We start from the raw sequence: 57,322 nt of genomic DNA, 5'->3' as shown, positions 1-57,322 counted from the left end.
GTGAGCTGGGCGGTCAGGGCGTCGCGGTCCGTTCCCACGTTCTCGGAGCTGACCTCGGCGGGTTGCTCCTCGCCGCGGATGACGTTGCGCACGCCCTTGATGACGGTGGTGGGCGTGATGCCGTGCTCCTCGTTGTACGCGGTCTGCTTCTCGCGGCGGCGGCGCGTCTCGTCCATCGCGAACTGCATGGCGGGCGTGATGGAGTCGCCGTACAGGATGACCTCGCCGTTCACGTTGCGGGCCGCGCGGCCGATGGTCTGGATCAGGGCGCGTTCGCTGCGCAGGAAACCGGGCTTGTCGGCGTCGAGGATGGCGACCAGCGACACTTCCGGCAGGTCCAGGCCCTCGCGCAGCAGGTTGATGCCGACCAGCACGTCGTAGTGGCCCAGGCGCAGGTCGCGGATGATCACCTGACGTTCCACGGAGTCGATGTCGCTGTGCATGTAGCGCGCCTTGACGCCCTTTTCGAGCAGGTACTCGGTCAGGTCCTCGGACATGCGCTTGGTCAGGGTGGTCACCAGGGTGCGCTCGCCGATCTTCGCGCGTTCGCGCACGCGGCCCAGCAGGTCCTCGATCTGCCCGTTGATGGGCCGCACCGTCACGGGCGGGTCCACCAGCCCGGTCGGGCGGATGATCTGATCGGCGATCGAGTCGCTGTGCTCGCGCTCGTACGGGCCGGGCGTGGCCGACACGAACACCAGTTGCCCGGTCTTGCTCATGAACTCGTCGAAGTTCAGCGGGCGGTTATCCATCGCCGAAGGCAGGCGGAAGCCGTAATCCACCAGCGTCTGCTTACGCGCCCGGTCGCCGTTCGCCATCCCGCCGATCTGCGGGACCGTCACGTGCGACTCGTCGATGAACGTCACGAAATCATCGTTGAAGTAATCCAGCATCGTGTACGGTGTGTGCCCCGCCGCGCGCCCATCAATGTGCCGCGAGTAGTTCTCGATGCCCGAGCAGTACCCCAGCACCTTGAGCATCTCCAGGTCGTACAGCGTGCGCTCCTTGAGGCGCTGCGCCTCCAGCAGCTTCCCGGTCGACCGGAAGTACTCCAGCCGCTCGTCCAGCTCCTGCTGAATCGTCACGATGGCCCGCTCGATGTTCCCCGCACTGCTCACGTAATGCTTCGCCGGGTACACCACCGTCGCGTCCAGTTCCGCCAGCCGGTCCCCCGTCAGCGGATGCACCACCGTGATGCGCTCCACGTCGTCACCCCACAACTCGATCCGCAGCGGCTGCTCATCGTACGCGGGCCACACCTCGATCATCTCGCCCTTCGCGCGGAAGCGGCCCGGCATCATCTCGATGTCGTTGCGTTCGTACTGCATGTTCACCAACCGCCCCAGAATCTCGTCCCGGCTCACCTGCCCACCCTTCTTCAGGATCAGGTTCAGCGCCGTGTACTCCTTCGGGTCACCCAGACCGTAGATGCAGCTCACCGACGCCACCACGATCGTGTCCCGCCGCGTCAGCAGACTGCGCGTGGTGCTGTGCCGCAACCGCTCGATCTCCTGGTTCACGCTGGCGTCCTTCTCGATGAACAGGTCCTTGCCCGGCACGTACGCCTCGGGCTGGTAGTAATCGTAGTAACTGATGAAGAACTCCACCGCCGCGTCCGGGAAGAACTCCCGGAACTCGCTCGCCAGCTGCGCGGTCAGGATCTTGTTGGGCGCCATGATCAACGCCGGACGCTGGGTTTCCTCGATGACTTTCGCCACCGAGTAGGTGTTGTGCACGAACAGGCCGCCCCGTCCGGTCAGGAAGGTCTCGAAGCCGTCCACGCTGAAGTCGTACACGAAGGCGGTCCTGGGTGCGACCGTCTCGTTGGTTTCGACCGGCGACCAGTGGACATCGGCCAGCCCTGTGAAGGCCGTGTCGGTCACGTTCAGCGCCTCGCACAGGCGGCGGAACAGGGCCGCGCTGGGGGCGCGGACGCCGCACTCGACCGCCGAGACCATCGTGCGCGTGCAGCCCGCCGCCTGCGCTACCTGCCGCTGCGACAGCCCGGCCCGCTCCCGTTCGGCCAGCAGGCGCCCGCCCACACCGGGGACCACGTCCACGTTCGTGTTGCCCTCACCGGTCCGCTCCAGCAGGTCCGCAAGGGCCGCCCGTTTGCGAGCGCTCAGGAACCCGACCCCCTCCTGGAAGGCCCGCAGGTTCTGGGCGCCGGACACCGTGACCTTGTGATACGTGCCCATCGTGCCGTCCGGGCGGCGCTTATGCACCTCACGCAGGCGCGCCCACACCCCGAAACGCAGCAGGGCCTCGGCCAGTTCCCCGGCCAGCCGCGCGCTGTTCGTCACGGCCGTCACCGCGCCGCTGTCCACACCGCCGTCCCCCTCGAAGTACGCGCGCAGCACGCCCGCCAGGAACGCATCCGGGAACGCCGCGAAGTTCACCGGCAGGTGCTTCTCGCCGGAACGCTCGCCCATCAGCCGGGCCAGCACCTCCCGCCACACCCGCCCGGACAGCACGAAATCGCCGTCCGCGCGGCGGAAGTGCCCGGCCTCCAGTTCATGCAGCGCCGCCGTGAGCTGCGCCTGCACGTCTGCGTCCCGCACGGAGATCAGCGCGAAGCCCGGCGCGGCGTGCCCCTCCGCTACGTACTGCCCGAGCAGCAGCGCCAGCGCGGGGGTCAGGGACAGCTGCCCGGCCACGCTGACCGACCGTGCCGAGACACGCGCCTCGGTGGCGACCGCCAGTCCCTGCGAGACTGCCGCGCGGGCCGCCGTGACGTTCAGGCCACCGCCCCGCCTGCCGCGGCGCAGGGCGTGCAGTTTCCCGTCCGGGCGGGCGTGATGCCCGCGCACCAGGTCACGCCACTCCGGGTCCCGGTCCGGCGTGTACGGCACCGCCACGTGGAACGGCGTACCGTCCAGCAGTGCCAGCGTATCCAGATGCGTGACCGTTCCGTCCGGTTGCGGCACCCGGCGGGGGACCGGCAGCGCGTCACCGGGCCGCACGTCATCGCCCGCGACCAGCTGGACGTGCCCGCCACGCAGCACCCAGACGCTGTGATCCGCCGTGACCGTCACCTCGCGCCCGCACGCCGTGACCAGCCGGTGCAGCCGCTCCGGCGCGCCGTGCCGCGTCAGGGCCGTCACCGTCCGCCACGCCACCGCGCCGTCCGCCGCGTTCCACGCCAGCACCCGCATCGGGTCGGGCGGCGGGAGTTCCAGTGAATCCTCATCCTGGGTGGGAGATCCGAACAGATCGTCGATCAGTTCACCGATGGGGAGGCGGCGCACCTGCCCGGCGATCTCCACGGTGACGGGCTCGTGCCACGCCACCGACTTCCCGGTGCCGGTCGCGCCGAGCAGTGTCTGGAACCGAAGGCCGGAGTCCAGGCCGTCCACCAGGGAGCGGATGGCGGTGGGCTGGTCGCCGGCGGGCGTGTAACTGGACTGGACCTTGAGCATGGGACCTCCGGGGGTGGGGGAGAGGGCAGGGGGCGGGCGCGGCCCGAACGAATCTCCCTATTTTACGCCCTGTACGTAAGTGGATGGTAAGCGAGATGGCTGAAGGGAACCTTGACCTGCGCGCCGTACACTGCCCGTCATGCGCGCCCGTCCTGCTGCCCTGATTTTCATCCTGCTGACCGCCCTGATCGACATCATCGGGATCGGGCTGATCATTCCGGTGCTGCCGGGACTGGTGAAGGAACTGGCGGGCTCGGAGGTGGCGGGCGCCCGCACCATCGGGCTGCTGACGGCGGCGTACGCGGTGATGCAGTTCATCTTCGCGCCGATCCTGGGGGTGCTGAGTGACCGCTTCGGGCGGCGGCCGGTGCTGCTGTTCGCGCTGAGCGGCATGGCGCTGGATTACCTGCTGCTGGCGTTCGCGCCGAATCTGGCGTGGCTGTTCGTCGGGCGCATCCTGGCAGGGATCACCGGGGCGAGCCTGACGGTCGCGAACGCGTACATCGCGGACGTGTCACCCCCGGAGGACCGCGCGAAGAACTTCGGGCTGCTGGGCGCGACGTTCGGGGTGGGCTTCATCCTGGGGCCGGCGCTGGGCGGTCTGCTGGGCGAGTACGGGCTGCGGGTGCCGTTCATGGTCGCGGCCGCCCTGACGGGCCTGAACGTGCTGTACGGCCTGTTCGTGCTGCCCGAGTCGCTGCCGGTCAGCGCGCGCGGCAAGGCCATGCGGCGCGCGGACCTGAACCCGCTGCTGCCGCTGCGGGCGCTGGGCGAGTACCCGATCCTGCGGTCCCTGGCGCTGACGTTCGTGCTGCTGGGCCTCGCAGGGCAGGTGATCTTCAGCACGTGGGTGCTGTACACCGAACGCGTCCTGACCTGGACTCCGGGGCAGAACGGGGTGGCCCTGGCGTTCTTCGGACTGCTCACGGCCGCCGTGCAGGGCGGATTGATCGGGCCGTTCATCGCGCGCTTCGGGGACCGGCGGACCATCATGACCGGACTGGTCGCCAGCATCCTGGAATTCCTGGTGCTCAGCGTGGCCCGCAGCGGCGCGCTGCTGTACGCCTCGCTGGTCGTGGGGGCACTGGGGGGCCTCGCCAACCCGGCCATTCAGGGCCTGATCTCCCGGCAGGTGAGCGAATCCGAGCAGGGCCGCGTGCAGGGCGCGATCACCAGTCTGAACTCCCTGGTCGCGGTGGTCGGCCCGCTCCTGGCGACGGCCGTGTACGCCTACGGCCTCACGCACGGCTTCCCCGGCGCGGCGTTCCTGATGGGCGCGCTGCTGTCCGTGGCGGGCACGCTGCTGATCCTGGGCGTCCTGCGCGGCATGCCGGACACGGGGAAGCCGCAGCAGGGGTGATGGTTGATGGTGAACGGCAAGCCCACCTGATACGGATTCCGTTTGTTTCGCCGACAATCCGGAACTTCACCGGATTGTCGGCTCCACGTCCGGAATCCGTTTTGCTCCCACTCGCTTCGCTCGGATTGAACGGGCTTTGCAGCCCATTCAATCGGAGTCCGTATGACTGCCTACTGCTTACTTCCCACTGCCCTCCCGCAGCACTTCCTCCGCGACGGTCAGGAAGGCGCGCACGACCGGGCTGGTGCCGTCGCCGCGCCGCCACACGGCGACGATCTCGACGGTGGGGGCGTCCTCGACGGGGCGGTACACCACGCCGGGCAGGCTCAGGCGGCTGAAGAACTCGATGGGCAGGAACACGCCCACGCCCGCCGCGACGAGGGACAGCAGCGTGGGGATCTCGATGGCTTCCTGCACGACGTGTGGGGTGAAGCCGGAGGCGGCGCACCAGCGCATGACCTGATCGAAGTACGTGGCGCGCAGTTGCCGGGGGAAGAACACGAAGTTCTCGTGGCTCAGGTCGCTGATCTTCAGGCGGCGTTTGCGGGCCAGGGGGTGCTCGGCGGGCAGCGCCGCGACCAGGGGCTGGCGCCAGAGGGGGCGCGAGTCGAGGGTGGGGTCGCGGACCGGGAGCAGCATCAGGCCGATGTCGATCTGTTCGCCGCGCAGTCCGGCTTCCTGTTCCTGGGCGGTGAGTTCGCGCAGGTCCACGCTGACGTTCGGGTACAGTTCGCGGAAGCGGCGCACGATTTCCGGCAGGCCCCCGAAGGCCAGCCCGCTGACGAAGCCGACGGTCAGGCGGCCCACCTCTCCGCGGGCGGCGCGGCGGGCGCGTTCCACGGTCTGTCCGGCCAGCAGCAACGTCTCGCGGGCGCCGATCAGGAATTCCTGCCCGGCGGGCGTCAGTTGCACGCGGCGGGTGGTGCGCAGCACGAGCGGCACCCCGACTTCCTCTTCCAGGTTGCGGATGGAGTTGCTCAGGGCCTGCTGGACCACGAACACGCGTTCGGCGGCCCGCCCGAAGTGTTCTTCCTCGGCCAGGGCGACGAAGTGCCGCAGGTGACGCAGTTCGATCATGGGGCGATCGGGGCGGGCGGGTGGGGCGTGGGCGGCGTGGGCATTGCCCTCCAGCGTAACTCCGGGAACCCACCAGTACCAGTGGTGAATCCTGTGAGAATCCCCTGTTGGAAGTGTGGAACGACGGGGCCTAGACTGCTGACATGACCTCATCTCCTCCGAACAGACCGCCCCGTACCGGCATGAGCGCGCAGGAGCGCGAGAAGCTGAACTCCGTGGAGACCCAGGAGTGGCTCGACTCACTGGCGTACGTGTTCGCGAACGCCGGTGACAACCGCGCGGCGGAACTGCTCGAGGAACTCGACCATTACGCGTACTTCCACGGCGCGCCCATCACGTTCAAGCAGAACACCCCGTACATCAACACCATCGATGTCGAGGCGCAGCCCGAGTACCCCGGCGACCCCGAGATCGAACGCAGGATCCGCAACATCATCCGCTGGAATGCCGTGGTCATGGTCATCAAGGCCAACAAGAAGAGTGACGGCATCGGCGGGCACCTGTCCACGTACGCCAGCGCCGCCGAGCTGCTGGAGGTGGGCTTCAACCACTTCTTCCGCGGCCACGGCGCCGGGCAGGACCGCGACCTGATCTTCTACCAGGGGCACGCCAGCCCCGGCGTGTACGCCCGCTCCTTCCTGGAGGGCCGTTTCGACGAGGCCCGCATGAACCGCTTCCGCCGCGAACTCCAGCCCGAAGGCGAGGGCCTGAGCAGCTACCCGCACCCGTGGCTGATGCCCGACTACTGGGAGTTCCCGACCGTCAGCATGGGCCTGGGCCCCATCCAGGCGATCTATCAGGCGCGCTTCATCAAGTACCTGGAAAACCGCGAACTGAAACCCAAGGGTGACGCCAAGGTCTGGGCGTTCCTGGGTGACGGCGAGATGGACGAACCGCAGAGCATCGGCGCGATCAGATTTGCCGCGTACGAGAACCTCGACAACCTGATCTTCGTGCTGAACGCCAACCTCCAGCGCCTCGACGGGCCGGTGCGTGCCAACTCCAAGGTCATCCAGGAGTTCGAGGCGCTGTTCCGTGGCGCGGGCTGGAACGTCATCAAGGTCATCTGGGACTCCAAGTGGGACGAACTGCTGCAGAAGGACTACAACGGCACCATCGTCAAACGCTTCGAACTGCTGGTGGACGGCGAGTCGCAGCGCTACGCGGCCTTTGGCGGCAAGGAACTGCGCGAGAAGTTCTTCAACACCCCGGAACTCAAGGCCCTGATCGAGGGCTGGAGCGACGCCGACCTGGAACTCCTGAACCGCGGCGGGCACGACATCCACAAGATCTACGCCGCGTACGCCTCGGCCGTGAAGCACAAGGGCAGCCCGACCATCATCATCCCGCGCACCATCAAGGGCTACGGCCTCGGCGAGAGCGCCCAGGCCCGCAACGTCGCCCACCAGGTCAAGAAACTCGACTTCCATACCCTCAAGGCGCTGCGCGACACGCTGGAACTCCCGCTGACCGACGAGCAGGTCGAGCACATGGAGTACTACCACCCCGGCCCGGACAGCGCCGAGGTGAAGTACGCCCTCGAACGCCGCGCCGCGCTCGGCGGCCCGATTCCCGCCCGCCGGGTCGAGTACCCGCACCCCACCATCCCGAACGGCGAGTTCTACGAGGAGTTCGCCAAGGGCAGCGGCGACCGTCAGGTGAGCACCACCATGGCCGCCGTGCAGATCATCAGCAAACTGCTGCGCGACAAGGAAATCGGCCGCTTCGTGGTACCCATCGTCCCCGACGAGGCCCGCACCTTCGGCATGGACGCCCTGGTGCCCCGCATCGGCATCTACTCCCCGCGCGGCCAGACGTACACCCCGGTCGACAGCGGCAGCCTGATGGCCTACAAGGAAAGCGTGAACGGCCAGATGCTGGAAGAAGGCATCACCGAGGACGGCGCGATGGCCTCCTGGATCGCCGCCGGCACCTCGTACGCCAACCACGGCGTGCCCACCATCCCGTTCTTCGTGCTGTACTCCATGTTCGGCATGCAGCGCGTCGGTGACCTCGTGTGGGCCGCCGCCGACCAGCGCGCCCGCGGCTTCATCCTGGGCGCCACCGCCGGGCGCACCACCCTGGCCGGCGAGGGCCTGCAACACCAGGACGGCAACAGCCACCTCCAGGCGTACGTCGTGCCGAACCTCAAGACCTACGACCCGGCCTTCGCGTACGAACTGGCCGTGATCATCGAGAACGGCATCCAGCGCATGTACGTGGACGGCATCGACGAGTTCTACTACGTCACGGTCGACAACGAGAACGAACTGCAGCCCGCCATGCCTGCTGATGGCCGCAGCCACGAGGAAATCCGCGACGGCATCGTGCGCGGCCTGTACCGCCTGCACAGGAGCGCCCACAAGGGCAAACTCAGAGCGCAGATTCTCGCCGGTGGTCCCGCCATGGGCGCCGCGCAGGAAGCCGTCAAGGCCCTCGAAGCGTACGGCGTGGCCGCCGACCTGTGGAGCGTGACCAGCTACAAGGAACTCCACCAGGACGCCCTGCTCGCCCAGCGTCACAACATGCTGCACCCCACCGAGGAACCCCGCGTGCCGTACGTGGCCCAGCAGCTGAGCAAGGAGAACGCCCCCGGCGTCCTGATCAGCGTCAGCGACTACATCAAACTCGGCGCGGACGGCCTGAACGGCCACCTGGACCGCAAACTCTGGACGCTCGGCACCGACGGCTTCGGCCGCAGCGAGGCCCGCGAGGAACTCCGCGACTTCTTCGAGGTCGACACCAAACACGTCGTCCTGGCCACCCTGTACGCCCTCCAGCGCGACGGCAAGATCAAGGGCGACGTCGTGGCGAAAGCGATTGCCGACCTCGGCATCGACCCGGAACGCGACGCGCCCGTCCTGCGTTAAAGGTTGAACGTTGATGGTCGATAGAGCCCAGCTCTCCACCATCAACTGTCTACCGTCGACCATCAACCCCTCTCCGAAGGAGAACTCCAAATGGCTACTGAACTGAAACTCCCCGACGTGGGCGACAACATCGAGCAGGGCACCGTCGTGACCGTGCTGGTCAAGCCGGGCGACACCGTCACCGAGGGGCAACCCATCATCGAGATCGAGACCGACAAGGCCGTCATCGAGGTGCCCGCCGAGGCTGCCGGGACCGTGGAAGCCGTGAACGTGACCGTGGGCGACACCGTGAAGGTGGGCGGCGTCATTGCCACCCTGGGCGGCGGCGCCAGCACCCCGGCCGCCCCCGCCGCCCCCGCGAGCGCCCCGGTCGACGAGACCGACACCGCCAGCACCCAGGCAGCCGCGCAGGCGCAGCAGGCGTCGCAGAAGGAACAGGCCGCTCAGACCGCCCCGAGCGCCCCCGCGAGCGCTCCGGTCAGCGGCGGCGCGCAGATCACCCTGCCGGACGTGGGTGACAACATCGAGCAGGGCACCGTCGTGACCGTGCTCGTCAAGCCGGGCGACACCGTGACCGAGGGCCAGCCCGTCATCGAGATCGAGACCGACAAGGCCGTCGTGGAAGTGCCCTCCAACGCCAGCGGCACCGTGCAGAGCGTCAGCGTGAACGTGGGCGACACCGTGAAGGTCGGCGGCGTGATCGCTACCCTGGGCGGCGGCAGCGCCCCGACCGCCCCCGCCCCCGCAGCGTCGCCCGCACCCGCACCGGCCGCACCCGCGCCCGCCGCACCTGCCCCGGCCCAGCCCGCCGGTGCGCCCGCCGCGCAGGCCGCCGCACCCGTACAGTCCGGCACGCAGAACCCGCAGACCTTCGACGGGCGCCACGTCGTGCCCGCCGCGCCCAGCATCCGCCGCCTCGCCCGCGAGATCGGCGTGGACATTCACGCCGTGCAGGGCACCGGTATCGCCGGCCGTATCAGCGAGGAAGACGTCCGCCGCACCGGCGGCACCCCCACCGTCACCGCGCCCGCCGCCGCGCAGGCCAGCGCCCCTGCCGCCGCCGCGCCTGCTGTGGCCGCCGCGCCCCTGCCCAACTTCGAGAAGTGGGGCCGCGTGACCCGCGAGGACATGAGCGGCATCCGCAAGGCCACCGTCCGCTCCATGACCGCCAGCACCCTCATCCCCATGGTCACGCACTTCGACAAGGCCGACGTGACCCTCATGGAAGAGACCCGCAAACGCTTCGGCGCGCGCGTCGAGAAAGCCGGCGGCAAACTCACCATGACGCACATCCTCATGAAGGTCGTCGCGAACGCCCTGCGTCAGTTCCCCAAATTCGGCGCCAGCCTCGACCTGGACGCCCAGCAGGTCATCTACAAGGACTTCGTGAACATCGGCGTCGCCGTCGACACGCCCGTCGGCCTGCTCGTACCCGTCATCAAGGACGCCGACCGCAAGAGCATCACCGACATGGTCCTGGAACTGAGCGAACTCGCCGGCCGCGCCCGCGACCGCAAACTCAAACCCGACGAGATGCAGGGCGCCACCTTCACGATTTCCAACCTCGGCGGGATCGGCGGGCACGCCTTCACGCCCATCGTGAACAGCCCCGAAGTCGCCATCCTCGGCGTGAGCCGCGGCGGCATGGAACCCGTCTGGAACAAGGAAACGGGCGCGTTCGAACCCCGCAACATGCTCCCCCTCAGCCTCACCTACGACCACCGCCTGATCGACGGCGCCGACGCCGCCCGCTTCGTGCGCTTCATCTGCGAAAGCCTCGAAGACCCCTTCCTGATCTCGCTGTAACGCAGGCCGATGGCAGAAGGCTGAAGGCAAGAGAGAAGACCCCCGTCCGCGTGGCGGGGGTTTGCCGTGGCGGGAATTGCGGTGGAGGATTCCGGTAGAGGGCCGCCGCCCGCACCCGTGACAATGCGGGCATGACGGTCACGTTCACGCGGGAATTCATGCTGGAGCGGATGTTCGCGGGCGACGCGGCGTTCGACGGGCTGTTCTACACGGGCGTGACGAGTACCGGGATCTACTGCCTGCCGTCCTGCCGGGCGCGCAAGCCGCTGGCGGGGAACGTGGTGTTCCACCCGTGCGTGGCGTCGGCGCGGGCGGCGGGACTGCGGGCGTGTCGTCGCTGCCAGCCGGACGCGTTCCAGGCGGGCGTGCCGGTCGAGGAGGCGACCTTCACGGCGGCGCTGGCCCGCGTGGACGTGCCGGGCGTGGAGTCCGTGCAGGCCCTGGCCCGCGCACTCAACCTGAGTGGCAGCGCGCTGCACCGCCTGTTCCGTGAGCAGTTCCAGTGCAGTCCGGCCGACTGGCTGACGCGGCGGCGGGTGGAACTGGCGGCCGCGCGCCTGCTGACCTCGGCGGATACGGCGGCGCAGGTGGCGTTCGCGGTGGGGTTCGGGAGCCTGTCGGCGTTCGGCGCGCAGTTCCGGCGGGTGATGCACCTGACCCCGCAGGCGTTGCGCGCGGCGGCCCGGGCAGGCACGCTGCGGCTGACGCTGCCGGCCGCGTACCCGCTGGAACTGGTGCGCCGCGACCTGGGCCGCGATCCGCTTGGCGTGACGGGACTGGTGGGGGAGGACGCGGTGTCCTTCGCGTGGACCCTGCCGGGTGGACCGCAGGTCGTGACCGTGCAGTTCGGTGGTCAGGACGCCACGGTGCGGCCATCCCGTCCGGAGGCCCTGAGTGGTCCGGACTGGCTGGCCCTGCACGCCTTGGCGGAGCGGGCGCTGGGGCTGCGCGGACTGTCGCGGCCTGTTCCGCTGGTGCCGGAGTTCTTCGACGGGCTGGTGTGGGCCGTGGTGGGCCAGCAGGTCACGTTTCAGCAGGCCTGCACGCTGCGGCGGCGACTGGTGGACCGCTGCGGCCTGCCCGCCGGGAATGGCCTGAGCGCGCCGCCCACCGCGCAGGCCGTGGCGGCCCTGACCCCCGCCGAACTGGGCAGCGTGGGCCTGACCGGCGCGCGGGCCGCGTTACTGCACCGACTGGCGGGGCGGGTGTCGCGCGGGGAACTGGACCTCGCGGCGCTGTCACGCGGCACGGTGGGAGCCGCGCGCCGCACCCTGCTGGCCGTGCCCGGTATCGGCCCGTGGACCGCCGAGTACGTGCTGCTGCGCGTGCTGGGTTTTCCGGACATCGTGCCCGACACGGACGCCGCCCTGGTCGCCGCGCTGCGCCGCGCGCACGGACTGCCCGCACGCCCGACGCCCGCCGAGGTGCAGCGCCTGCTTGAGCCCTTCGCCCCTCACCGCAGTCACGCGGTCCTGCGCCTGTGGCACGCCCTGCCGCCCACCCAAGACCCTCACGGAGACACCCCATGACCCAAGCCCGAACCCAGCCCCAGCACGCCCACCTCCTGCGCGCCCTGCACGAACGCGGCCTGATCCTGCCCTGCGCCTGGGACGCCGTCAGCGCCCGCGCGTTGCAGCAGGCGGGCAGTCCGGCCATCGGCACGAGCAGCGCCGCCGTGGCCTTCGCCCTGGGCTTCCCGGACGGGCAGGTCGCCCCGCGCGACATGCTGCTGGCCGCCCTGGAACGCCTCCTGAACGCCGTGACCGTGCCCGTCACCGCCGACCTGGAAGGCGGGTACGCCGACACGCCGCAGGGCGTGGCCGACACGGTCCGCGCTGCCCTGAGCCTGGGCGCGGCGGGCCTGAACCTCGAGGACGCCAGCGGGCAGCCCGACCGGCCCCTCCTGCCAGTGGACGAGCAGATGGACCGGCTGCGCGCCGCGCGTGCCGCCGCCGACGCGCTGGGCGTTCCCGCGTACCTGAACGCCCGCACCGACACGTACCTCAGCGGGTACGGCGACACCGACGCGAACAGACTGGACGAGACGGTCCGCCGGGGCCGCGCGTACCTGCGGGCCGGGGCGGACAGCGTGTTCGTGCCCGGCCTGACCGACCCCTCCACCCTCCGCACGCTGCGCGAACGCCTGGGCGGCCCGCTGGCCGTCATGCATGTCCCCGGCGGACCGGACGCCCACACCCTGCTGCGCGCCGGGGCCAGCCGCGTCAGCACCGGCCCCTCACTGTTCCTGGCGGCCGTGGGTCACGCTGCCGCCCTGAGCGCAGGCCTCCGCGAACAGGGCACCCTCGACCCGGCCGGCGCGTTGACCTTCGGGACGGTTCAGGGCTGGTTCAGCCGCTCACCCGCCTGAGCGCAGCAGGCGCGGATTCCACTGCTGCGGGCCGTCCTGTTGTTCCGGCCCGCAGGGCGATGTGGCGGCGCCGGGCACCGTCAGGGGCCACACGCTGGCGACGGCGCGTCCGGCGATGTCGGCGGTGCCGACCGGGCCGAACACGCGGCTGTCGAGGCTGCCGCCGGGACTGCGGTTGTCGCCCATCACGAAGTACGTCCCGGCCGGGACGGTGACGGGCGGCGTGTTCGCCAGGGGGCTGGTCGTGTCGAGGCACGCCCCGTTCCAGTACGCGGTGGTGCGGGGTTCGTTCAGCGGGCGGCCGTTCACGAGGACGGTGCCCGCCTGGACCTGCACGGTGTCGCCGGGCAGTCCGATCACCCGCTTGACGAGGTACGGACGGTACGCCCACGGGAGCGTGAGGCCCCGGTACGTGCGCGTCCATTCCTGCGTGGCGGTGCGGGGCGGTTTGAACACCACAGTGTCGCCCCGCGCGTAGGTGCCGGCGCCCAGGGTATGCGCCCAGCCTTCGATTTTCGGGACGAGCAGCGTCTCGCCGTGGCGCAGGCCGGGCAGCATGCTGACGCCGTCCACGCGCACGGCGGTCGCGCCGAACTGCGTCAGCAGCAGCGCGAAGGCCAGCGGGGACAGCCAGTCGCGCCACAGGCGCCCCAGACGGTTCCTGACAGAGGCGGTCACGGCTGCGCCTCCGTGGTCGCGGGAGTGGGCGTGGCTGGATGGTTGCCCTGGAGGGCGTACGCGGCCCCGCCGAGCAGTCCGGCGGCCAGCAGCCAGCGCAGCGCCAGTCCCAGCGTGTGCGTGCGGGCAAGGTGAAGGGCGGCGGGCAGGGCCGGTCCAGCCTCACTCAGGGCCGCGGTCCAGGCGTCGGTTTCGGTCAGGCCGCGCAGGCGGGCGTCGAGCATACTCTGGTGCAGGTTCCCGTGCAGTTCCGCCCGGACCCTGCGGGCGGCCGTGGGTGGCAGGAGCCGCGTCACGCGGCGCAGGTACGCCTGAACGGCGGGCGGGGTCACCAGAGGCTCCGCAGGGCCGCATCGAAGGCGCGGTAAGAATCACGTCTGCGGCGCAGTTCGGCGTGGCCCGCGTCGGTCAGGGTGTACGTGCGGACCGGGGGGCCACCACGGGCGGGGGTCGTCTCGGCGGCGCTCAGGAACCCGCCCTTCTCCAGGCGGTGCAGGGCCGGGTACAGGCTCCCGGCGTTCAGGGTGATGCTGCCCTCCGTGACGGCGCTGACGCGCTTGGCGATGTCCTGCCCGTACCCACCCTCGCGTTCCAGGACGCTCAGGAGGATCAGGTCCAGGTTGCCCTTGAACAGGTTCGTATCCACGGATATCAGTGTCTGATATCAGAATGTGAGGATGGTGGGCGGTACGTGGTCGGCTCGCGCTGTGCCGGGCCGTACGGTGTGCGGTGGCGTGGGCGGCGATGCTGACCGCATGACCGATGCCCTGCGCCTGCCCCCCGACCTGCTGGACGATCAGCTGCCCCGCGTGCTGGGCGAGGCCCTGACCGGCCTGTACACCGGCGAGCCGCGCCTCCCGGCCCGTGTGGGCGGCCGCACGGCGGGACTGGCGGCCCTGCACGCCTGGACGGGCGAGGGGTACGCGGGCCGGAACTTCCTGAGCGGGAACGTGTCGCGCCTGAGCATGTACCTGCGTCACGGCATGCTGGGCCTGCGCGAGGTGGCCGCGCACGCCCGCGCCGTCATGCGGGGCCGCGAGCGGGACGAGTTCCTGCGGCAGTTGACCTGGGCGGAATTCTACCGGCTGGTGCTGCGCCAGGAGGGCGCGCGGGTCCTGGGGAACCTGGAGGACCCCAAGTACCCGGCCCGCTGGACGGACACCCTGCCGGACGACGTGCGCGAGGCCCGCACCGGCCTGCCCTGCGCGGACGCATGGGTCACGCACCTCGTCCGGGACGGGTGGCTGCACAACCACGAGCGGCTGTGGTTCGCGGCGTACCTGGTGCACTGGCGCGGCGTGGACTGGCGGTCCGGGTACGCCCTGTTCCGCGAGCACCTGCTGGACGGGGATATTGCCAACAACGCCCTGTCGTGGCAGTGGGTGGCGAGCACCTTCAGCAACAAGCCGTACTTCATGAATCAGGAGAACATCGATCGGTACAGCGGCGGCCGGTGGTGCCGCACCTGCCGGGCCGAGTGTCCGTTCCGCGCCTCGTACGGGGAGCTGGAAACGCAGCTGTTCGGGACGCGGCCGTGACTGCCGCCCAGGCCCGCCGGGTCGTGTGGATTCACGGCGACAGCCTGTCCGTCACGGACCCCGCCCTGAGCGCCTGCCCGGACGCCCCGGCGCTGTTCGTGTTCGACCGTCCGTTCCTGCAGGCGGTCCCGGTCGCGTTTCCGCGTCTGGCGTTCATGTACCAGGGCGTGCGGGACCTCGCCGCGCACCGCCCCGGCCTCACCGAGATCCGCGTGGGGGCCGTGCCGGACGAACTCGCCGCCTTCGCCGCCGCGCACCACGCCGCCGAGCTGCACGTCACCCGCAACTTCACGCCGGACTTTGCGCGCATCGTGGACGGCCTGCGCGCCGCCCGCCCGGACCTGCGGATCATTATTCATGAACCGGAACGCCTGACCAGTTTCGACGGCCCCCTGCGGCGCTTCTTCGGGTTCTGGAAGAAGGTGGAACGCGAGGTCCTGCACGGCGAACCCGCCCCGGACTTCCCCCGGCGCGGCCACCGCTGAAGACACGGCGTTTATCCTGTAGATAAACCGCGCGGAGCAGAAGAAGGACGTTGGAGCGGAAATGGAGAGGTTCCGGCGCTTTCCCGGAATCTCGCAATGGTAGCTTCAACGGACCTAGCGCAGATGGCGGATGCCCTGCGGGCGCGGGTGGCAGCAGACTGCCCGGCGTGAAGATTCTGAACATCCCGGTGTCCCCGGGCCTGCTGGACACGTGGCGCGGCTGGCTGGCCCCGGCGCGGCAGCCGTTCTACCTGACGGACGCAGAGGCAGAGCGCCTGGCCCTGCCGACCCTGGCGCGCGCCTCGGTGACGCTGACTCCGGAGGAACGCAACACGTTCACGCTGTGGAATGTCGCGGCCGGGGCCGGGCGGGTGGCGTGGCTGACCCCGGCGGAGCTGGACGCCCTGGCTCCGGCGGCGCGCCGCGAGCTGTTGCGCGCGCAGGTGCGGCACGGGCGGGGCAACGTGCCACTGGGCGCCCGTTTCGCGGACCTGCGGCCCGGCCTGCCCACCGGGCGGTTCCTGTGGCGGCGCGAGGACCTGACCGGCGCGGTCCTGGCCCGCCTGATCGGCCGGGCGGGGCGGCCCTGTCGGCGGGAGGACGTGCCGGACGCCGTGTGGGACGCGGCCGCCCACACCCTCCCGGCCGCCCGGACGCTGGCGGGCACCTTCCCGTCAGGCAGCGCCGGCAACTGCTTCGGCACGGTGATGGGCGCGGCGGGCGTGCCGGACGCCGCCCGCACCTGGATGCAGCGCGAACCGTTCGAGGCGTTCCTGCGGGACCGGACGGTTCCCGGAGGTCAGGACACCCAGCCCGGCACGCTGCTGCTGTGGCGTTCGGGCAACGGACTGGCGCAGCACGCGGCCGTCACGCTGGGCGGCGGCTGGGCACTGCACAAACCCGCGCAGACGTGGTGGACACCCCGCACGGTCCTGAGCGTCCCGGAACTGAAAACCGCCACCCGCACGCGTGGGTGGCGGCTGGAACGCCGGACGCTGACCTGACGATCCTGGGCGTTATACGGATTCCGTTTGTTTCGCTGACAATCCGGAACTTCACCGGATTGTCAGCTCCACGTCCGGAACCCGTTTCTCTCCTACTCGCATTCGCTCGGATTGAAGGGGCTGCAAAGACCCTTCAATCGGAGTCCTTATTACTTGCCCTGCCGGGTCAGGCGCCAGAGGGTGACGCCGTTGTTGATCATCAGGGCGGCGCACAGGGCGGTCATCAGCCACTCCTGCCGGGAGGCGAACACGATGGTCAGGATGCCCCAGCCGCACACCAGCGCCACGACCAGCCAGATGCGCCAAGCGGGCGCGTTCACTGTTTGAACCTCATGCGCTCAGGGTAGCGGGTGGGGTGGGGGCCGCGCGTCCCGCCGCCCCCGGACGGTTACTTTCCCAGGCTGCTGGACAGCGCACTCTTCAGGGCGGCCTCGGCGTTCAGGGTGCCGGCGCCGCAGCTGTGGGCGGGCTGCGGGTCGCAGCGGCCGCCGGGGAAGGGCGCGGCGGTGGAGGTCAGCAGGCGGCGCAGCGAGGCGGGCGTCAGGTTGGGCCGCACGGTCAGCAGCAGGCTGGCGACACCCGTCACGTGCGGCGCGGCGAGGCTGGTGCCGTGCGGGTCCCGCAGGCCGCCGGCCCCGCTGACGCTGCTGACCGGCACGCCCGCCCCCGGTTCCCCGCCGGGCGCGGCGAGGGCCACGCTGCGGCCCCAGTTGGCGTACTCGGGCCGCGCACCCCCGGCATCCACGCTGGTGACGGTCAAGACGCTGCGGCACCCGGCGGGCGAGTACCCGCCCGCGTCCGCGCCGTCGTTCGCGGCCCCCGCGATCACCAGCGCGCCGCGCGCGGTCACGGCGTCCACGGCGGCCTGCACGCGCGGGTCGCAGCCGGTCAGCGGAATGAAATCCGCGAACAGGCTGAGGTTCAGCAGCCGCGCCGGGTTCGGGTTGACGGGAACGCCCGGCACGGGCAGTCCCGCCGCCCACTTCAGGCCGTCCACGAGGTCCGGCACGCTGATCTGCCCGTCCGTACCCGCCACGCGAACGTGTACGACGCGCACGCGGGGGTTCAGGCCTGCCATGCCGCGCCCGTCGTGCGCCGCGCCGATGATGTTCGCCACGACCTCGCCGTGGTACGCGTACGGGCCGACGCCGCTGCCGTCGGCGTCCCGGCCGTCACCGTCGCCGGCGCGGGCGGGATCGCTCACGAAATCGAAGCCGTTCACGGCGCGGCCCGCAAGTTCCGGGCTGTTCACGAAACCCGTGTCGAGCACCGCGACCGTCACGGGCCGCGCCGGGGCGATCAGCACGCCGGGCAGCGCCCAGGCCTGCGCGGCGCGCACGACCGGCAGCGTCCACTGCCGCGCGAACAGCGGGTCGGTGGGCACCCGGCCCGACGGACTGGCCGGAGCCGCCGGATTGCTGGGGGCCGGGGCAGTGATCAGCGGCGGCGCGGGCCGGGGCGTGGGCGTGCCGACCGGCAGAATTTCCGGCAGCGTGTCTGGCGGCAGCGCCGGAATGCTCAGGCCCGAGGCGGGCAGGCTGCCCAGCAGCAGCGTGAGACCCAGGCGGGTCAGGGCGGACGGAACGGCGCGCATCCGCCCAGTGTCGGTCGCGCGCCTGACTCGCAGCTGAGCGCCGCTTGGGGATACCATCACCCTATGCCACACCCCCGCACGCCCCAGGCGGCGTCATGACGGCCCCCACCCCCCCGTGGAACACGGCCCGCCCGGTCGTGGTCCTGACCGGCGCGTCCAGCGGCATTGGTCTGGCCACCGCCACGGAACTTGCCGCGCTGGGGTACGCCCTGGTGCTCGCGGCGCGCCGGGCGGACGGCCTGCACGCCCTGGCCCGCCGCCTCGACCCGTCCGGGCACCGCGTGATCGCCGTCCCGACCGACGTGACCAGCCCCGATTCGCGCCGCGCGCTGATCGCCGCCGCGCACGCGCACTTCGGGCGGGTGGACATCCTGATCAACAACGCGGGCGTCACCATCGAACGCGGCTGGTGGTGGGACGACCTGGACCCGCTGCGGGTCCTGCGTGTGAACCTCGACGCGCCCATCGAACTGACCCGGCTGGTCCTGCCCGAGATGCGCGGGCGGGGCAGCGGCCACATCGTGAACATCGGTTCCGTGGCCGGGCAGGCCGCCACGAACGGCCTGTACTCCGCCAGCAAGTACGGCATCCGGGGGTTCAGTCACGGCCTGCGCCGCGAACTGCTCGGCAGCGGCGTGAACGTCAGCCTCGTCTCGCCGGGCTTCGTGAAGAGCGAGATGACCGCCAGCGCCCGCCTCCCCATGCCCGGCCCCGAGGTCGTGGCCCGCGCTGTGGCGGGCGTGCTGCTGCGCCCCCGCCGCGAGGTCATCGTGCCGCGCGTGTACCACCTGTTCGCGTGGCTCGACCGTCGCCTCCCGTCCCTGGCCGACCGGGTGGTGCGCAGACTGATCCTGCGCCGCTACGACCACACCGGCCAGAAGGGAGTGGTCAGCAGGGACTAGATGGGCTTGATCTGGGCGGCCAGCTCGCGCGCACGCTCCTGACCATCCGCCATCCGCCATCCGCCATCCGCCATCCGCCATCCGCCATCCGCCATCCGCGACCGCCCCCTGCCATGAAGGCGCCCCTCACGCCGGGTCAAGTGAACTTCACGGGGCGATCATGCGGCTGGCAGGTGGGCGGGGCAGCCTGGGGGCATGAGTGACCAGGATGCCCGTCAGAGCCAGCCGCAGTTCGAGAAGCAGGACCCCCGCGCGCAGTACCCGGCCCCGCCGTTCCCGCGTCAGCCGCAGGAGGCGCCAGGGCTCGCGTCGGCCATGCAGCCCCTGCCGGATCACGGCGAGGACAGTTACGTGGGCCTGGGCCGCCTGAAGGGCCGCCGGGCGCTGATCACGGGCGCGGATTCCGGGATCGGGCGGGCCGTGGCCATCGCTTTTGCCCGCGAGGGTGCGGACGTCGCCCTGAACTACCTGCCGGACGAGGAGCAGGACGCGCGTGAGGTCGTGGCGCTGATCGAGGCGGCGGGCCGCCGGGCCGTGGCGTTGCCGGGCGACATCACCGACGAGGCGTTCAGCCGTGAGCTGGTCACGCGCGCCGTGAAGGAACTGGGTGGGCTGGACATCCTGGTGAACAACGCCGGGAAGCAGGTGACTCAGCCCAGCCTGTCGGACATCACGACCGAGCAGCTGGACCTGACGTTCCGCACGAACGTGTACGCCATGTTCTGGATCACCCAGGAGGCCCTGAAGCACCTGGGCGCCGGGGCGAGCATCATCAACACGACCAGCATCCAGGCGTACCGCCCCAGCCCGAACCTGCTGGACTACGCCAGCACCAAGGCGGCCATCGTGGCGTTCACGCAGGCGCTCGCGCAGCAGCTGGGCGAGAAGGGCATCCGCGTGAACGCGGTGGCGCCCGGCCCGTTCTGGACGCCCCTGCAACCCAGTGGCGGGCAGCCGCAGGAGAAGGTCATGCAGTTCGGGAAGGACACCCCGCTGGGCCGCCCCGGTCAGCCGGCCGAACTGGCCGCCATGTACGTGTTCCTGGCGTCGCAGGAAAGCAGTTACACGAGCGGCAGCACGCTCGGCGCGACCGGAGGCATGGTCCTGTTCTGAACGCCACGCATCACCCCGCGTTTCTTCATGCTCCCGCCCCGTGCTGTCCGGGCGGGAGCGGTCTGTTCTGGCGTGTGGCACGCGTTTTCGTGATTCGATAGGCAGAGGGGCGGCCTCTCATGACCGACCGACCGGGCCAGAGCCACTTGCCGCAGGGAACGCGGCGCCCGCTACACTGGGCGGGTGAATCCAGTAACGACTGCGTTCAAGACCGTGCAGCCCATGCTGGAAAGGGCGCTGCTGGCCGCCGATCAGGCGTTCGCCGCTTTCGTGCAGCCCCGTCGCGCCCGCGGCAAGCTGCTGCTGCAACCCTACGTCGGGTGGGGTACGCCCGCCCAGGTGGAACTGACCGGGCGGGTGCTGCTGCCCCGCACCATGCAACCCGCCCGCAAGGGCGACCGCCGCCTGCGCAACGCGCAGAACGTCCTGCGCCGCCTGCTGTCGCGCGAGGTGGGCGGCGTGCGGGTCACGGGCACCCTGGACGGCCAGCAGGTCAGCGCCGTCAGTGACGCCGACGGATACTTCACGCTGATCTTCACGCCGCAGGTGCCGCTGCCCGGCGGGTGGCATCAGGCGGCCCTGACCCTGGACGGCCGGGACGTGACCGCCACCGCCCGCGTGCAGGTCGTCGCGGACGCCCGCTTCGGCATCATCAGCGACCTGGACGACACCGTCATCCAGTCCGACGTGACCAGCCTGCCGCGCATGCTCGCCACCGTCCTGACCGGCAACGCCCGCACCCGCCTGCCGTTCCCCGGTGTGGGCGCCCTGTACCGCGCCCTGACCCGTGACGGCGAGGCCCGCAACCCGATCTTCTACGTGTCCAGCAGCCCCTGGAATTTCTTCGATCTGCTGTGGCAGTTCCTGGATTACCGCCGCATCCCGCTGGGGCCGATGTTCCTGCGCAACTGGGGCGTGGACCTGCTCGGCGGGCACGGCGGGTACAAGCACGGCGTGATCGAACGGATCTTCACGCGCTTCCCGGACCTGACGTTCGTGCTGGTTGGCGACAGCGGCGAGAAAGACCCCGAAATCTACGCCGAGATCGTGCGCCGCCATCCGGGCCGGGTGCTGGCCGTGTACATCCGCGACGTGACCGAGGGCACGCGCGACAGCGGCGTCCTGAAACTCCGCGAGGAAGTCCGCAAGACCGGCGCGGACCTCGTGCTGGCCGCCGACAGCCTGAACGCCGCCAGCCACGCCATGGCCATGGGCCTGATCACGCCCGGCGAGTACCGCAGCGTCCTGACCAGTGTCGCCCGCACCTACGAAACCTGAAGCGGGAATTGGGGAGTAGGGAGTGGGAACAGATGAGAGAGGCGGCCCCGCACACTGGGGCCGCCTCTCTCATCTGTTCTGACTGCTCTGTCCTGAAGGGGGTTACTGACGGGGGCAGCGGTACAGTTTGACGCTGCGGGCCAGCAGGTGGGTTTCCTCGCCGGCGGCCGGGGTCTCGGTGGCGTGATCGTCGCCGGTGTCCAGCAGCAGTTCCCAGTGCTGGCAGCCGGCGAGTTCCGGCAGCGTGAACGGCAGGTCCACGTGCGAGGCGTTCAGCAGCAGTAGCAGGTGGTCGTCCAGCAGCGGCTGGCCGTGGCTGTCCACGTCGTCCAGGCCGTTGCCGTCCAGGAAGATGCCCATGCTCTGCGTCTGGGGATTGCTCCAGTCCTCGTCACTCATCTCGGCGCCGTCGAAGCGCAGCCAGACGATGTCGCGCACGTCCTCGCCGCGGATGGTGCGGCCGCTGAAGAACTTGCGGCGGTGCAGGGCCGGGTGTTCCTTGCGCAGCCGGATGACCTTCTTGGTGAAGGCCAGCAGGTCCTCGTCGAGGTTCGCCCAGTCGTACCAGCTGATCTCGTTGTCCTGGCAGTAGGCGTTGTTGTTACCGCCCTGCGTGCGGCCGATCTCGTCGCCGCCCAGCAGCATCGGGGTTCCCTGCCCGAGCAGCAGGGTCGCCAGGAAGTTCCGCTGCTGGCGGGCACGCAGCGCGTTGATCTCGGCGTCCTCGGTCTCGCCTTCCACGCCGCAGTTCCAGGTGATGTTGTGGTTGTGGCCGTCGTTGCCGCCTTCCTGGTTGGCGTCGTTGTGCTTCTGCTCGTACGTGACGGTGTCGCGCAGCGTGAAGCCGTCGTGGGCGGTCACGAAGTTGATGCTGGCGTACGGTTTGCGGCCGTCGTTCTGGTACAGGTCACTGCTGCCGGTCAGGCGGTACCCGATCTCGGAGGCCAGTCCGCCGTCGCCCTTCCAGAAGGCGCGCATGTCGTCGCGGTAGATGCCGTTCCACTCGGCCCAGTTGACCGGGAAGTTCCCGACCTGATAGCCGCCCTCGCCCACGTCCCACGGCTCGGCGATCAGCTTGACCTGACTGATGACCGGGTCCTGGTGGATGATCGTGAAGAAGCCGGACAGCTGATCGACCTCGTGCAGGCCGCGCGCCAGGGTGCTGGCCAGGTCGAAGCGGAAGCCGTCGACGTGCATCTCGGTCACCCAGTAGCGCAGGCTGTCCATGATCAGTTGCAGCGTCTGCGGGTGGCGGACGTTCAGGCTGTTGCCGGTGCCGGTGTAATCGAAGTAGAAGCGGGGGTCCTCGGCGACCAGCCGGTAGTACGTGGGGTTGTCGATGCCCTTGAAGGACATGGTCGGCCCCATGTGGTTGCCTTCCGCGGTGTGGTTGTACACCACGTCCAGGATGACCTCGATGCCGGACTCGTGCAGCGCCCTGACCATGTGCTTGAACTCGTCCACGGCTCCGGCCGGGTTGCCCCGGCGCGCCTCGGCGCTGTAGCGCACGTCGGGCGCGAAGAACGACAGGGTGCTGTAGCCCCAGTAGTTGGTCAGGCCCTTGTCGAGCAGGAACGGGTCGTCCACGTGCTGGTGCACGGGCATCAGTTCGATGCTGGTGATGCCCAGTTCCCGCAGGTAGAACAGGATGGGTTCGCAGGCGATCCCGGCGTACGTGCCGCGCAGTTCGTCGGGCACGTCCGGGTGCGTCATGGTGAGGCCCTTGACGTGCGCCTCGTAGATCACGGCCTGATGGAACGGAATCTCGGGGCGGCGGCTGTCTCCCCAGTCGAAGTTGGAGTCCACGACGATACCCAGGGGCGCGCCGCGCTGCTCCTCTTCCTGCATGACGGTGTCCTCGCCGCCCGGCACGTAACCGAACACGCCCTCGTCGAAGCGTTCCGTGCCGTCCAGCGCCTTGGCGTAGGGATCGAGCAGCACCACGTTCGGGTTGAAGCGCAGGCCGCGCTCCGGGGCGTACTCGCCGTGCACGCGGTACCCGTAGCGTTGCCCCGGCTTCACGGCGGGCAGGTAGCCGTGCCACACGAAGGCGGTCTGTTCGCGCAGGGGCACGCGGGTCTCGGCGCCGTGTTCGTCGAACAGGCACAGTTCCACGCCGCTGGCGTTCTCGGAGTACAGGGCGAAGTTGGTGCCCTTGCCGTCCCAGGTGGCGCCCAGGGGGTAGGGGCGGCCGGGTCGGAGAATGGGTGGGGTAGTCATCAGGCTGCGCTCTCCTTTCGTGGCGGGGGAGGCGCGTCGGCGCCGCCCGTAACGTGGAAACGGTACCAGACCACCCGGCGCGTACCACAGCCACGGGCACAAACCCAAGCGAAGCACAAGATCCCTCTCATGCGGCTCACGGTGCCCGGAACCGCTCCCAGAGGCCATTTCTCACGCGCGGGAGCCCCCGGACGATTCCCGGAGGCCCCAGCATGAGTGGCAGTTCAGCGAGCGGTCAACCCCCGTCGGCTCACAGCAGCCTGCGCAGAGGCAGAGGAGAGCGAAGCAGGGTGACGTTCCCACAGGGCGGAACCGAAAACCGCCTCATGGATTCCGTCAGTTTCGCCCTCTATCCGGAACATCACCGGGTGGCCAACTCCACGCCCGCAGGCCGTTTCGCTCCCGCTCTGCGGAGCAGTTCTGCAAGTCGTACGCGCCCGGCCTGAAGGGTTTGAAAAGACCCTTCAGGCCGGGGCTGTCTCAGAACTCCAGGCGGCCGCGCGGGCCACTCAGGCGCGCCAGTTTCTCGGGCGTCCACAGTTCGTACGCGTACATGGGGTACTGCCGCTTGAAGCGTCCCACCCGGTCCCAGACCTCACGGGACTCGAAGGGAATCACCAGGATCAGGCGGATCACGCTGTCCTCGGCGTCGTAGATGTAGAAATCGAAGTGGAAGGACTGCTCGCTGCCCCGGTCCGTGAACAGCGGGAACGCGAACGGCCGGTAGCGCCACGCCCTCTTCTTCTCGGTCAGGATCTTCGCCGCGACCCGTTTGAGGTTGCTGTCCGGGAAGGTCAGCGTGTCGCCGTCCCGGTCCCGGAAGGCCGTGTCGGGCGCCGGCGCGTCCAGCTGCACGCGCTTGAGTTCCGGCAGTGCCTTCTTGCCGGGCTTGGGCGGGCTGCGCCGGGCCGGGCCGCCCGACGTGAAGCGGCGTTCCACCGCGCCGCGACCCTCGCTGCGGCCCTCCTCGCTGCGGGCGCTGCCCTCGCCCGGCTTGCGGCGGGCGGGGTTCTCGCTGCCGCGACCACCGGCCGCGCCGCTGCGGCCGCCACCCGCTGCGGCGCGGGAGCTGCCGGGCCGGGCGCCGCCGGGACGCGCGTCACTGCCGCGTCCGGGGCGGGTGTCCTTGCGGGCCCCGTCCCGGCCGGGCGCGTCGCCGCCCTCGCGCGTGGCGCGGGCCGGTTTGATGGTGTCGCGCGTGATGCCACCGCGACCCTGAGCTGTATTGCGTTGTGGGGCTCGGCCCCGTGAACCTTTCTTTGGCCCCGTCATCCCTTCAGTCTAGAGCATCCGGGGAAGGCTCCCGCCACGGCCGCACGGAGCAAGCACACGGTCACTTCGCGAGGCTGCGGATCAGGTCGAGGTTCACGAAGCGGTTCAGGTCCGGCACGTCCCGCGCGAAGCCGGCCTCGCGGTTCAGCTGGGCGTACTCGGCCAGGGTCTTGAGGTTGATGTCCCAGGTGACCTTCGTGCGGGACAGCGCCTTGAACAGCTCGGCGGTGTTGGGGCGCTTGCCGGTGAAGACGTAGATCTGTTCCGCGACCGACTTCTGCGTGCCGGCGCTGCTGCCCTTGATGAAGTCGATGGCCGCCAGGTGCCCGCGCAGCAGGCCGCGCAGGCTGTCGGGGTTCGCGGCGGCGTAGCGCGTGTTCACGGTCAGGACGGTGGTGGTGTAGTTCCCGCCGGCCCAGATGGCCTTCTCGTTGGCGATCAGGCGGGCGCCCTGCGTTTCCATGATCGCGCCCCAGGGTTCCTGCACGAGCGCGGCGTCCACCTGTTTGGCGGCGAACAGGGCGGGCATGTTGGCCGGGTCGACCGGCACGATGGTGACGTTGCCGCCCTCGTCGGTGGCTTTCAGGCCGTTCTCGTGCAGCAGGTGGCGCAGGCTGATGTCCTGCGTGCTGCCGCGCGTGGGCACCGCGACCTTCTTCCCGGCCAGTCCCTTCACGTTGCGCACGCCGCTGTCCTTGCGGGCGACCAGGACCGCTCCGGCGTTCGCGGCGCCCGCGTACACCTGGATGGGCACGCCGCGCATGAAGGCGTTCATGGCGGGCCCCGGGCCGACGTAGGCGGCGTCAATGGCGCCGGCGGCGAAGGCCTCGTTGATCTGGCTGCCGTTCGCGAATTCACGTACGACCAGTTTCACGCCGGCCGGGAGGTTCTTCTGAATCAGGCCGCGCTGCACGCCGACCAGTCCGGCGGCGTGCGTGACGTTCGGGAACACGCCCAGGCGCAGTTCCTTGGCCTGCTGCGCGCTGGCGCTGGCGATCAGGGAGAGGGTCAGGAGGGGGAGGAGGGCACGCTTCATGCGGCGCAGCATAGCAGACCAGTTGAGTAAACTTGTAATCTGTTTGACGGAAGCTGCCGACAACGAACGAGCGCCCCCCCACAGGGAAGGCGCCCGGACTCCAGCAGGGTTCCGGTCAGTACTGACGACCGAAGATCACGCGCTTGCCGTACGCGGCGGGGCGGCCGGTGTGGACGCACACGCCCTCCTCGGCCTCGTTGAAGAACTCCGCGTCGTCCAGGGGGACATTGCGGGCGGTGGCCTTGGTGTCCTCCTTGATCTGCCGTTCGCTCTCGGGGTCGCCACAGTGGAAGGCACGCACCCACTTGCCCGCCTCGATGGCCGCCTTGAACTCCTCGTAGGTGTCCACCGTGACGGTGTGCTCCAGCATGAAGCTCGTAGCGCGTTCCAGCAGCCAGTCGTGAATGCCGTCCAGGCGGGCGGCCATGCCGCTCACAGCTTCGGCGCGGGGCAGGGTTTCCTTCTCGTCGCCGTTGCGGTTCTTCACGACGACCACGCCGCTCTCCAGGTCGCGGGGGCCCAGCTCGATTCGCACGGGTACACCCTTGAGTTCCCAGTCGTTGTACTTGAAGCCGTTCGTCACGCCGTCGCGTTTGTCGACCTTGACCTTCAGGCCCTGGGCGCGCAGTTCGGCGGCCAGTTTCTCGCCTTCCTCGACCATCTGGTCGAAGTTGTCCTTGCGGCCCACGGGAATCACGACCACCTGAATGGGCGCGATGCGGGGCGGCATGATCAGCCCGAAATCGTCACCGTGCGTCATGATGATCGCCCCGATGATGCGGCTCGAAATGGCCCAGGAGGTCGTGTGCGCCAGTTCTTCCTTCTGCTCGCGCGTCTGGAACTTCACGTCGAACGCCCGGCTGAAGTTCTGGCCCAGGTAGTGACTGGTGCCGCTCTGGAGGGCCTTGCCGTCGCGCATCATGCCCTCGATGGAGTACGTGGCGACCGCCCCGGCAAAGCGTTCGCTGGCGGTCTTCTCGCCGCGCACCACCGGCAGGGCCAGCACGTCGCGGCAGAACTCGTGGTAGATGTCCAGCATCTGCCGCACCTCGGCCCGCGCCTCGGTCTCGTCGGCGTGCGCGGTGTGCCCCTCGTGCCAGTAGAACTCGCTGGTCCGCAGGAACGCCTTGGTGCGCAGCTCCGCGCGGAACACGCTGCCCCACTGGTAGTGCAGGAACGGCAGGTCACGGTAGGAGTTCAGCCAGCCGCTCCACATGTGCCCGATGATCGTCTCGCTGGTGGGGCGCATCACGTACGGCTCGGCCAGTTCCTCGGTGCCGATCTTGTTCACCGTGAACAGCTCCGGCGCGAAGCCCTCCACATGATCCGCTTCCTTGGTAATAAAGCCCATGGGGATCAGCGTGGGGAAGATCAGCGACTCGTGCCCCGTCGCCTTGAACCGGTCGTCCAGCCAGCGCTGGATGTTCTCCCACAGCGCGCTGCCGTACGGGCGCACGACCATCGCGCCCGCCACGGGGCTGTTGTCGGCCAGGTCGGCCTTCTTCACGACCTCGTTGTACCAGTCGTTGAAATCCGTGCTCTGGGGCGTCACGCCGTACTGCTGCGCCTTCTTGTCCTGTTTGCCGCCGTCCTTAGTCATCGCCCCGCATGATACCGGGCCGGGGCAGAGGCCCGCGTCAGCCATCCGCGCACGCCGCCCCTGCGCCGCTCTGCCTATGTCGGATCGGTGTGGGCAGGGGAGACTGGGAAATATGAGCCCCGATCCCGTTTTCTTCTACCAGACGGCACATCCGTTTTCGAACTTTCACCCCAGCGTGTTCACCGAGGATGGCGTGGCGTACCACTGCGCCGAGCAGTACCTGATGGCCCGCAAGGCCGCCCTGTTCGGGGACGAGGCGACCCGCAGGGCGATTCTGGCGGCCCGCACGCCCGGCGAGTGCAAGGCGCTGGGCCGCCGCGTGAGCCCCTACGACGATGCCCGCTGGGCGCAGGAGCGGTTCGGGGTGGCGCTGGACATGCTGCGTCTGAAGTTCGGACAGAACGCGCTGCTACGGGCGGCGCTGCTGGCGACCGGCGAGGCAGAGCTGGTGGAGGCTGCCCCGAACGACCGGATCTGGGGTGTGGGTTTCAGCGAGCAGGACGCCCCCGGCGCGCGGCAGGCCTGGGGGGAGAACCTGCTGGGACGCGCCCTCATGAGTGTGCGCACGGAGTTGGGTGGCGCGGCGCTTCATGACGGCCCGCTCAAGTTCCGGTAACGTCTGCCTGAACCTGATGGTCATCTGACGGCCATGTTCACGGCCCAGACTGCCCGCATGACGAAGATGAATGCCGGAGAGATCAGCGACCGTATCGCCCAGAACCTCAAGGCCCGCCTGGAGCAGAGCGGCGAGCATCTTCAGGTGAAGGACGTGAACGGCGAGCACGTGGGAACCGTGGATCACCTGGACGGCGAGCGCGTGAAACTCACGAAGAACGACAGCGCGGACGGGCAGCATCATTACGTGGATCTGGCGCAGGTGGAGAGCGTGGACGACGTGGCGGTGTACCTGAACGTGGAGCGCAGCGTCATCGCGTGACCCTGTCCTGAACCCCCTGTGGGCGGCGTGGCGAGCAGGTCACGCCGCCCTGTCCGTTGGCGCTGTCCCCGTTGCCCGCCCGGGTCGGCTGGTCAAGGTTCAGGTGCGCTGAAGTCTTGCTCAGGGAGCCTGAAGGCCCCGCTCAGGAGGGGGCGGCGGGCCGGGCCTAGGGTGGAACGGTTCGACGTCGTACGACCTACCGGCATACGACCCAGCGTCATACGGCGCACGCCCCCCTATTAACGGAGGTTCCATCATGCCCACCATTCAGACCAAGCACACCCTGGCCCCGCAGACCGAGCTGTACTACGAGACGTACGGCGAGGGCCGTCCCGTCGTCCTGATTCATGGCTGGCCACTGTCGGGCCGCATGTGGGAAGGGCAGATCGACGCGCTGCGTCACGCCGGCTATCAGGTGATCTCGTATGACCGCCGTGGCTTCGGCCAGAGCGGCAAGACGGCCACCGGGTACACCTACGACGTGTTCGCCAGCGACCTGAAAGACCTGATCGAGGCGCTGAGCCTGAACGACGTGACGGTCGTGGGCTTCAGCATGGGCGGCGGGGAAGTCAGCCGTTACGCCGGGCTGTTCGGCACGCAGTACCTGCGCAGTGCCGCGCTGATCTCCTCGGTCGCGCCATACCTGCTCAAGACCGAAGACAACCCGGACGGCGGCATGGCGGAGGCCGACGTGGAAGGCATGGTGGGGCAGGTGGCCGCCAACCGCCCGCAGTTCCTGGCGGGCTTTACCAAGAAGTTCCTGAACTGGGACGAGAACGGCGCGAAGCTGGGCGACGAGTTTCTTGATTTTACGGCCAGCCTGTACTTCCAGGCGTCCCCCGTGGCGACCCAGGAGTGCGTGCGTGCGTTCGCCATGACCGACTTCCGCGCGGACCTCGCGAAACTGACGGTGCCGCTGCTGGTCGTGCACGGTGACGCGGATCAGATCGTGCCGCTGGAGGCGAGCGGTCAGCGCGTGCCGCAGTACCAGCCGAATGCAGAGCTGCACGTGATGAAGGGCGCGCCGCACGGCCTGAATGCCACGCACGCCGAGGAGTTCAACCGGTTGCTGCTGGACTTCGTGGCCCGCTGAGCGAGGGCGTCAGCCTTCCGCTGACGGAGGACGAGGGGCCGGTCGGGACTGTTTCTGACCGGCCCCTTTTGCTGCGCTGATCTGCGGCCGCACGATGCGGAAGGAGGGGTGGCCGGGACCGGAGCTGGGCCAGCCCCGGCATATTGGAAACAGTTCCAAAAATGTTTATGCTGTCAGGGTATGCCGCAACCCGACCCCTTCCGGACGCTGCTGGCCGGTCAACTTCGTCAGGCCTTCGACGATGACCGCGACGCGGACACCTTCCTGCTGCGCCTCGACCGCTACGGCCCGGAACTGAAGGCCAGCCTGCAGGCCACCTACGGCGACGCCGCCCCCGCGCTGATGGACCGCCTGCTGGAACTCATGCTGCACGCCTACCACGCCCGACCCGCCGACCTGAAACGGCTGGACGAGACCCGCCTGCTGCGCCCCGACTGGCTACAGGACCCCAGCATGCTCGGGTACGTGGCGTACACCGACCGCTTTGCCGGGACCCTGAAAGGTGTGCGCGAACACCTGGATTACCTGCAGGACCTGGGCGTCACGTACCTGCACCTGATGCCGCTGCTGCAACCCCGCCCCGGCGAGAACGACGGCGGGTACGCCGTGGCCGACTACCGCGCCGTGCGCAGCGACCTGGGCAGCATGGACGACCTGTCCGCCCTGGCCGCCGACCTGCGCCCGCGCGGCGTGAGCCTGGTGCTGGACCTCGTGCTGAACCACGTGGCGCAGGAGCACGAGTGGGCCCGCAAGGCCCGCGCCGGGGACGCCACGTACCGCGAGTACTTCCATGTCTTCCCGGACCGCACCGTTCCCGACGCCTACGAACGCACCCTGCCCGAGGTGTTCCCGGACTTCGCGCCCGGCAACTTCACCTGGAACGAGGAGGCCGGCGGGTGGGTCTGGACGACCTTCAACACCTACCAGTGGGACCTGAACTGGAGTAACCCCAGCGTGCTGGCCGAGTTCGTGGACATCATCCTGCACCTCGCCAACCGGGGCGTGGAGGTCTTCCGCCTGGACGCCATCGCGTTCATGTGGAAACGCCTGGGCACCGACTGTCAGAACCAGCCGGAAGTGCATCACATCACCCAGGCACTGCGCGCCTGCGCCCGCATCGTCGCGCCTGCCGTGGCCTTCAAGGCCGAGGCCATCGTCGCGCCCGCCGACCTGATCCACTACCTCGGGACCGGTGAGCACCACGGGCGGGTCAGTGACATGGCGTACCACAACTCGCTGATGGTGCAACTCTGGAGCAGCCTTGCCAGCCGCGACGCCCGCCTGTTCGCCGGGGCGCTCCAGGCCTTCCCGCCCAAACCCACCAGCACCACCTGGGGCATGTACGTCCGCTGCCACGACGACATCGGCTGGGCCATCAGCGACGCCGACGCCAGCCGCGCCGGACTGGACGGCGCCGCCCACCGGCACTTCCTGAGCGACTTCTACAGCGGCGAGCACCCCGGCACCTTCGCGCGCGGCATGGTCTTCCAGTTCAACCCGCAGACCGGCGACCGCCGCATCAGCGGCACGGCCGCCAGCCTCGCCGGCCTGGAAGCCGCGCTGGACGCCGCCGACCCCCGCCGCACCGACGACGCCGTCCGGAGACTGCTGCTGCTGCACGCCGTCACCCTGGCCTTCGGCGGCGTACCGCTGCTGTACATGGGCGACGAACTGGCGCTCCTGAACGACTACTCATTCGCTGCCGTGCCCGAACACGCCGCCGACAACCGCTGGCTGCACCGCCCCCGCATGGACTGGGAGCGCGCCGCCGACGCCCAGGCCAACCCCGGCACCCCGCACGGTCGCGTGAACGCCGGACTGCGCCGCCTGATCAGCGTCCGCCAGGGCCTGCCGCACCTGCACGCCAGTGTCGAGAGCCGCCCCGTCCCCAGCCCGGACCCCTGCGTGCTGCTGCTGCGCCGCGACCACCCGCAGGGGGTCATGCTGGCCGCGTACAACTTCAGCGAACACACCATCAACTTCCCCGCCTGGGCGCTGCGCGACCACCTGGGCGACCACGCCCGCGACCACATCGCCGCCACCGCCTTCAACCTGGGCGGCGGCACCGTCACGCTCGAACCGTACCGCGCGCTGTGGCTCACGCAGAGCTGAACAGAGGGCAACACGGCGGAGCGTGAAGGCTTCATGGGCCCCCGCCCACCAACGGCCCGGCCGGGCAGGCAGGATGAAAGCGGCGCGACCCCGCGCCCGGAGGTCCGCCCATGACCCGAAAGCGCCCCATCAGGATTCCTACCGAGACACTCCTGGACGCCGCCCGCAGCGCCGCCGAACGCCTCACGCACCTGAGCCGCGACCCGCAGGTCCGCCGCGACGCCGCTCAGGTCGCGCAGGCGGTCGGCAGACTCCTGACGTCTATCCGGCAGGCGGGGAAACCCCCACCGCGCCGCTGAACTCCTGCGGCTGACGGCGCACCCCGGAACTGCACCCGCCGCTCCCCGCCCTGTCCGGGGGGCCGCGCTCAGGTGCGGTCTTCTTCTGCACCCGCCTGCGCTACGCTGCGCGGCATCCCACTGCTGTACCGGAGGTTCCCATGACGCGACTTCAGACCGCTGCCCGTTCCGTGCCCACCGTTCCTGCCGGGGTCATGGCCGCCTGATCCGGACTCTGACTCTGCCCAGATTCATGGCCCGGAGTCCCGGCGCGTCCCACTGACCCGGCTCCTGCCCCGAGGTCACTTCATGTCCACTGCTTTTACCCTTCAGGCGGCCACGCCCGACACGCTGGCCGACATTCACGCCCTGCACCCCGACCCGGCCGAGGCGGCCCGCCGGTTGAGCGTCACACAGGAGCGCGTGCGGGCCGGTCAACTCGACCCGGCGCGGTTCCTGCTGCTGCGCACTGACGGTGCCGTGCAGGGCGTGTGCTTCGTCGGGCCGAACGCCCGCGTGCCCCTGTTTCCCACCTACCGCGCGGACACGCCCGCCGACGCCCTGACTGCGTTCCTGCGTGAACTGCGCCGCCGCGTCTCGGATACCCCCGACCGGCAACTGCTGCTGGACGACACGCTGGTCACGCCGCGCCCAGCGGAGGCGGTGCAGGCCGGCTGGGTGCCCGACTCGCAGCATGTGATCTACCGCACGGACCTGCGCGGCCGGCCCCACGCGCCCGACCCGGACGTGACGGCCGTCAGTCCGGACGATCCCGGCGTGCACGAGGCCCTGCGGGAGCTGGGCCGCCCGGACTGGGAGGCCGCCGAGGGCTGGACCCTGCACGCCCTGCGCCGGGAGGGTCAGGTGCTGGCCCTCGGCGCGACCGGCCCCGGCGGCCGCCCCGGCGAGGCGGGCCTCGACCTGATCGGCGTGCGGCCCGCGCACCGTGGGTGCGGGTACGGCGCGCGGCTGCACGCACACCTGCTGGGCGTGGCCGCGCAGACCTTCGCCTCGCACACGGGCGGCACCGACGCTGGCAACCACGCCATGCGCCGCACCTTTGAACGCAGCGGCAGCGTGCTGCTCAGCACCCAGCAGTACTACCGGCAGCACTGAGCGGCCTGCTCTTCCCCTTGACCCGCCTGCGCGCGCTCGCGTATAGTTCTCTCTTGGTCAAGTGGGGCAGGGCGACCAACGGCTTCCAGCGAGAAGCGGCCCGAACCCCAGACAGAAGCGCCCGCCAGCGGGACTGCGACTGGACTACGTAAGGAGGGCACCATGCCCAAGATGAAGACTCTGAAAAGCGCCTCGCGCCGGATCAAGATCACCGGCACCGGCAAGGTCATGGCATTCAAGAGTGGCAAGCGCCACCAGAACACCAAGAAGAGCGGAAACACCATCCGCGGCAAGGGCAAGGGCTTCGTGCTCGCCCAGAGCGAATGGGCCCGCATGAAGAAGATGCTGCCCTACGGAGGTAAATAATGCCTCGCGTCAAGACCGGCACCGTCCGCCGCCGCCGTCACAAGAAGGTCCTGAAGCGCGCCAAGGGCTTCTGGGGCAGCCGCAGCAAGCAGTACCGCAACGCGTTCCAGACCCTGCTGAACGCCGCGACCTACGAGTACCGCGATCGCCGCAACAAGAAGCGTGACTTCCGTCGCCTGTGGATCCAGCGTATCAACGCCGGCGCCCGCCTGCACGGCATGAACTACTCCACCTTCATCGGTGGCCTGAAGCGCGCGAACATCGACCTGAACCGCAAGGTCCTGGCCGACATCGCCGCCCGTGAGCCCGAGGCCTTCAAGGCCCTGGTCGAAGCGGCCAAGAACAGCAAGTAAAACGGCTGACACGAACGCCGCCGCCCTTCCGGAAACGGGGGCGGCGGTATTCGTATCAGCTGGGGAAGGCGCAAAGAGGCCGGGGAGTGATTACCCCGGCCTTGTGCCTGTATGGCGTTGCCCGGCCTTACGGCTCGAAGGTGTCCTGGAAGGCGTAGCGGTCGCCGCGCACCCAGTAGTTGACGTAGCTGGCGCGTTTCTGGCCGCTGTAGGTGGTGCGGCGCAGCAGGAACGCGGCGGTGCCGATGGGGACGCGCAGCAGTTCGGCTTCCTCCTGGCGGAGGTTGACGGCCTCGAGGTTCTGTTCCACCCGTTGCAGGGGAACGCCCATGCTGATCATGGTTTCGTGGATGCTCTCGGCGGCGAGGTTATGGTCGAGCAGCTGCGGGGCGAGGGCCGCGTTGATGTAGCGTTTCTCGATGACCAGGGCCTCGTCGCCGGCGTTGCGCAGGCGGTGGATGAAGATGACGGGGTCGCCGGGCTGGATCTGCAGCACGATGGCGATCTCGGGCGTGGCCTCGATCTGCATGGCGCGCAGGACGGTGGTGCGGTGGTCGGGGTGGCGGGCCCATTCCTTGAAGGGGCGGACGCGGAACATGCCCTGCCGGAAGCGTTTGCCGGTGGGGAAGGTGCCGGCGCCCTGCACGCGGTAGACGTAACCTTCGCGTTCCAGTTCGTCGATGGCGCGGCGGGCGGTCATGCGGGACACTTCGAATTCGCGGGCCAGCTGCGGTTCGCTGGGCAGGGGGAGTCCCTCGGCGTAGTGGCCGCCGAGCAGGCGGTCTTTCAGGGTGGTCTTGATAAGCGGGTACTTCGCCATGCATCCCTCCGGGTGTCCGCTGGCGGGCGGAGCCAGGCTCATCTTAAGGTTAGTGTCAGAAGTACACAAGGTTGTCTAGCTGTCACGCGGGGCGGTACAACGCTCGTTAGGCAGCCTGTCACGCGCTATGCCCGATCCCTGAACCTGGATCAAAAAGACTGAAAAACCGGCCGCAGCACACCACCTGCAAGGTCAGGCGCGGGTGGCGTCAGGGCTCAGCCGCCGATGTGCGACATCTCGACCTTGGCGGCGCGCGCTCCTGCGGCGGTCGCCTCCCCCCGCTCTTCACTGTACCGGTCCCGGCGCGCCGCCCATACCCCCGCGATCAGATCCTGCAGGGCCGCGCCGGACAGCGGAACCCCGCCCGGTTCGCCGCGCATCGGGCCGCGCAGGTCCGTGCCGCTTCCCGCGAACAGGCAGGTGTACAGCGTCCCCACCGCCGAGATCCGCGCCCGCGAGCAGTCCCCGCAGAACGGCGCGGTCACGGAACTGATCAGGCCCACCTCGTGCCCCTGCCCGTCGGTGTGGCGCGCGGCGACCTCGCCCCGGTACTCGGGATTCACCGGCGCAAACCGCAGGTCGTCGCCCGCGAGCCGCGCCAGTACCTCGCGGCTGGGCACCACGCTGTCCATGTTCCAGCCGTTGTGGTTGCCCACGTCCATGAACTCGATGAAGCGCACCGGCGCCAGATCCCGCAGCGCCAGCCACAGCTCGCGCAGGCCCGCGTCGTTCACGCCGCGCTGCACGACCGTGTTGATCTTCACCCCCAGCCCCGCCGTCAGGGCCGCCTCGATGCCGTCCAGTACTTTCTGCGGGTGCGTTCCCAGGCCGTTCATGCGCCCGAACACCTCGGGGTCGAGGCTGTCGATGCTGACCGTCACGCGGTTCAGGCCCGCCGCCTTCAGGTCGGCCGCCAGGCGCGGCAGCAGCAGCCCGTTGGTGGTCATCGCGACGTCCTGCACGCCCGCGATCCCGGAAAGCCGCCCGATCAGGTCCGGCAGGTCGCGCCGCAGGGTGGGTTCGCCGCCCGTGACGCGCAGCTTGCGCACCCCCAGCGCCACGAACGCGCCCGCCAGCCGCTCGATCTCCTCGAAACTCAGCAGTTCGGCGCGCGGCAGAAAGGCGTACTCCGGGCCGAACACCTCGGCCGGCATGCAGTAGGTGCAGCGCAGATTGCAGCGGTCAGTCACGCTGATCCGCAGGTCACGGAGGGGACGCCCCAACTGGTCGACGAGCATTGACCCGCAGCATACCCGCCCAGGGGCCACCAATTGGCGGGAACGCCGCCATTCGCGGCGCAGGCCAGCGAGCGGCCCGGTCAGCGGCGCATGTTCCGGACACAGGAACGAAGATCTTGGACCGGGTTCATTGCTTTTGATTGAACGGACTTCTACGCTGGCCGTCAGACCACACAGTTTTTCTACGCTCAGACGGCCGTTCGCCTGAGTGCGGTTTCCCCGGCGCACCCCTTCAGGAGGTTCATATGACCGTATCCAGCGTTCAGCCCGGCCAGACCACTCCGAGAAACGCCTCGTACCAGCAACTGGTCGCGCAGCGCAACTCCTTCACCGTCATCATGACCGTCGCGTTCCTGGTGCTGTACTTCCTGCTGCCCGTCCTGGCCGGCTATAACAAGCCCCTGATGGCCACCAAGGTCTTCGGGAACGTCACCTTCGGGTACGTGCTGGCATTCGCCGAGTTCGCCATGGGCTGGATCATGGCGTACGTGTACATCGTCAAGGCCCGCACCTTCGACCGCCTCGCGCAAGAGGCCCGCCAGTGACCCTGCTGCTTTCCGCGCTGATCGTCGCCATCACCCTGGCCGTCACCTTCTGGGCCTCCCGGCGCAACACCAGCGCCGGCGACTTCTACGTGGCCGGCGGCCGCATCAGCGCCACGCAGAACGGCATCGCCATCGCCGGGGACTACATGAGTGCCGCCAGCTTCCTGGGCATCACGGGCCTGATCGCCCTGAACGGTTACGACGGGTTCATGTACTCGGTCGGGTGGTTCATCGCGTACCTGACCGTCCTGTTCATCGTGGCCGAACCGCTGCGCAACCTCGGCAAGTACACCCTGGCCGACATGCTGGTCTACCGCCTGAAAGACCCCCGCGTGCGCACCTACGCCGCCGTCAGCACCATCGTGATCAGCACCTTCTACATGATCGCGCAGGTCGTCGGGGCCGGCAGCCTGATCAGCCTGCTCTCCAAGGGCGCGATCAGCGCGGACGTCGCCATTCCGCTCGTGGGCGTCCTGATGATCGTGTATGTCGTGGTGGGCGGCATGCTCGCCACCACCTGGGTGCAGATCATCAAGGCCGTGCTGCTGATGTTCGCCACCATCGTCATGACCGTCCTGATTCTCAACCGCTTCGGCTGGAGCTTCTCGAACCTGCTCGGTCAGGCCGAGGCCAGAAACGGCGCGGAATTCCTGGGTGCCGGCGTGAAGTACACCAACCCCATCGACCTGATCAGCCTGTGCCTCGCGCTGGTGCTCGGCACGGCCGGACTGCCGCACATCCTGGTGCGCTTCTTCACGGTGCCCACCGCCCAGGACGCCCGCAAGAGCGTCGTGTGGGCCATGGTCCTGATCGGCGCGTTCTACGTCATGACTGCCTTCATGGGCAACGCCGCGAACGTCCTGCTGGGCAAGGAAGCTATCGTGCAGGCCAACGCCGCCGGGAATATGGCCGCGCCGCTGCTCGCGCAGGCACTGTTCGGCGGGGCCGGCACCGTCGGCGGAGAATTCGGCCTGGCTTTCGTGACCGCTGTCGCCTTCGCCACCATCCTCGCGGTCGTCGCCGGCCTGACCATTAGCGCCAGCACCAGCTTCACGCACGACATCTACAACGGCGTCCTGAAAGGCGGGCAGGCCAGCGAGAAAGACCAGTTCCGTGTGGCCCGCATGGCCACCGTCGGCGTCGGCATCGCCGCGATCATCCTGGGCCTGCTCGCCAAGACGCAGAACGTGGCGTTCCTGGTCGCGCTGGCGTTCGCGCTGGCCGCCAGCGCCAACCTGCCCGTCATCCTGTTCACGCTGTTCTGGCGGAAATTCAACGCCACCGGCGCCCTGTGGGGCATCGTGGGCGGCATCCTGTTCACGCTGCTGCTGATCGCCCTCAGCCCCAACATCATGAAGATCGACCCGGATACCCTGACCACCGGCCGTCACCTGATCCAGGCCAACGCCATCTTCCCGCTGGAGAACCCCGGACTGATCAGCATTCCCGCCGGATTCCTGTTCGCGTACATCGGCACCATGATCGGCGCGGCCCGCCGCAACACCGCACAGGACGAACGCGACTTCGAGGACATGCAGTTCCGCGCGTACACCGGCGCCGGCACCGACGGCACCGTCGCCGCGCACGACTGATACGGCCTCGGATTGAATGGGCTTTGCAGCCCATTCAATCCGAGCGAAGCGAGTGGGAGCGGGGCGGGTTCCGGACGTGGAGCCGGCAATCCGGTGAAGTTCCGGATTGTTGGCGAAACAAACGGCAGTCCGTATGACCCGCACAGAGGAGGGGGCCCGGACGCCACGCGGCAGCCGGGCCCCTTCTGCCGAGTTGCGGACGCGCCCGCTCGCAACGTGGCCTAGCATGACGCGTGTGACTGCCCTGACCCACGCTGCCCGCGCCTACCCGACCGGATTCTGGGTGCTGTGGTGGGGCACGCTGCTCAACCGCCTGGGCGAGTTCGTGGTCCCGCTGCTGGGTTTCTACCTGACGGCGCAGGGGCAGCTGAGCGTCACGCAGGTCAGCGTGATCCTGGCGATGCTGGGCCTGGGCCGCTTCGTCTCTGAGGGCCTCAGCGGGGCGCTGACCGACCGGCGCGGCCCGGCCTTCACCATGATCCTCGCCCTGAGCGGCGGGGCCGTCATGATCCTGGCGCTGTCGGTGGCGCAGGGCTTCTGGTGGACGGCGGCGGGCGTGCTGGGCTTCTCGCTGCTGTCGGCGCTGTACAAACCCGCTGCGAGCACCGCCGTCGCGGAACTCACGCAGGGCGCGCAGCGGACCCGCGCGTACAACCTGCTGTACTGGGCGATCAACGTCGGGGCCGCCACCGCGCCCATCCTGGGTGGCTGGCTGGCCGGGCGGTCCATGCGGCTGCTGTTCTGGCTGGACGCCGCCACCATGGGCGCCTACGCGCTGCTGCTGGCGCTGCTGTATCCCCGCACTGCCCGGCCCGCCCGCAACGCGGGGGCACACGCCCGCCCGTTGCTGCCACGCGACCTGCTGTTGTGGCAGTTCTGCCTCGCCTCGCTGCTGTTCGGCCTGACGTACCAGAGTTACAAGGTGCTGGCCGTGGTGTTCGCGCAGCAGGGCTTCAGCGCCGTGCAGTACGGACAGGTTCTCGCCGTGAACGGCGCCCTGGTCGTCCTGCTGGGCCTGCCACTGGGGCACCTGATCGCCCGCAGTGGCCACCCGCGCTGGCAGGCGCTGGGCGCCGCGCTGCTGGGCGCAGGCTTCCTGGGGCACGCCGTGGCGCACACCCTGTGGGCGCACATGCTGGCCGTCGCGGTCTGGACCGTCGGGGAGATCATCGCGTACGGCATCAGCAAGACGATCATCAGCGAACTGGGGCCGCCCGCTCAGCGCGGCACGTACATCGGACTGGTGGGCAGCATGGCGGGCCTGGCGACCCTGCTGGCCCCGCTGCTGGGCGGCGCGCTCCTGCAGTCTCTGGGCGCGGGCGGGATGTGGGTCGTGATCGCTGGACTGGCCCTCCTGGCGGCGCTGCTGCTGCTGGCCCTGGAAGGCCGCGTGCGGGGTCGCCTGCTCCAGCGGCAGCAGGAAGCCCTGGCCTGAACTCCATGCACTTGAACCCCATGAACTTGAACCGGGTGCAGTACCGGCGCGGTACCTGCGCGCCCGTTCCATCCGGATTCCCACCGGACGCGAGTACAGTGACGGCACACACAACCCGACCGTCCCACTGTCCGGTGCGCCCGCGCACCCTGCTCCCGCCGTCCCCGGAGGTCCCCCGCATGACCCAGTCCCCCATGCCCGCCAGCGACCACATCGACGCCCTGCTGCACGAGGAGCGTGTCATCGCGCCCAGTGACGCCTTCCGCGAGCGCGCCCGCTACTCCGCCGAGGACTACGAGCGTCTGTACCGCCAGAGCCTCGACGATCCCGACACCTTCTGGAGTGGCGTGGCCGGAGAGCTGCACTGGTTCAAACCCTGGACGCAGGTCCTCGACTGGCAGCCGCCGCACGCGCAGTGGTTCGTGGGCGGGCAGACGAACATCGCCTTCAACGCCCTGGACCGCAACGTGGCGCGCGGCCTGGGCGACAAGCGCGCGGTCGTCTGGGAAGGCGAGGACGGCGAGGTCCGCACCTACACGTACGCCGAGCTGCTGCGCGAGGTCAAACGGGCCGCGAACGCCCTGCTGAACCTGGGCGTGCAGCCCGGCGACCGCGTGACCCTGTACCTGCCCCTGGTGCCCGAGGCGGCCATCGCCATGCTCGCCTGCGCCCGCATCGGCGCGGTGCATTCAGTGGTGTTCGGCGGGTTCTCGGTCAGCGCCCTGGCCGACCGCATCACCGACGCGCAGAGCCGCGTGCTGATCACCGCCGACGCCGGGCAGCGACGCGGCGCGCTGGTGAACCTCAAGGCGAACGCCGACGCCGCCGCCGCGCTCGCGCCGGGCCTGGAGAAGATGCTGGTCGTGTGCCGCGCCGACTGCGACGCGCCTATGCAGGAGGGCCGCGACGTGTTCTGGCACGACGCCCTGAACGCCGCCAGCGACGACCACGAGGCCGCCCCTCTGGACAGCGAGCACCCGCTGTTCATCCTGTACACCTCCGGCAGTACCGGCAAACCCAAGGGCGTGCAGCACACCACCGGCGGGTACATGGTCGGCACGTACCTGACCACCCAGGCCGTGTTCGACCTGCGCGACGACGACGTGTACTGGTGCACCGCCGACGTCGGCTGGATCACCGGCCACTCCTACAGCGTGTACGGCCCCCTCCTGAACGGCGCGACCGTCGTCATGTACGAGGGCGCCCCCAACCACCCCGACTGGGGCCGCTTCTGGGACATCGTGCAGAAACACCGCGTGACCATCCTGTACACCGCGCCCACCGCCATCCGCGCCATCATGCGCCAGGGCGACGAACTGCCCGCAAGCCGCGACCTGAGCAGCCTGCGCCTGCTCGGCTCGGTCGGGGAACCCATCAACCCCGAAGCGTGGATGTGGTACTGGCGCACCATCGGCGGCGGGCGCTGCCCGGTCGTGGATACCTGGTGGCAGACCGAGACCGGCTCCATCATGCTGACCACCCTGCCCGGCGCGCACCCCAGCAAACCCGGCAGCGCGGGCCTGCCCATGTTCGGCATCGAACCCGCCATCATGACCCACACCGGCGAGGAACTCGGCCCCGACGACGGCGGCCTGCTGGTCATCAAACGCCCCTGGCCCAGCATGCTCCGCACCGTGTACGGCGACGACGACCGCTACCGCAAGAGCTACTGGGGTGAAATCGAGGGCGTGTACTTCGCCGGGGACGGCGCCCGCCGCGACGCCGACGGGTACATCACCGTGACCGGCCGCGTGGACGACGTCCTGAACGTCAGCGGCCACCGCCTCGGCACCATGGAGATCGAATCCGCCCTCGTCGCCCACCCCAGCGTCTCCGAGGCCGCCGTCGTCGGCCGCCCCGACGACGTGAAAGGCGAATGCGTCGTCGCGTTCGTCCTCCCGCAGGGCGACCGCACCATCGACCCCGCCGAACTGCGCGCCCACGTCAGCCGCGAGATCGGCGCGCTCGCCCGCCCCGACGCCATCTACGTCGCCGACGCCCTGCCCAAAACCCGCAGCGGCAAGATTATGCGCCGCTTCCTGCGCCAGATCGCCGCCGGAAAAGAAATCCAGGGCGACACGAGTACCCTCGAAGACCCCGGCGTGCTCGACCGCATCGCCGCCACGCAACCCGTGTAAGCGCCGTCAGGGCCGCGCGCCGCGATATCGCCTCTGGTGGGATATCGCGGCGCGCTTTCTGGTTCATGCGGACTCCGATTGAATGGGCTGCAAAGCCCGCTGGGTCCGAGCGAAGCGAGTGGGAGCGGGGCGGGTTCCGGACGTGGAGCTGGCAATCCGGTGAAGTCCCGGATTGTCGGCGAAACAAACGGCAGTCCGTATCAGGTGCCGCTGAGCGCGTACTCGGGCGGATCGGCCCGCAGTTCCAGATGATCCTCACACCACTGCGGGTGCAGGTCCACGCTGGCCGTACGGCCCCAGCGGGCCCCCTCGTGCGCGGCGCGAACAGTCAACGTGACGGTCCCACTGGGTTTCGCGGACACCTGAATGTCCAGGTGCCGCAGCGGGTCCGGGCGGCACCCCCCGAGCAGCTGGGTCTGAAGTTCCGGAAGCAGGGGCCGCAGCGCCTGATGCAGGTCGGCAGGAAGCATGCCCGCAGCATGCGCCCCGTCGCGCGGCCACGGAACTGGCCGGTTGACCGGAGCGGCTGGCCAACCGGCAGGCCCCCGACTGGCCAGCTGGCATCACAGAGACGGAGAGTGCCTCCAGATCAGCAGCTGCGCGGCGTCCTGAACGGGGAAGAGGTGGGGGGAAACCTCCGCCTCTTCCCCGTACGTGCCGAGCAGGAACTGGGCGTCGTCTGCGGTCAGCGTGAGCGGGCAGGTGAGGGTCAACGCGGGTTCCGGATGCGCCTTCCCAGGTGCCAGAGGCTGGCCCAGCGCCGCCCAGGTGGCCCGCAGGTGCGCCGGACCGTGCGTTGCCACCCACACCCGTCTGCCGGGCCGCAGCACGCGCCGCGCTTCCGCCAGCGCTCTGGCCTGATCGGGCAGGTGGGCCAGAACCCGCGCGAACAGCACCACGTCGAAGCTCGCATCCGGGAACGGCAACGCCTCCGCGTGCGCGGGCTGCACGCCCGGCCCCGGCGTGGGATCGACCCCCACCACCCGGCCCGCGTGCCCCCGCCGCGCCAGCTCCCGCACCAGCCGACCGTCCCCCGCTCCCACATCCAGCACGTCCAGGGAAGGGGAGAGTTTCAGCGCGTCCAGCAGCGCACCCTCCGGCCACGCCCGCCCACACAGGTGCGAGAGCCGCACGTCACGCTCCCCCAAACGGGCAGAGGCAGACGCCGGGTGCCCCCCAGCCATCTGCCTCCGACCATCTGCCATCGGCTCCTACATCTCCATCCGGGTTTTCAGGAAGTTGGTCATGACGGCCCCGCGTTTGTAGAAGGGGTTGTCCATGATCTTCACGTATAGCGGAATGGTGGTTTTGGGTCCCTGGATGACGGTTTCTTCCAGGGCGCGTTTCATGCGGCTGATCGCCTGCTCGCGGGTGTCGTGGTGGACGATCAGTTTGCCGATCAGGCTGTCGTAGTGGGGGGGGATCACATAGCCGGTGTAGCAGTGGCTGTCCACGCGCACGCCGGGGCCGCCGGCGAAGTGCACGTCCTCGATTTTCCCGGCGGCCGGGCGGAAGTCCTTGTCGGGGTCTTCGGCGTTCAGGCGGCATTCGATGGCGTGTCCGCGTAGCACCACGTCGTCCTGCTGGATGCTCAGGCCGTGGCCGGACGCGATTTCCAGTTGCAGTTTCACGAAGTCCAGGCCCGAGATTTCCTCGGAGACGCAGTGTTCCACCTGGATGCGGGTGTTCATCTCCATGAAGTAGTAGTTGCCGTCGCGGTCCACGATGAATTCCAGCGTGCCGGCCCCGGCGTAGTTGACGTGCTTGGCGAGGCGCACGCCCGCCGCGAGGATCTCCTGACGCAGCGTGTCCGGGAGGGTGCTGGGGGCTTCCTCGATGAGTTTCTGGTTGCGCCGCTGGATGGAGCAGTCGCGTTCGCCGATGTGGATCACGTGGCCGTTGCCGTCGCCCATGACCTGCACCTCGACGTGCCGGAATTCCTCCAGGAATTTTTCCATGATGAGGGCGGGGTCGCCGAAGTACAGCTTGGCTTCTTCCTGCGCCTGCGCGAAGCCCTTGGCGAGTTCGTCCTGCGTGCGGATGACTTTCTGGCCGCGTCCGCCGCCGCCGGCGCTGGCCTTGAGCAGCACCGGGTAGCCGATCTGCTTGGCGGCCAGCAGGGCGGCGTCCGTGTCTTCCAGCACGCCGGTGCCGGGCACGACGGGCACGTTGCTCATGGCGGCGATCTCGCGCCCGCCGGCCTTGGAGCCGAGGGCACGCATGCTCTCGGGGGTCGGGCCGATGAACGTGATGCCGTGCTCGCGGCACATCTCGGCGAAGTCCGGGTTCTCGGCCATGAAGCCGTACCCGGGGTGAATGCCTTCCGCACCGGTCATCAGGGCGGCCGAGAGGATGTTCGGGATGTTCAGGTACGACTGGTTACTGGCGGGCGGGCCCACGCACACCGACTCGTCGGCCAGCAGGACCGGCAGGCTCTTCTCGTCGGCGGTGGAGTACACCACGACCGTCTTGATACCCATCTCCCGCGCCGTCCGGATGACGCGCAGGGCAATCTCGCCACGGTTGGCGATCAGGATCTTCTTGAACATGCATGCCTCCAGCGGTTGGGAGACGAACCTCGGTCGGCTGAGTTCTGAGCCGCTCCGATTCCGGGGAGCACCGGGAACGTCGCCCGGCCCACCCCTTCATCTGCGCGACTCAGAACCTGTTGCTGCTCGCTCCGCTCGGGTTAGCCTCCGGTTCACCGCAATTATTCGATGATGAACAGCGTCTGGCCGTACTCGACGGGTTCGGCGTTCTTCACGAGAATCTCGCGAATGGTGCCGCCCTGCTCGGCTTCGATCTCGTTCATGAGTTTCATCGCCTCGATGATGCACAGCACCTGCCCGGCGGCCACGGTATCCCCGACTTTCACGTAGGGGGGCGCGTCGGGGCTGCTGGACGCGTAGAAGGTGCCGACGATGGGCGCCTTGACGGGCGTGCCCTTGCTGGCGGGTTTCTCGGCGGGAGCCTCGGGGGCAGGTGCGGCCTGCGCGGGCGCGGCGGGGGCGCTGGCTTCCGGCTGGGCGGGCGCGCTGGGTGCGGGCATGGGCGCGAACGCGGGGGCGCCCGCGGGCGTGGGGGCCGCGAGTGGGGCGGGGCCGGGGGCGGGCTGCGGTGCGGGAGCCGCGAAGGCCTGCGGGCCGCGCTTGAGGCTCAGGTCGAAGCTGCCGGTACGCAGGCTGAATTCGCGCACGTCGGCGTACGTGAGGGCATCGAGAATCTGTTTCAGGTCATTCGGGTTCATGGCCCCTCCTTGAAGGTCTGCTGTGTTCTGCGGTGGACGCTGCCCCCAATCATGCCCCGTACGGGACGAGAGGGGGTGTCACCGCGTGCCTAACGCTCGTTTGGCTGAACCGAGTCTAATGTAAAAGGCGAGGGCCGCCCCCCGCACCATCGGCTGGGAAGGCGGCCCTGCACTCACCGTTTCAGGCGCGGCTGAGGTAGGCGCCGGTCCGGGTGTCGACCTTGACCATCGTGTCCTGCTCCACGAACAGCGGAACCTGCACCACGGCGCCGGTTTCCAGCTTGGCGGGCTTGGTGCCGCCGGAGGCCGTGTCGCCGCGCAGACCGGGATCGGTCTCCACGATCTTCAGGATCACCTGGTTGGGCAGGGTGATGCTCAGGGCCTTCTCGCCGTACATGGCGACCTCAATCTCGGTGTTCTCCTTCATGAACTTCGCGGCGTCACCGACCAGCGAGGGCGGCAGCGTCACCTGCTCGAAGGTGTCCATGTCCATGAACATGAAGTCCTCGCCGTCCTTGTACAGGTACTGCATGGTCTTGCCTTCCACGTAGATGTCCTGCAGTTTCTCGCCGCTGTTGAAGGTGCGGTCCACGATCGCGCCGGACTCCATGTTGCGGAACTTCGTGACGACCTTCGCGCCGCCGCGACCCATCTTCAGGTGCGAGTAATCCAGGCATTCCCACAGGCCGCCGTCCATCTCCACTTTCGTGCCGTTGCGCAGTTCAGTAACGCTGATCATGTCATTCTCCTTTTTTTCCCACCGGGGCCGCCTCCGCACCCCCCCGCCGGGCAGGGGAACGCGGGGAGCCGCGCGGCAACGCATAGGAGTCTAGCAGACCCCCCCACGACCCTTCCACCGGGGCGGGCGCGTTTGCTATGCTGTCACGGTTGCACGTCCGCCCCCGCCCCCGGACCGACCCCGCCGGGTCCCGGCGCGCGGCGAGAGCGAGGCGGCGAAGAACGCCAAGGAGAGAGCACATGGAACTGAACGCCAAACCCCGCAAGAGCCAGGAGAAACTGGCCGAAGGCATGATCCCCGCCGTCGCCTACAACAAGGAGAACAACGTCTCCTTCGCCATCGACCGCAAGGCCTTCGACCGCGCCTTCCGCACCCAGAGCACCACCGGCCTGTTCGACATCACCGTCGAGGGCGGCCAGACCTTCCCCGCGCTGGTCAAGACCGTGCAGATGGACAAGCGCAAGCGCACCCCCATCCACGTCGACTTCTACATGGTCACCTACGGTGAACCCGTCGAAGTGAACGTGCCCGTGCACACCACCGGCAAGAGCCAGGGCGTCGTCATGGGCGGCCTGCTCGACATCGTCGTGCACAACCTCGCCGTGATCGCCCCCGGCCCCCGCCGCATCCCCCAGGAACTCGTCGTCGACGTGACCAAGCTCGCCATCGGCGACCACGTCACCGCCGGCCAGATCAAACTCCCGGAAGGCGTGAAGCTCGCCGGTGACGCCGACCAGGTCGTCATCAGCGTGCTGCCCCCCCGCCTCAGCGACGGCGAAGCGGCCGCCGAAACCCAGGCCGCCCAGGTCGCCGGCATGGTCGCCAGCGGCGAGATCAGCGAGGAAGCCGCCGCCGCCGTTCTGGAAGGCGAAACCAGCCTCGAAGAAGTCAAGGGCGACGACACCACCGAAGCCTGAACCCCGCACCACAGCGCCGCCCCCCTCCCACACCGGGAAGAGGGCGGCCTTCCGTAGGGCGCCGCTGCCGCTGCCCGTCGCCCTGCCTGCCGGAATGCGCCCACGCGGGCAGGGCGTGCCATGGATTCCGCCTGTTTCAGCAACAACCCGGACAGGGCGCCGGGTGGCCCATGTCACGCCCGGAACCCGCGCCTCTGCTACGGGCCCTGCCTCGCCGCTCTGCGAGCCCGCTGGATGCACAGAGGCCATGGAGGGACGCCCTCCGGACCTCTGCCCTCTGCCTTGAGGTGGCCGCCCGCTGCCGTCCAGCATGGGCGGCCCGTCTGTCCCGGTATCCCAGTGTCCCAGCGCGTGCCAGGGCCAAAAAAACCGCCCCGTGAGGGGCGGCTGGTCGCTCAATTGGACTTCAGGGCTGGCCGGGCGTGACCGGGGCGGGTACGGCCGGTTCAGTGCTGGCCGGATCAGTGACAGCCGGATCAGTGGTGGCCGGCTCAGTGGTGGCCGGGGGCGCGTCCGTGTCAGGCTCTGCCGGAGCGTCCGGTTGCGTGGGCGCCGTCTCGGTGTCGGCGGGGGCCGTGTCCGGCGCGGTCTCGGTCGGTGCCGTGTCGGTCGCTGCGGTGGCCGGCAGGCGAGACAGGGCCACGACGGTCACGCCGAACGACTCCCGGCCGCTCAGTTCGAATGCCTGTCCGTCACGGGACAGCAGGACAGCGTCGCCCGTCGCCTCACTCCCGGCAGAGGCGTCGCTGCCGTCAACGGTGGTGTACCCGTCGGCCTGCAGGGCCGCCAGCGTGCGGGCCATCGCGTCCCCGGTGCTGCCGGCGTACACGAGCGCCTCGCCCAGCACGGTCGGCACGGTTTTCAGGACTTCCTCGCCTTCCAGGACGGGGACTTTCACGCTGCCCGGTGCGGGCAGGCTGCTGGCGGTGGGGGCCACGTCGTCGGGTGCCGGAGCGGTCTCGACTGGGGCTGTCTCGGTCGGCACGGTCTCAGTGGGGGCCGCGTCTGTGGGAGCCGCATCTGTGGGAGCCGTGTCCGTCGGCAGGGGAGGCGTCGCCTGCTCCGTGCCCGTGGCGGGCAGACCCAGGTTCGGAACCGGCTCGGTGGCCGGGACCGTGATCGGGGTCGTCTCTGCCGGAGCTGCGCCGGGCGGGGTCGTCTGGGCGAAGGCGGGCGCACCGGCCAGCAGGCCCAGGGTGAGCAGGCCCAGCAGGGAGCGGGAGCGTGCAGGAACGAAGCGGGTGGTTTCAGTGGAACGCATGAGGCACCTCTTGATAGGCAGTGCCCGCCATGAGCGGGTCAGTGCGGAAAGTGAACGGGCCAGCCGGATGCCGGCCGTTCCTGCCCTTCACCATGCGCGGCGGACCTGCGCTTTCCCTGCGTGAACGCTCAAGCGCGTCCCCCGCCTGCGCTCAGGGCCAGCGGCGAAACCCCTCACGCGCCTCAGCCGGCCGTCAGGTCACCCTCACCTGCCGGCCCGCAGAGGGCGTGGCCCCGGCGCAGTACCCGGCGTGCGTTAACACACCCGGCCCGGCCAGCGGATGGGGGCGCGCCCTCACACCCGCACCCGCGCGGGAACGCACAAACGGCGCGCCGGAGCCCACCGGTGCTCATGAACCGATCAGGAACCGCGCAGGCACGCCGCCCGTTCCGTCTGTGGCCTCTGCGCGCACACCCGCGCGCTCTCGGTGAATGCCGGGAGGTGCCCGTCCACCCGCGCCAGCAACGCCTGGAAGTCCGGCACCATCGCCGCGTACGCCGCCACCGCGCCCAGCGAGGCGTTGTTCACGCCGCGCGCGAAGTAGGCGTCGTACCCCGCGTACTCGCCCCACGCGGCCCTCAGCGTGGCGTACCGGGCGTTCAGGTCCGCCAGGACCGCCGCCTTTCCCTCCCGCCGCCGCTGCCCGGTCAGGTCCGGACGGGCGTACAGCGCCTCCAGCTGCGCGCGGGCGCCGAGCAGCAGCGCCTCGAAGCCCGACTGCCGCTCCTGCGCCAACCGGTCCTGCTCGCGCAGCTCCGGCGTGCCGTGCGCGGCCAGCCAGCGCCGCATTCCCTCCTCCTCGACCGCCGTGGCGTACGACTCGTTGAACACCGTGTCGCCCGGCACGTACAGGGCCGGGTGCGCCAGTTCGTGAATCACCGTGCGGATCAGGGTCGCGTCCGGGTACGCCAGCATGGTGGACAGCACCGGGTCGTTCAGGTACCCCAGCGTGGAGTACGCACTCACGCCGCCCACGCTCACGTCCCGGCCCGCCGCGCGCCGCTCCTGCGCGTACGCCCGCGCGGCCGCCTCGCTGAAGTACCCCCGGTACCCCACGCAGCCCGCCACCGGGAAACACGACGTGTCCAGCGTCACGCTGAACTCCGGCGCGGAAAAGACGTTCCACACCACGAACGGCCGGCCCACATCCACGAACTTCAGGAAAGACCCGTGATCCGGCAGGCCCAGCCCACCCGCCGCCTCGGGGGCCACCGCGAAGGCCCGCACCTCCGACGCCAGCCGCAACTTGCGCCGCACCTCCGTGGGCGTGGCCGGGTCCGCCAGGGCCGCCTCGACCGGCCGCGCCCGCCGCAGCAGGTCCAGCTGCCCGCCCGCCGCCTGCGTCAGGTACCGCACGTCCGCGCACCCGCTCAGGGCCACCCCCGCCAGCAGCAGACCCGCCGCCCACGCCGCCCGCCTCATACAAACTCCGATTGAATGGGCTGCAAAGACCGTTCAATCCGAGCGGATGCGACTCGTAGAGCTGCCCCGCAGAGTAGGAGAGAAACGGGTTCCGGACGTGGAGCTGGCCATCCGGTGAAGTTCCGGATTGTCAGCGAAACAAACGGAATCCGTATCACGCGCACCAGACCCTCATGATCCCAGTATGCGCCGCCTCCCGGCCGATACGCGGGATGCACAGGCGGCTACACTGGGAGCATGACAGCACGCCGTCCTCAGTCGCGCGGGATGTGCCGGGCCTGCGGCTTTACCGGCACCAAGGCCGCCATGACCCGCCACCAGAACACCTGCCCCCAGCGGCCCCTGCCCCGCGTGAAGGCGCGCGACGGGTACCGCCTGCGGATCACGGCCAACTCCCGGTACTGGCTGGACGTCGAGGTGCCTGTCAGCGCCACGCTGGACGACCTGGACGGCTTCCTGCGCGGCATCTGGCTGGAATGCTGCGGGCACCTCAGCGAGTTCTCCATCGGGCCGCAGGAGGACCACGACGACTTCGACCCGTTCCGCCCGCGCCGGAAACGCAAACAACCGACCCTGGAGGAGCTGGGCCTGGGCGCCGGAGACCGCTTCGACTACACCTACGACTTCGGCAGCAGCACGAACCTGAAACTGACCGTGCAGGCGCGCGAACCCGTCACCACCACTGCCAGGGACACCGTGCGCCTGCTGGCCCGCAACCTGCCGCCCGAGCTGGGCTGCCAGGAGTGCGGCGCCCCGGCCCGGTGGGCGCACAGCTGGGAGTACGACGACCTGACCGGCCAGCCCACGCTGTACTGCGACCGGCACGGCGAACAGACACGGGACGAGCAGCTGCCGGTCGTGAACTCACCCCGCATGGGCGTGTGCGCCTACGAGGGCGGCAACGACGACGACTGGCCGCCCGCCGAGGCACCCGAACAGGCCGGGAAGGCTCCCGCAGCACAGAAAGGCCCGGCCCAGAAAGGCCCGGCCCAGAAAAGCCCGGCCCAGAAGGCTTCAGCCGAGAAGACCAGCGCCCCGAAGACCACCCCCAAGAAGGCGCGGGCGTCGGAAACCGGGACGCCCACCCGGGGACGACCGGACCGGGACGGCCCCCCCGTGACCGTAGAACCGGACACGGGCGACGCGATCATCCGGATCGACTCGCCGCTCGCTGCCGCGTTCTTCGACGCTGACGACGGGGACTTCGACCTCGACGCCCTGCGCGCACTGCCGCTGGACCCGAACCTCGTGTGGATCGTGACCAGCCGCGAGCTGCCGAGCCTGCTGCCACCCGACGAGGGAATACCCAGCGTCACGCTGATCCTGAACGCCGTCACCGGGCAGATCCTGACCACCGAACTCATTCCCGACGCCACCCCGGACGACGTGCTGGACGTGGTACTGGACGCCATGCTGGACGGCACCAGCGCCGGCGTGCCCGTCCGGCCCCGCCGGATCCTCACGCCCGACGCGGCGCTCGCCCCGGTCCTGGCAGACATCCTGACCGACCTGGACATCCAGGTGAACCAGCAGGCCATGCCGGAAATCGACGGAATGTTCGGAGAGATGACCGCGCAGATCTCGACCGGACTGATGGACCAGCAGGCCGCCTACGCCCCACGCGCCTTCCTGACAGACGCCGACGACGCCACCGTACGGGCCTTCCAGCAGGCCGGGACGCGCTTCATGGCGGCCGCACCCTGGCAGACGTTCCCACCGGACCGGCTGCTGCGGGCCAGCTGGACCGCGCCGGACGGCACACCCGCGCAACTGTACGCCCTGGTCATGGGCGAACTGGGCCAGGAGTACGGGCTGGCGCTCTACCCCGACTGGCCGGCGTACGTGCAGCACACGAACAACAGTTTCAACACCGACCTGGCCCTGCTCGTCACGGGCGGCCTGGAGAGCCTCACCATGAGCACCGAGGCGGAATTCGACCCGCAGGACTGGGCGCGCCTGCGGGCGGCCGGACTGGGCGCACGGACCAAAAAAGCCCCCTCCCTGACACGCTTCACCGCCACCGGCACGGCACCGGCCCGCACCCCCCTGCACGCCGTGACCGCGCTCCTGAACGCCGTCGCGGAACGAGCCGAACGTAGACGGACGACCGTCACCTCCCTGAAAACCGAGCTGGACGGCGTGCAGATCCAGTTCCCGGCCGGACCGCGCGACGACCTGAGCCCCGCCGAGCGAGAAGGCAGCGTCAGGATCGTCGCGCACAGCAGCGGCGCTTACCTCTCCTCCCGCCCCGTCATCCTGACCGGCCCGCCCGACATGCTGCTCTCACGCGCCTTCGGCGCAGCCCGCAAATGGCTGCATGAGAAGGAAAGGAGCCTGAACGAACGCTTCCACCTGCCCTACCGCCTGGAATCACCGGACATCCTGATCGAGAACGGCAACATGTTCGGCGACCTGCACGCACGGATGTGGGACAGCCACGTCGGCGCGCCGAACCTGACCCTGGCGCACCTCGTCCGGCTGGGCACCCTGATGGACGAGCTGGCGACAGTGCAGGCCACCCGGCAGCCGGGCACGGTGGACGACCTGACCCTCGAACTGGGCGATGAAATGGACAGCGACCCGACGCCCCCCAACCTGCGCCTGCACTGATCCGAACGCCGGCTGGATGGGTTGCAGAGCCGCTCGACCCGGGCCGACCCGTACAGCAGCGCCGTAAAGTGGCAGCAGAGGCGGATTCCGGAAGTGGCGCTGGCAACCCGGCGCCGAAACCCGGCATCGGCGTAGGCGCCTTCCGGGCGCGGCGGGCCGTACAGTACGGAGCGTGAAGCACCTGCCCCGGCTCACCCTGACTCTCCTGCTCGCGGGTGCCCTCGTGCTGCCCGGCGCCGGGGCGACCCTGGTGTCACCGCCACAGGCCGCGCAGGTGGACCGGAGCGTTCAGGTGGCCGCGAAGCTGCTCACGCCGGACGAGGTGATCGTCCTGATGAACGCGGGCCGCCTGACCGACGCGGAAACCGCCGCCCGCGCCGCCTCGGCTGCCCACCCGGAATCCGCGCGGTCCCTGCTGCTGCTGGCCCGCATTCAGGCGCGGCAGGGGAGACTCCCGGAGGCCCGCGCCGCCCTGAGCCGCGCCCAGGCGCTACCGCAGTGGAACGAGCAGGAACTCGGCGTGCCCTTCGAGACGCCCGGCCGTATAGAGCAGGTCATGCGGCGCGACCCGACCGCCGCGCGGGGCCTGCTGGCCGACGTGCTGCTGGCCGAGGGGGACGACCCCAAGGCGTACTACCTGCTGGCCATGACCGAGGCCCTCGCCCGGCAGTGGGACGCCTCACGCGCCGCGCTGGCCCGGGCACGCGCCCTGTCACCCGAGCTGGGATTCGCGGATCCGGAGTCGCTGGCCTCACTGGAACGGGCCCTGCAGCAGAACCAGCCCCCTGTTCTGGACGGCCCGGCGCTGGCCCCATCGCCGTGGCGGTACGCGTGGGTGGCGGTGGGCGTCCTTCTCGCCTGGGGAGCGGCCGTCGGATTCCGCGCACTCAGGCGGTACCTTCAGGCGGAACGCGTCCGGCGCGAGCGGCGCGTCACGGAAGTCACCGAACGCACGACCGCTTTACAGGCACAGCTGGATGAGTTGCTCCGGCAGGCCCGGCAGCAGACCGGACCGGAGGCGCAGCCCTTCCTGGCCCGCCTGACCTACCTGAACAGTCAGCTGAAGCAGTGGCGGCAGGAAGGCCTGGACGACCTCGCCACCGCCGCCATGATTCAGGTCCGCTACGACCACCTGCACGCCGCCGTGCAGACCGAGGAAACCTTCGCTGCCTACATGGCCGAGCAGCAGGCGCGCGAGGCGCAGGAAGCCAACGCCCTGGCCGTCAGGGCCCGCCCCGGTCACCAGGGTCCGTCCAGCCTGCGCAGCGGTGAACGCAGCAGCTGGAGTAGCGGCCGCAGTCGCTCCAGCCGTGACAACTCCGGCGGCAGCAAGTGGTGACGGGCAGGCGCACCGGGCAAAGCAGAGCGGTCAGCTCCCACAGGAACTGACCGCCACCGCAGACGGGACGCTTAGGCCGCGCCGACCTTCTTGGCAATGATGCCCTCGATGTACTTCACGACGCTCTTCAGCGGCACGCGGCCCAGCACGTCCTCTAGGAACGCGGTGACCAGCATCTTCTCGGCCACCTCGCGGGCAATGCCGCGCGAACGCAGGAAGAACAGCGCCTCCTGATCCACCGGGCTGGTGGTGCTGCCGTGGCTGCACCGCACGTCGTTCGCGTTGATTTCCAGCTGCGGCACGCTGAAGTTCCGCGCGTCGCTGCTCAGCATCAGGGTGCGGTGCTTCTGGTACGCGTCGGTCTTCTGCGCGCCCAGGTCCACCTTGATCATGCCGCTGAACACGCCGACGGAGGCGTCGTTGTTCACGCCCTTGTACAGCAGGTCGCTGTACGCGTTCGGCGCGGCGTGGTGTTGCAGGGTGTAGTGATCGAAGTGCTGATCCTTGTTCGCGAAGTACAGGGCCAGCATCTCGCTGTTCGACCCCTGCCCACGCAGGTAGGACTGCATCTCGGTGCGGCTCAGGGTGCCGCCCATCGTGACGACCAGTGAGTTCAGGGTCGCGTCGCGGCCCACGTCCCCACGCTGCCGCTGGATGTGCGTGACACCCTCGCCCCAGTTCTGGATGCTGACGTACCGGACGCGCGCGGCGTCCTTCACGACCAGTTCCACCGCGCCGATCGCGTACGTGCCGGGCAGCGCCTCGCTGTCCTGCTCGTCGATGAACGTCACCTGCGCGTTCTCCTCGGCCACGACCAGCGTGCGGGTCGCGGTGTACGTCCCGGCGTCACTCATCACGCGGAAGGAACCCAGGGGCAGTTCGACCTCCACGCCGCGCGGCACGTACACGAACGCACCGTTCGTCCACAGGGCCGCCGCCAGCGCACTGAACTTACCCTCACTGGGGTCCGGGCTCTTGCTGGGCGTCGTGCCCGGCGCGGCAATCGTCGTATCGTCCGGCACCTCCGCCGGCACCACGGAGTACAGGTACTGCTGCACTTTATCTGCGTGCTGCTCCACGGCCGTCTTCAGGTCCGTGAAAATCACGCCCTTCGCCGTCAGCTCCGCCGGAAGTTCCGTACGGTACACCACGTCCGGCCCGTCCAGCACCAGGAACGCACCCACGTCCGTCCCGGTCAGGCGGTCCTGCACGCTCTGCGGCAGCGCCGACACGTCCGTCACCACGTCACGCTTCCCGTGCGGGCGCAGCGCGTCGAAATCCACGTCCACGCGCGTGTACTTCCACGCCTCCACGCTCTCCTGCGGCACGTCCAGCGTCGTGAACAGCTCCAGGCTTTCCTTACGCTTCGCAGTCAGCCACTCCGGCCCCTGCACCTGCGCCAGTTGATCATTGAATTTGGTCATGAAACCTCCTTGATTTGCGTTGTTGTTGCGGGCAGTCACGGGTGACACGCCTGCCCCGTCACACAGTGAAATCCCTCGCGGCCGATCAGAAATGCCACGTCCGGTCTTCCCTGCCTGGCGTAACCCCTCAGTCCGCTACGCGGCCAGCTCCCCTCGAGGGGAGCCAGGGGCACACCAAGCCTCCCCTTGAGGGGAGGTGCCCCGGAGGGGCGGAGGGGTCGCCCTGCGGCATCGGTGATGAAATCCACCCGCCTGCCGGACTGGCGCGTGCTGGCCAGTCAGGCAGGCGAACAGCAATCAACCGACCGAACCTTCCATTTCCAGTTCGATCAGGCGGTTCAGTTCCACGGCGTACTCCAGCGGGAGTTCCTTCGCGATGGGTTCGATGAAGCCGCGCACGATCAGGCCAGCTGCCTCGTCTTCTGACAGGCCGCGGCTCTGGAGGTACAGGATCTGGTCGTCGTTGATCTTGGAGACGGTCGCTTCGTGGCCGACGCGGGCGTCCTTCTCTTCGATCTCGATGTAGGGGTAGGTGTCGGTGCGGGCCTCGTCGTCGAGGAGCAGGGCGTCGCATTCCACGTTCGTCTGGCTGCCTTTGGCACCCTCGTAGATCTTGACGAGGCCACGGTAGGAGCTGCGGCCGCTGTCCTTGCTGATGCTCTTGGACACGATGGTGCCGCTGGTGTTCGGGGCGAAGTGCACGATCTTCGCGCCGGCATCCTGGTGCTGGCCGCGACCGGCCATGGCGATGCTCAGCACCTCGCCGCGCGCGCCTTCTTCGAGGAGGTAGCAGGCGGGGTACTTCATGGTGACCTTGCTGCCCAGGTTGCCGTCCACCCACTCCATGACGCCGTTGCCGTACACGGCGGCACGCTGGGTGACGAGGTTATAGACGTTGTGGCTCCAGTTCTGGATGGTGCTGTACCGGAAGCGGGCGCCTTCCTTCACGACGATCTCGATCACGCCGGAGTGGAAGGAGTCGCTGCTGTAAGCGGGGGCGGTGCAGCCCTCGATGTAGTGGGCCTGCGCGCCCTCGTCGATGATGATCAGGGTGCGCTCGAACTGGCCGCTGCTCTCGGCGTTGATGCGGAAGTACGTCTGGAGGGGGATGTCCACCTTGACGCCCTTGGGCACGTACACGAACGAGCCGCCCGACCACACGGCGGAGTTGATGGCCGCGAACTTGTTGTCCTCGGGCGGCACGATGGTGGCGAAGTGCTCACGGAACAGCTCCGGGTACTCCTTCAGGCCGTCCTCGATGCTCAGGAACACCACGCCCAGCTTCTCCCACTCCTCTTTCAGGTTGTGGTACACCATCTCGCTCTCGTACTGGGCGCCCACACCGGCCAGCGCGGCGCGCTCGGCTTCGGGAATGCCCAGACGCTCGAAGGTCTGCTTCACGTCGTCCGGCACGTCATCCCACGAGCGGGCGTTCGCACCCTCGGGTTTGATGTAGTAGTAGATCTCGTCGAGGTCCAGGCCACTCAGGTCCGCGCCCCAGGTGGGCATGGGCTTGGAGTAGAAGATGTCCAGCGCCTTCAGGCGGAAGTCCAGCATCCACTGGGGTTCGTCCTTGGCTTTGCTGATCATCTCGACCACGTCGCGGCGCAGGCCCTTGGGGGCCTTCACGGCGTAGCGTTCGGGGTTGCTCCAGCCGTACTCGTACTCTTTGTTGATCTCGTTGACTTCGGGATTAATGGTCATGATGACTCCTTGGAAACTGCCCGGTCTTCAATCACGAAAGGATGAATCAGAGGTGCGGTCTTTTCATGCTGGTGCGCGTAAAGGCCTTATTTGAAGGTTTTCAGCAGGGGTTTGTAGTGATCCTGAGCGTCAGCCAGGGACTGCGGCATGGCTGCGTAAGGCAGTTGAATGCTGGTGGTGAACGGCGCGGTCGCGTATTCCACACGCATTCCGAACTTCGGGGCGTTGAAGACGTCACGGCGAACCAGATTCCAACCGGGTTTGAGGGAAACGTTCAGTGCAACGCTGTCGAAATCGGCCTTGCATGTCGCCTTCCCTTTCACGCTGGCAGCTTTTTCCGTGTAGATAAGGAAGAAGCCCGTGTTGAATGCTCGCTCCCCGCTGGGCAGAGGATTGCTGGCGACCGTACTGCTCAGATATTCGTACCCTTTCCCGATTTTCGCCCACCCTTCCAGTGATCCTTTGAAGATGAGCAGTTTCGGCGTGCTGATCTGATAGGTGCCCCCGGCGACCTTGCATTCCTGGGTCAAGCTTCCGAGCGTGGAGGTATCGTCGGGGTACCCCATCGTCAGGTACGCGCCGCCCTCGCCTTTTTTCGGGGTAGGCAGGCTGAAGGTGGCCTTGCCCTGAGCGTTGATCTGCACGGCGAACGGGCGTTCTAGGCCGTCCACATCCATGGCGACCTGGGCGGGCTTCCCGGTCCAGTTCTGCATGGAGACGTTGACAACCGGGGTCGTGGCAGCCGCAGCACCGGAAACAGTGGCGGCCAGTGGCAGGAAGAAGAAGGTCAGTCGGCGCATGTGAACTCCAGTCGGGGAAGGCGTAAGAGTAAAAGGATGTAGACGGCTACGGAGAACGGGAGCGGCGTTACGCCGTGGCGAGTTCCTTGACCCAGTCGTAGCCTTCGGTGTCCATCTTCTTGGCGAGTTCGGGGCCGCCGGTCTGCACGACCTTGCCGTCGAGGATGATGTGGACCTTGTCGGGGACGATGTAGTCCAGCAGGCGCTGGTAGTGGG

At 69.1% G+C, this 57,322-nt stretch carries 49 protein-coding genes and 2 pseudogenes (2 of these 51 cut by a window edge); 26 read left to right on the top strand and 25 right to left on the bottom strand.

Features of this window, described 5'->3' with window-relative positions; genetic code table 11:
• Both uvrB and BXU09_RS22075 read right to left on the bottom strand, forming a co-directional pair.
• Positions 1-1,727: pseudogene (gene uvrB, locus BXU09_RS22080) on the bottom strand (excinuclease ABC subunit UvrB) (its annotated part extends 163 nt beyond the left edge of the window); the annotation flags it as partial.
• Positions 1,728-1,886: 159 nt separating this feature from the next.
• Positions 1,887-2,432, bottom strand: a pseudogene (locus BXU09_RS22075) (LAGLIDADG family homing endonuclease); the annotation flags it as partial.
• A gap of 1,126 nt (positions 2,433-3,558) precedes the next feature.
• Here BXU09_RS22075 and BXU09_RS04385 point away from each other — a divergent pair.
• Entirely contained in the window at positions 3,559-4,779 is a 1,221-nt protein-coding gene (locus BXU09_RS04385; RefSeq protein ID WP_078300818.1) for a TCR/Tet family MFS transporter, read from the top strand.
• A 177-nt stretch (positions 4,780-4,956) separates the two neighbouring features.
• On the opposite strand, the gene BXU09_RS04380 is transcribed toward BXU09_RS04385, so the two are convergent.
• Positions 4,957-5,853 carry a LysR family transcriptional regulator gene (locus BXU09_RS04380; RefSeq protein WP_078304735.1) on the bottom strand — a complete coding sequence of 299 codons (897 nt, stop codon included), beginning with the start codon at positions 5,851-5,853 and terminating at the stop codon, positions 4,957-4,959.
• 146 nt (positions 5,854-5,999) lie between these two features.
• Here BXU09_RS04380 and aceE point away from each other — a divergent pair, with 146 nt between their 5' ends.
• From aceE to BXU09_RS04360, 4 genes are all read left to right on the top strand, one after another.
• Entirely contained in the window at positions 6,000-8,726 is a 2,727-nt protein-coding gene (gene aceE / locus BXU09_RS04375; RefSeq protein WP_078300817.1) for a pyruvate dehydrogenase (acetyl-transferring), homodimeric type, read from the top strand.
• 90 nt (positions 8,727-8,816) lie between these two features.
• Positions 8,817-10,532: a dihydrolipoyllysine-residue acetyltransferase gene (aceF, locus tag BXU09_RS04370; RefSeq protein ID WP_078300815.1), complete on the top strand. Its 1,716-nt coding sequence runs from the start codon at positions 8,817-8,819 to the stop codon at positions 10,530-10,532.
• A gap of 131 nt (positions 10,533-10,663) precedes the next feature.
• On the top strand, positions 10,664-12,061 hold the full coding sequence (locus BXU09_RS04365) for an Ada metal-binding domain-containing protein (protein ID WP_078300813.1): 1,398 nt from the start codon (positions 10,664-10,666) through the stop codon (positions 12,059-12,061).
• Entirely contained in the window at positions 12,058-12,900 is an 843-nt protein-coding gene (locus BXU09_RS04360) for an isocitrate lyase/phosphoenolpyruvate mutase family protein (protein ID WP_078300812.1), read from the top strand. The genes BXU09_RS04365 and BXU09_RS04360 overlap by 4 nt, the downstream gene beginning before the upstream one ends.
• Here the strand turns inward: BXU09_RS04360 and lepB are convergent.
• The 3 genes from lepB to BXU09_RS04345 are packed head-to-tail and all read right to left on the bottom strand — an operon-like array spanning position 12,889 to position 14,224.
• Positions 12,889-13,578, bottom strand: coding sequence for a signal peptidase I (gene lepB, locus BXU09_RS04355; protein ID WP_240501016.1), 690 nt, complete (start codon positions 13,576-13,578; stop codon positions 12,889-12,891). The genes BXU09_RS04360 and lepB overlap by 12 nt on opposite strands.
• Positions 13,575-13,910, bottom strand: coding sequence for a hypothetical protein (locus BXU09_RS04350; RefSeq protein ID WP_078300810.1), 336 nt, complete (start codon positions 13,908-13,910; stop codon positions 13,575-13,577). The genes lepB and BXU09_RS04350 overlap by 4 nt, the downstream gene beginning before the upstream one ends.
• Entirely contained in the window at positions 13,907-14,224 is a 318-nt protein-coding gene (locus tag BXU09_RS04345; RefSeq protein WP_078300809.1) for a PadR family transcriptional regulator, read from the bottom strand. Before BXU09_RS04345 ends, BXU09_RS04350 begins: the two co-directional genes overlap by 4 nt.
• A 109-nt stretch (positions 14,225-14,333) precedes the next feature.
• Between BXU09_RS04345 and BXU09_RS04340 the strand changes: the two genes are divergently transcribed.
• The 3 genes from BXU09_RS04340 to BXU09_RS04330 all read left to right on the top strand — a co-directional run bounded on the left by BXU09_RS04340 (position 14,334) and on the right by BXU09_RS04330 (position 16,605).
• Complete coding sequence (locus tag BXU09_RS04340; RefSeq protein ID WP_078300807.1) at positions 14,334-15,116, top strand: FAD-binding domain-containing protein; 783 nt, start codon at positions 14,334-14,336, stop codon at positions 15,114-15,116.
• Complete coding sequence (locus BXU09_RS04335; protein WP_078300806.1) at positions 15,113-15,601, top strand: hypothetical protein; 489 nt, start codon at positions 15,113-15,115, stop codon at positions 15,599-15,601. Before BXU09_RS04340 ends, BXU09_RS04335 begins: the two co-directional genes overlap by 4 nt.
• 167 nt (positions 15,602-15,768) lie before the next feature.
• Positions 15,769-16,605, top strand: coding sequence for a hypothetical protein (locus tag BXU09_RS04330; protein WP_078300804.1), 837 nt, complete (start codon positions 15,769-15,771; stop codon positions 16,603-16,605).
• Positions 16,606-16,754: 149 nt separating this feature from the next.
• Here BXU09_RS04330 and BXU09_RS20880 read toward each other — a convergent pair whose 3' ends face one another.
• Together BXU09_RS20880 and BXU09_RS04325 are read right to left on the bottom strand one after the other, a co-directional pair.
• On the bottom strand, positions 16,755-16,925 hold the full coding sequence (locus BXU09_RS20880; protein ID WP_168174554.1) for a hypothetical protein: 171 nt from the start codon (positions 16,923-16,925) through the stop codon (positions 16,755-16,757).
• Positions 16,926-16,993: 68 nt separating this feature from the next.
• On the bottom strand, positions 16,994-18,199 hold the full coding sequence (locus BXU09_RS04325) for a S8 family serine peptidase (RefSeq protein ID WP_078300803.1): 1,206 nt from the start codon (positions 18,197-18,199) through the stop codon (positions 16,994-16,996).
• A gap of 95 nt (positions 18,200-18,294) precedes the next feature.
• On the opposite strand from BXU09_RS04325, the gene BXU09_RS04320 reads away from it, so the two are divergent.
• The 3 genes from BXU09_RS04320 (at position 18,295) to BXU09_RS04310 (ending at position 21,492) form a co-directional block, all read left to right on the top strand.
• Positions 18,295-19,101, top strand: a complete 807-nt coding sequence (locus BXU09_RS04320; RefSeq protein WP_078300801.1) for an SDR family NAD(P)-dependent oxidoreductase — start codon at positions 18,295-18,297, stop codon at positions 19,099-19,101.
• A 195-nt stretch (positions 19,102-19,296) separates the two neighbouring features.
• Positions 19,297-20,214, top strand: coding sequence for an SDR family oxidoreductase (locus tag BXU09_RS04315; RefSeq protein WP_078300800.1), 918 nt, complete (start codon positions 19,297-19,299; stop codon positions 20,212-20,214).
• Between the two features lie 183 nt (positions 20,215-20,397).
• Positions 20,398-21,492 (top strand): App1 family protein, encoded by a 1,095-nt coding sequence (locus BXU09_RS04310; protein ID WP_240501014.1) that lies wholly within the window; start codon positions 20,398-20,400, stop codon positions 21,490-21,492.
• Positions 21,493-21,594: 102 nt separating this feature from the next.
• Here BXU09_RS04310 and glgX read toward each other — a convergent pair whose 3' ends face one another.
• The 4 genes from glgX to proS form a co-directional block, all read right to left on the bottom strand.
• Positions 21,595-23,712, bottom strand: coding sequence for a glycogen debranching protein GlgX (gene glgX, locus BXU09_RS04305; RefSeq protein WP_078300797.1), 2,118 nt, complete (start codon positions 23,710-23,712; stop codon positions 21,595-21,597).
• 480 nt (positions 23,713-24,192) lie between these two features.
• On the bottom strand, positions 24,193-24,984 hold the full coding sequence (locus tag BXU09_RS04300; RefSeq protein WP_078300796.1) for a hypothetical protein: 792 nt from the start codon (positions 24,982-24,984) through the stop codon (positions 24,193-24,195).
• Positions 24,985-25,045: 61 nt separating this feature from the next.
• Positions 25,046-26,020, bottom strand: coding sequence for an ABC transporter substrate-binding protein (locus tag BXU09_RS04295; RefSeq protein ID WP_078304732.1), 975 nt, complete (start codon positions 26,018-26,020; stop codon positions 25,046-25,048).
• A 115-nt stretch (positions 26,021-26,135) separates the two neighbouring features.
• Positions 26,136-27,620, bottom strand: coding sequence for a proline--tRNA ligase (gene proS, locus BXU09_RS04290; RefSeq protein ID WP_078300794.1), 1,485 nt, complete (start codon positions 27,618-27,620; stop codon positions 26,136-26,138).
• Positions 27,621-27,732: 112 nt separating this feature from the next.
• Here proS and BXU09_RS04285 point away from each other — a divergent pair, with 112 nt between their 5' ends.
• From BXU09_RS04285 to rplT, 8 genes are all read left to right on the top strand, one after another.
• Positions 27,733-28,236, top strand: a complete 504-nt coding sequence (locus BXU09_RS04285; protein ID WP_144011969.1) for an NADAR domain-containing protein — start codon at positions 27,733-27,735, stop codon at positions 28,234-28,236.
• Positions 28,237-28,293: 57 nt separating this feature from the next.
• Complete coding sequence (locus tag BXU09_RS04280) at positions 28,294-28,557, top strand: DUF2171 domain-containing protein (protein ID WP_078304731.1); 264 nt, start codon at positions 28,294-28,296, stop codon at positions 28,555-28,557.
• A gap of 256 nt (positions 28,558-28,813) precedes the next feature.
• Positions 28,814-29,650, top strand: coding sequence for an alpha/beta hydrolase (locus BXU09_RS04275; protein WP_078300791.1), 837 nt, complete (start codon positions 28,814-28,816; stop codon positions 29,648-29,650).
• A gap of 180 nt (positions 29,651-29,830) precedes the next feature.
• Positions 29,831-31,762, top strand: a complete 1,932-nt coding sequence (locus BXU09_RS04270; RefSeq protein WP_078300789.1) for an alpha-amylase family protein — start codon at positions 29,831-29,833, stop codon at positions 31,760-31,762.
• 110 nt (positions 31,763-31,872) lie between these two features.
• Positions 31,873-32,061, top strand: a complete 189-nt coding sequence (locus tag BXU09_RS04265) for a hypothetical protein (RefSeq protein WP_078300788.1) — start codon at positions 31,873-31,875, stop codon at positions 32,059-32,061.
• Between the two features lie 288 nt (positions 32,062-32,349).
• Positions 32,350-33,156, top strand: a complete 807-nt coding sequence (locus tag BXU09_RS04260) for a GNAT family N-acetyltransferase (RefSeq protein ID WP_078300786.1) — start codon at positions 32,350-32,352, stop codon at positions 33,154-33,156.
• 162 nt (positions 33,157-33,318) lie between these two features.
• A complete protein-coding gene (gene rpmI / locus BXU09_RS04255; protein ID WP_055362162.1) occupies positions 33,319-33,522 on the top strand; it encodes a 50S ribosomal protein L35 in 204 nt (67 codons plus the stop codon).
• Complete coding sequence (gene rplT / locus BXU09_RS04250; protein ID WP_055362163.1) at positions 33,522-33,875, top strand: 50S ribosomal protein L20; 354 nt, start codon at positions 33,522-33,524, stop codon at positions 33,873-33,875. The genes rpmI and rplT overlap by 1 nt, the downstream gene beginning before the upstream one ends.
• A 127-nt stretch (positions 33,876-34,002) precedes the next feature.
• Here rplT and BXU09_RS04245 read toward each other — a convergent pair whose 3' ends face one another.
• Complete coding sequence (locus BXU09_RS04245; RefSeq protein WP_078300785.1) at positions 34,003-34,695, bottom strand: GntR family transcriptional regulator; 693 nt, start codon at positions 34,693-34,695, stop codon at positions 34,003-34,005.
• 215 nt (positions 34,696-34,910) lie between these two features.
• Complete coding sequence (moaA, locus tag BXU09_RS04240; RefSeq protein ID WP_078300783.1) at positions 34,911-35,933, bottom strand: GTP 3',8-cyclase MoaA; 1,023 nt, start codon at positions 35,931-35,933, stop codon at positions 34,911-34,913.
• A 245-nt stretch (positions 35,934-36,178) separates the two neighbouring features.
• On the opposite strand from moaA, the gene BXU09_RS04235 reads away from it, so the two are divergent.
• From BXU09_RS04235 to acs, 4 genes are all read left to right on the top strand, one after another.
• Positions 36,179-36,478 carry a DUF485 domain-containing protein gene (locus tag BXU09_RS04235; RefSeq protein WP_078300781.1) on the top strand — a complete coding sequence of 100 codons (300 nt, stop codon included), beginning with the start codon at positions 36,179-36,181 and terminating at the stop codon, positions 36,476-36,478.
• Complete coding sequence (locus BXU09_RS04230; RefSeq protein ID WP_078300780.1) at positions 36,475-38,070, top strand: sodium/solute symporter; 1,596 nt, start codon at positions 36,475-36,477, stop codon at positions 38,068-38,070. The genes BXU09_RS04235 and BXU09_RS04230 overlap by 4 nt, the downstream gene beginning before the upstream one ends.
• 226 nt (positions 38,071-38,296) lie before the next feature.
• Positions 38,297-39,505 (top strand): MFS transporter, encoded by a 1,209-nt coding sequence (locus BXU09_RS04225; protein WP_078300778.1) that lies wholly within the window; start codon positions 38,297-38,299, stop codon positions 39,503-39,505.
• A 179-nt stretch (positions 39,506-39,684) separates the two neighbouring features.
• Positions 39,685-41,643: an acetate--CoA ligase gene (gene acs, locus BXU09_RS04220; protein WP_078300776.1), complete on the top strand. Its 1,959-nt coding sequence runs from the start codon at positions 39,685-39,687 to the stop codon at positions 41,641-41,643.
• A gap of 200 nt (positions 41,644-41,843) precedes the next feature.
• Here the strand turns inward: acs and BXU09_RS04215 are convergent, their stop codons facing one another.
• The 5 genes from BXU09_RS04215 to efp form a co-directional block, all read right to left on the bottom strand.
• On the bottom strand, positions 41,844-42,113 hold the full coding sequence (locus BXU09_RS04215; protein ID WP_078300774.1) for a hypothetical protein: 270 nt from the start codon (positions 42,111-42,113) through the stop codon (positions 41,844-41,846).
• 93 nt (positions 42,114-42,206) lie between these two features.
• Positions 42,207-42,776: a class I SAM-dependent methyltransferase gene (locus BXU09_RS04210; protein ID WP_240501011.1), complete on the bottom strand. Its 570-nt coding sequence runs from the start codon at positions 42,774-42,776 to the stop codon at positions 42,207-42,209.
• Between the two features lie 78 nt (positions 42,777-42,854).
• The gene (accC, locus tag BXU09_RS04205; protein ID WP_078300773.1) at positions 42,855-44,192 is read right to left on the bottom strand and encodes an acetyl-CoA carboxylase biotin carboxylase subunit; all 1,338 of its coding nucleotides are present in this window, start codon (positions 44,190-44,192) and stop codon (positions 42,855-42,857) included.
• A gap of 161 nt (positions 44,193-44,353) precedes the next feature.
• Positions 44,354-44,890, bottom strand: a complete 537-nt coding sequence (gene accB, locus BXU09_RS04200; RefSeq protein ID WP_078300771.1) for an acetyl-CoA carboxylase biotin carboxyl carrier protein — start codon at positions 44,888-44,890, stop codon at positions 44,354-44,356.
• A gap of 181 nt (positions 44,891-45,071) precedes the next feature.
• Positions 45,072-45,629 carry an elongation factor P gene (efp, locus tag BXU09_RS04195; RefSeq protein WP_055362101.1) on the bottom strand — a complete coding sequence of 186 codons (558 nt, stop codon included), beginning with the start codon at positions 45,627-45,629 and terminating at the stop codon, positions 45,072-45,074.
• 239 nt (positions 45,630-45,868) lie between these two features.
• Between efp and BXU09_RS04190 the strand changes: the two genes are divergently transcribed.
• Complete coding sequence (locus BXU09_RS04190; protein ID WP_078300770.1) at positions 45,869-46,546, top strand: 50S ribosomal protein L25/general stress protein Ctc; 678 nt, start codon at positions 45,869-45,871, stop codon at positions 46,544-46,546.
• A gap of 406 nt (positions 46,547-46,952) precedes the next feature.
• Here the strand turns inward: BXU09_RS04190 and BXU09_RS04185 are convergent, their stop codons facing one another.
• Together BXU09_RS04185 and BXU09_RS04180 are read right to left on the bottom strand one after the other, a co-directional pair.
• A complete protein-coding gene (locus tag BXU09_RS04185) occupies positions 46,953-47,807 on the bottom strand; it encodes a hypothetical protein (RefSeq protein WP_078300768.1) in 855 nt (284 codons plus the stop codon).
• 360 nt (positions 47,808-48,167) lie between these two features.
• Positions 48,168-49,229 carry an aminopeptidase gene (locus tag BXU09_RS04180; protein ID WP_078300767.1) on the bottom strand — a complete coding sequence of 354 codons (1,062 nt, stop codon included), beginning with the start codon at positions 49,227-49,229 and terminating at the stop codon, positions 48,168-48,170.
• 237 nt (positions 49,230-49,466) lie between these two features.
• Between BXU09_RS04180 and BXU09_RS21175 the strand changes: the two genes are divergently transcribed.
• Together BXU09_RS21175 and BXU09_RS04170 are read left to right on the top strand one after the other, a co-directional pair.
• Entirely contained in the window at positions 49,467-51,839 is a 2,373-nt protein-coding gene (locus tag BXU09_RS21175) for a hypothetical protein (RefSeq protein ID WP_078300765.1), read from the top strand.
• A 172-nt stretch (positions 51,840-52,011) separates the two neighbouring features.
• Complete coding sequence (locus BXU09_RS04170; protein ID WP_078300764.1) at positions 52,012-53,178, top strand: tetratricopeptide repeat protein; 1,167 nt, start codon at positions 52,012-52,014, stop codon at positions 53,176-53,178.
• A 71-nt stretch (positions 53,179-53,249) separates the two neighbouring features.
• Here the strand turns inward: BXU09_RS04170 and sufD are convergent, their stop codons facing one another.
• From sufD to sufC, 4 genes are all read right to left on the bottom strand, one after another.
• Complete coding sequence (gene sufD, locus BXU09_RS04165; RefSeq protein ID WP_078300762.1) at positions 53,250-54,602, bottom strand: Fe-S cluster assembly protein SufD; 1,353 nt, start codon at positions 54,600-54,602, stop codon at positions 53,250-53,252.
• A 297-nt stretch (positions 54,603-54,899) separates the two neighbouring features.
• The gene (gene sufB / locus BXU09_RS04160) at positions 54,900-56,306 is read right to left on the bottom strand and encodes a Fe-S cluster assembly protein SufB (protein WP_078300761.1); all 1,407 of its coding nucleotides are present in this window, start codon (positions 56,304-56,306) and stop codon (positions 54,900-54,902) included.
• Positions 56,307-56,392: 86 nt separating this feature from the next.
• Positions 56,393-57,106 (bottom strand): hypothetical protein, encoded by a 714-nt coding sequence (locus BXU09_RS04155; RefSeq protein ID WP_078300759.1) that lies wholly within the window; start codon positions 57,104-57,106, stop codon positions 56,393-56,395.
• Between the two features lie 67 nt (positions 57,107-57,173).
• Positions 57,174-57,322 carry the 3' portion of a Fe-S cluster assembly ATPase SufC gene (gene sufC / locus BXU09_RS04150; RefSeq protein ID WP_078300758.1) on the bottom strand. Its footprint extends 607 nt past the window's final position, so only the last 149 of its 756 coding nucleotides appear in the window; its start codon lies beyond the right edge, outside the window; its stop codon occupies positions 57,174-57,176.

The sequence above is a fragment of the Deinococcus sp. LM3 genome, from assembly GCF_002017875.1.
Lineage (GTDB): Bacteria > Deinococcota > Deinococci > Deinococcales > Deinococcaceae > Deinococcus.
This window is presented reverse-complemented; position numbering and strand designations above follow the sequence as displayed.

Excerpts from the sequence above, each read along its gene's own strand:
- BXU09_RS04275 (WP_078300791.1), top strand. The coding sequence starts at position 28,814 with ATGCCCACCATTCAGACCAAGCACACCCTGGCCCCGCAGACCGAGCTG.
- BXU09_RS04280 (WP_078304731.1), top strand. The coding sequence starts at position 28,294 with ATGACGAAGATGAATGCCGGAGAGATCAGCGACCGTATCGCCCAGAAC.
- efp (WP_055362101.1), bottom strand. The coding sequence starts at position 45,629 with ATGATCAGCGTTACTGAACTGCGCAACGGCACGAAAGTGGAGATGGAC.
- BXU09_RS04325 (WP_078300803.1), bottom strand. The coding sequence starts at position 18,199 with ATGCGCGCCGTTCCGTCCGCCCTGACCCGCCTGGGTCTCACGCTGCTG.
- acs (WP_078300776.1), top strand. The coding sequence starts at position 39,685 with ATGACCCAGTCCCCCATGCCCGCCAGCGACCACATCGACGCCCTGCTG.
- BXU09_RS04270 (WP_078300789.1), top strand. The coding sequence starts at position 29,831 with ATGCCGCAACCCGACCCCTTCCGGACGCTGCTGGCCGGTCAACTTCGT.
- BXU09_RS04235 (WP_078300781.1), top strand. The coding sequence starts at position 36,179 with ATGACCGTATCCAGCGTTCAGCCCGGCCAGACCACTCCGAGAAACGCC.
- BXU09_RS04315 (WP_078300800.1), top strand. The coding sequence starts at position 19,297 with ATGAGTGACCAGGATGCCCGTCAGAGCCAGCCGCAGTTCGAGAAGCAG.
- sufB (WP_078300761.1), bottom strand. The coding sequence starts at position 56,306 with ATGACCATTAATCCCGAAGTCAACGAGATCAACAAAGAGTACGAGTAC.
- BXU09_RS04215 (WP_078300774.1), bottom strand. The coding sequence starts at position 42,113 with ATGCTTCCTGCCGACCTGCATCAGGCGCTGCGGCCCCTGCTTCCGGAA.
- aceE (WP_078300817.1), top strand. The coding sequence starts at position 6,000 with ATGACCTCATCTCCTCCGAACAGACCGCCCCGTACCGGCATGAGCGCG.
- BXU09_RS04155 (WP_078300759.1), bottom strand. The coding sequence starts at position 57,106 with ATGCGCCGACTGACCTTCTTCTTCCTGCCACTGGCCGCCACTGTTTCC.
- rplT (WP_055362163.1), top strand. The coding sequence starts at position 33,522 with ATGCCTCGCGTCAAGACCGGCACCGTCCGCCGCCGCCGTCACAAGAAG.
- BXU09_RS04185 (WP_078300768.1), bottom strand. The coding sequence starts at position 47,807 with ATGCGTTCCACTGAAACCACCCGCTTCGTTCCTGCACGCTCCCGCTCC.
- glgX (WP_078300797.1), bottom strand. The coding sequence starts at position 23,712 with ATGACTACCCCACCCATTCTCCGACCCGGCCGCCCCTACCCCCTGGGC.
- BXU09_RS04245 (WP_078300785.1), bottom strand. The coding sequence starts at position 34,695 with ATGGCGAAGTACCCGCTTATCAAGACCACCCTGAAAGACCGCCTGCTC.
- BXU09_RS04360 (WP_078300812.1), top strand. The coding sequence starts at position 12,058 with ATGACCCAAGCCCGAACCCAGCCCCAGCACGCCCACCTCCTGCGCGCC.
- BXU09_RS04340 (WP_078300807.1), top strand. The coding sequence starts at position 14,334 with ATGACCGATGCCCTGCGCCTGCCCCCCGACCTGCTGGACGATCAGCTG.
- BXU09_RS04265 (WP_078300788.1), top strand. The coding sequence starts at position 31,873 with ATGACCCGAAAGCGCCCCATCAGGATTCCTACCGAGACACTCCTGGAC.
- moaA (WP_078300783.1), bottom strand. The coding sequence starts at position 35,933 with ATGCTCGTCGACCAGTTGGGGCGTCCCCTCCGTGACCTGCGGATCAGC.
- aceF (WP_078300815.1), top strand. The coding sequence starts at position 8,817 with ATGGCTACTGAACTGAAACTCCCCGACGTGGGCGACAACATCGAGCAG.
- BXU09_RS04190 (WP_078300770.1), top strand. The coding sequence starts at position 45,869 with ATGGAACTGAACGCCAAACCCCGCAAGAGCCAGGAGAAACTGGCCGAA.
- sufD (WP_078300762.1), bottom strand. The coding sequence starts at position 54,602 with ATGACCAAATTCAATGATCAACTGGCGCAGGTGCAGGGGCCGGAGTGG.
- BXU09_RS04320 (WP_078300801.1), top strand. The coding sequence starts at position 18,295 with ATGACGGCCCCCACCCCCCCGTGGAACACGGCCCGCCCGGTCGTGGTC.
- BXU09_RS04180 (WP_078300767.1), bottom strand. The coding sequence starts at position 49,229 with ATGAGGCGGGCGGCGTGGGCGGCGGGTCTGCTGCTGGCGGGGGTGGCC.
- BXU09_RS04300 (WP_078300796.1), bottom strand. The coding sequence starts at position 24,984 with ATGACGGGGCCAAAGAAAGGTTCACGGGGCCGAGCCCCACAACGCAAT.
- BXU09_RS04260 (WP_078300786.1), top strand. The coding sequence starts at position 32,350 with ATGTCCACTGCTTTTACCCTTCAGGCGGCCACGCCCGACACGCTGGCC.
- BXU09_RS04385 (WP_078300818.1), top strand. The coding sequence starts at position 3,559 with ATGCGCGCCCGTCCTGCTGCCCTGATTTTCATCCTGCTGACCGCCCTG.
- BXU09_RS21175 (WP_078300765.1), top strand. The coding sequence starts at position 49,467 with ATGACAGCACGCCGTCCTCAGTCGCGCGGGATGTGCCGGGCCTGCGGC.
- proS (WP_078300794.1), bottom strand. The coding sequence starts at position 27,620 with ATGACTAAGGACGGCGGCAAACAGGACAAGAAGGCGCAGCAGTACGGC.
- BXU09_RS04365 (WP_078300813.1), top strand. The coding sequence starts at position 10,664 with ATGACGGTCACGTTCACGCGGGAATTCATGCTGGAGCGGATGTTCGCG.
- BXU09_RS04225 (WP_078300778.1), top strand. The coding sequence starts at position 38,297 with ATGACGCGTGTGACTGCCCTGACCCACGCTGCCCGCGCCTACCCGACC.
- rpmI (WP_055362162.1), top strand. The coding sequence starts at position 33,319 with ATGCCCAAGATGAAGACTCTGAAAAGCGCCTCGCGCCGGATCAAGATC.
- BXU09_RS04295 (WP_078304732.1), bottom strand. The coding sequence starts at position 26,020 with ATGAAGCGTGCCCTCCTCCCCCTCCTGACCCTCTCCCTGATCGCCAGC.
- accB (WP_078300771.1), bottom strand. The coding sequence starts at position 44,890 with ATGAACCCGAATGACCTGAAACAGATTCTCGATGCCCTCACGTACGCC.
- accC (WP_078300773.1), bottom strand. The coding sequence starts at position 44,192 with ATGTTCAAGAAGATCCTGATCGCCAACCGTGGCGAGATTGCCCTGCGC.
- BXU09_RS04285 (WP_144011969.1), top strand. The coding sequence starts at position 27,733 with ATGAGCCCCGATCCCGTTTTCTTCTACCAGACGGCACATCCGTTTTCG.